The 57,671-nt window shown below is 38.5% G+C and carries 38 protein-coding genes, 13 tRNA genes and 1 pseudogene (2 of these 52 running past the window's edge); 32 read left to right on the forward strand and 20 right to left on the reverse strand.

Annotated features, from left to right (window positions below; all coding sequences use genetic code 11):
- The 7 genes from BW142_RS10650 to msrB form a co-directional block, all read left to right on the forward strand.
- Positions 1-306 carry the 3' portion of an RNA methyltransferase gene (locus BW142_RS10650; protein ID WP_076924845.1) on the forward strand. Its footprint begins 426 nt before the window's first position, so the window shows 306 of its 732 coding nt (coding positions 427-732); its start codon lies beyond the left edge, outside the window; its stop codon occupies positions 304-306.
- Between the two features lie 68 nt (positions 307-374).
- A complete protein-coding gene (locus tag BW142_RS10655; protein WP_076924846.1) occupies positions 375-3,776 on the forward strand; it encodes an AAA family ATPase in 3,402 nt (1,133 codons plus the stop codon).
- 74 nt (positions 3,777-3,850) lie between these two features.
- Positions 3,851-4,618 (forward strand): cell division protein ZipA, encoded by a 768-nt coding sequence (gene zipA, locus BW142_RS10660; protein ID WP_024600685.1) that lies wholly within the window; start codon positions 3,851-3,853, stop codon positions 4,616-4,618.
- 80 nt (positions 4,619-4,698) lie between these two features.
- Entirely contained in the window at positions 4,699-6,717 is a 2,019-nt protein-coding gene (gene ligA, locus BW142_RS10665; protein ID WP_024600686.1) for an NAD-dependent DNA ligase LigA, read from the forward strand.
- 10 nt (positions 6,718-6,727) lie between these two features.
- Entirely contained in the window at positions 6,728-7,246 is a 519-nt protein-coding gene (locus tag BW142_RS10670) for a DUF2919 domain-containing protein (protein WP_076924847.1), read from the forward strand.
- Positions 7,247-7,248: 2 nt separating this feature from the next.
- Positions 7,249-7,689 (forward strand): hypothetical protein, encoded by a 441-nt coding sequence (locus BW142_RS10675; protein ID WP_024600688.1) that lies wholly within the window; start codon positions 7,249-7,251, stop codon positions 7,687-7,689.
- 147 nt (positions 7,690-7,836) lie between these two features.
- A complete protein-coding gene (gene msrB / locus BW142_RS10680) occupies positions 7,837-8,277 on the forward strand; it encodes a peptide-methionine (R)-S-oxide reductase MsrB (protein WP_024600689.1) in 441 nt (146 codons plus the stop codon).
- 4 nt (positions 8,278-8,281) lie between these two features.
- On the opposite strand, the gene BW142_RS10685 is transcribed toward msrB, so the two are convergent.
- From BW142_RS10685 to BW142_RS10720, 8 genes are all read right to left on the reverse strand, one after another.
- Entirely contained in the window at positions 8,282-9,928 is a 1,647-nt protein-coding gene (locus BW142_RS10685; protein ID WP_029750967.1) for a tetratricopeptide repeat-containing response regulator, read from the reverse strand.
- 523 nt (positions 9,929-10,451) lie between these two features.
- A tRNA-Val gene (locus tag BW142_RS10690) sits at positions 10,452-10,527 on the reverse strand.
- A gap of 61 nt (positions 10,528-10,588) precedes the next feature.
- Positions 10,589-10,664: transfer RNA gene (locus BW142_RS10695), tRNA-Val, on the reverse strand.
- A 33-nt stretch (positions 10,665-10,697) separates the two neighbouring features.
- Positions 10,698-10,773 (reverse strand) — tRNA-Val (locus tag BW142_RS10700).
- A gap of 48 nt (positions 10,774-10,821) precedes the next feature.
- Positions 10,822-10,897, reverse strand: a tRNA-Val gene (locus tag BW142_RS10705).
- A gap of 153 nt (positions 10,898-11,050) precedes the next feature.
- Positions 11,051-11,126 (reverse strand) — tRNA-Val (locus BW142_RS10710).
- Positions 11,127-11,175: 49 nt separating this feature from the next.
- Positions 11,176-11,251: transfer RNA gene (locus BW142_RS10715), tRNA-Val, on the reverse strand.
- 153 nt (positions 11,252-11,404) lie between these two features.
- Positions 11,405-11,480: transfer RNA gene (locus BW142_RS10720), tRNA-Val, on the reverse strand.
- Between the two features lie 1,261 nt (positions 11,481-12,741).
- On the opposite strand from BW142_RS10720, the gene BW142_RS10725 reads away from it, so the two are divergent.
- The 7 genes from BW142_RS10725 (at position 12,742) to BW142_RS10755 (ending at position 16,905) form a co-directional block, all read left to right on the forward strand.
- Positions 12,742-12,817, forward strand: a tRNA-Ala gene (locus tag BW142_RS10725).
- Positions 12,818-12,854: 37 nt separating this feature from the next.
- A tRNA-Glu gene (locus BW142_RS10730) sits at positions 12,855-12,930 on the forward strand.
- A 144-nt stretch (positions 12,931-13,074) separates the two neighbouring features.
- A tRNA-Glu gene (locus tag BW142_RS10735) sits at positions 13,075-13,150 on the forward strand.
- Positions 13,151-13,243: 93 nt separating this feature from the next.
- Positions 13,244-13,319 (forward strand) — tRNA-Glu (locus BW142_RS10740).
- Positions 13,320-13,412: 93 nt separating this feature from the next.
- A tRNA-Glu gene (locus BW142_RS10745) sits at positions 13,413-13,488 on the forward strand.
- Positions 13,489-13,578: 90 nt separating this feature from the next.
- Positions 13,579-13,654: transfer RNA gene (locus BW142_RS10750), tRNA-Glu, on the forward strand.
- Between the two features lie 383 nt (positions 13,655-14,037).
- The gene (locus BW142_RS10755) at positions 14,038-16,905 is read left to right on the forward strand and encodes a pitrilysin family protein (RefSeq protein WP_076924848.1); all 2,868 of its coding nucleotides are present in this window, start codon (positions 14,038-14,040) and stop codon (positions 16,903-16,905) included.
- Between the two features lie 21 nt (positions 16,906-16,926).
- Here the strand turns inward: BW142_RS10755 and BW142_RS20730 are convergent, their stop codons facing one another.
- Positions 16,927-17,070, reverse strand: coding sequence for a hypothetical protein (locus BW142_RS20730; RefSeq protein WP_171972327.1), 144 nt, complete (start codon positions 17,068-17,070; stop codon positions 16,927-16,929).
- Positions 17,071-17,155: 85 nt separating this feature from the next.
- Here BW142_RS20730 and BW142_RS10760 point away from each other — a divergent pair, with 85 nt between their 5' ends.
- Positions 17,156-17,422, forward strand: coding sequence for a DksA/TraR family C4-type zinc finger protein (locus BW142_RS10760; protein ID WP_002962957.1), 267 nt, complete (start codon positions 17,156-17,158; stop codon positions 17,420-17,422).
- A 136-nt stretch (positions 17,423-17,558) separates the two neighbouring features.
- On the opposite strand, the gene gloA is transcribed toward BW142_RS10760, so the two are convergent.
- Positions 17,559-17,960, reverse strand: a complete 402-nt coding sequence (gene gloA / locus BW142_RS10765) for a lactoylglutathione lyase (protein ID WP_024598720.1) — start codon at positions 17,958-17,960, stop codon at positions 17,559-17,561.
- Positions 17,961-18,608: 648 nt separating this feature from the next.
- Between gloA and BW142_RS10770 the strand changes: the two genes are divergently transcribed.
- From BW142_RS10770 to BW142_RS10825, 12 genes are all read left to right on the forward strand, one after another.
- Positions 18,609-19,487, forward strand: a complete 879-nt coding sequence (locus BW142_RS10770) for an NAD(P)-dependent oxidoreductase (RefSeq protein WP_002962960.1) — start codon at positions 18,609-18,611, stop codon at positions 19,485-19,487.
- Between the two features lie 141 nt (positions 19,488-19,628).
- Complete coding sequence (locus BW142_RS10775) at positions 19,629-21,887, forward strand: chondroitinase-B domain-containing protein (RefSeq protein WP_024598718.1); 2,259 nt, start codon at positions 19,629-19,631, stop codon at positions 21,885-21,887.
- Positions 21,888-21,892: 5 nt separating this feature from the next.
- Positions 21,893-24,109 carry a heparinase II/III family protein gene (locus tag BW142_RS10780; protein WP_076924849.1) on the forward strand — a complete coding sequence of 739 codons (2,217 nt, stop codon included), beginning with the start codon at positions 21,893-21,895 and terminating at the stop codon, positions 24,107-24,109.
- Positions 24,110-24,114: 5 nt separating this feature from the next.
- Positions 24,115-24,459, forward strand: a complete 345-nt coding sequence (locus BW142_RS10785; protein WP_024609426.1) for a cupin domain-containing protein — start codon at positions 24,115-24,117, stop codon at positions 24,457-24,459.
- 2 nt (positions 24,460-24,461) lie between these two features.
- Entirely contained in the window at positions 24,462-25,769 is a 1,308-nt protein-coding gene (locus BW142_RS10790; protein ID WP_007585328.1) for an MFS transporter, read from the forward strand.
- Positions 25,770-25,843: 74 nt separating this feature from the next.
- Entirely contained in the window at positions 25,844-26,776 is a 933-nt protein-coding gene (locus tag BW142_RS10795) for a sugar kinase (RefSeq protein ID WP_024598716.1), read from the forward strand.
- A gap of 230 nt (positions 26,777-27,006) precedes the next feature.
- Positions 27,007-27,624 carry a bifunctional 4-hydroxy-2-oxoglutarate aldolase/2-dehydro-3-deoxy-phosphogluconate aldolase gene (gene eda / locus BW142_RS10800; protein ID WP_076924850.1) on the forward strand — a complete coding sequence of 206 codons (618 nt, stop codon included), beginning with the start codon at positions 27,007-27,009 and terminating at the stop codon, positions 27,622-27,624.
- 14 nt (positions 27,625-27,638) lie between these two features.
- Entirely contained in the window at positions 27,639-28,721 is a 1,083-nt protein-coding gene (fbaA, locus tag BW142_RS10805; RefSeq protein ID WP_024598714.1) for a class II fructose-bisphosphate aldolase, read from the forward strand.
- Positions 28,718-29,680, forward strand: coding sequence for a class 1 fructose-bisphosphatase (locus BW142_RS10810; RefSeq protein ID WP_076924851.1), 963 nt, complete (start codon positions 28,718-28,720; stop codon positions 29,678-29,680). Before fbaA ends, BW142_RS10810 begins: the two co-directional genes overlap by 4 nt.
- Before the next feature lie 462 nt (positions 29,681-30,142).
- Complete coding sequence (locus BW142_RS10815; RefSeq protein ID WP_076924852.1) at positions 30,143-32,878, forward strand: poly(beta-D-mannuronate) lyase; 2,736 nt, start codon at positions 30,143-30,145, stop codon at positions 32,876-32,878.
- 325 nt (positions 32,879-33,203) lie between these two features.
- Positions 33,204-36,236: a TonB-dependent receptor gene (locus tag BW142_RS10820; RefSeq protein WP_024598711.1), complete on the forward strand. Its 3,033-nt coding sequence runs from the start codon at positions 33,204-33,206 to the stop codon at positions 36,234-36,236.
- 520 nt (positions 36,237-36,756) lie between these two features.
- Positions 36,757-39,720: a TonB-dependent receptor gene (locus tag BW142_RS10825; protein WP_076924853.1), complete on the forward strand. Its 2,964-nt coding sequence runs from the start codon at positions 36,757-36,759 to the stop codon at positions 39,718-39,720.
- Positions 39,721-40,092: 372 nt separating this feature from the next.
- Here the strand turns inward: BW142_RS10825 and BW142_RS10830 are convergent, their stop codons facing one another.
- The 4 genes and pseudogenes from BW142_RS10830 to BW142_RS10845 all read right to left on the reverse strand — a co-directional run.
- Complete coding sequence (locus BW142_RS10830) at positions 40,093-42,003, reverse strand: aminotransferase class V-fold PLP-dependent enzyme (protein WP_076924854.1); 1,911 nt, start codon at positions 42,001-42,003, stop codon at positions 40,093-40,095.
- A gap of 294 nt (positions 42,004-42,297) precedes the next feature.
- Positions 42,298-42,987, reverse strand: a complete 690-nt coding sequence (locus BW142_RS10835; RefSeq protein ID WP_024591501.1) for a GGDEF domain-containing protein — start codon at positions 42,985-42,987, stop codon at positions 42,298-42,300.
- A complete protein-coding gene (locus BW142_RS10840; protein WP_154903405.1) occupies positions 42,959-43,522 on the reverse strand; it encodes a hypothetical protein in 564 nt (187 codons plus the stop codon). The genes BW142_RS10835 and BW142_RS10840 overlap by 29 nt, the downstream gene beginning before the upstream one ends.
- Positions 43,497-43,745: pseudogene (locus BW142_RS10845) on the reverse strand (endonuclease III); the annotation flags it as partial. The gene BW142_RS10840 and the pseudogene BW142_RS10845, both read right to left, overlap by 26 nt.
- A 67-nt stretch (positions 43,746-43,812) precedes the next feature.
- Here BW142_RS10845 and BW142_RS10850 point away from each other — a divergent pair.
- A complete protein-coding gene (locus tag BW142_RS10850; protein ID WP_002962286.1) occupies positions 43,813-45,474 on the forward strand; it encodes a recombinase family protein in 1,662 nt (553 codons plus the stop codon).
- A gap of 77 nt (positions 45,475-45,551) precedes the next feature.
- Here BW142_RS10850 and BW142_RS10855 read toward each other — a convergent pair whose 3' ends face one another.
- On the reverse strand, positions 45,552-45,755 hold the full coding sequence (locus tag BW142_RS10855; protein WP_002962287.1) for a hypothetical protein: 204 nt from the start codon (positions 45,753-45,755) through the stop codon (positions 45,552-45,554).
- A 567-nt stretch (positions 45,756-46,322) separates the two neighbouring features.
- Between BW142_RS10855 and BW142_RS10860 the strand changes: the two genes are divergently transcribed.
- The 3 genes from BW142_RS10860 (at position 46,323) to BW142_RS10870 (ending at position 48,797) form a co-directional block, all read left to right on the forward strand.
- The gene (locus BW142_RS10860) at positions 46,323-46,715 is read left to right on the forward strand and encodes a hypothetical protein (RefSeq protein ID WP_010558040.1); all 393 of its coding nucleotides are present in this window, start codon (positions 46,323-46,325) and stop codon (positions 46,713-46,715) included.
- Between the two features lie 129 nt (positions 46,716-46,844).
- On the forward strand, positions 46,845-47,129 hold the full coding sequence (locus BW142_RS10865) for a hypothetical protein (protein ID WP_002962289.1): 285 nt from the start codon (positions 46,845-46,847) through the stop codon (positions 47,127-47,129).
- A gap of 714 nt (positions 47,130-47,843) precedes the next feature.
- The gene (locus BW142_RS10870) at positions 47,844-48,797 is read left to right on the forward strand and encodes a replication initiation protein (protein ID WP_002962290.1); all 954 of its coding nucleotides are present in this window, start codon (positions 47,844-47,846) and stop codon (positions 48,795-48,797) included.
- Positions 48,798-48,832: 35 nt separating this feature from the next.
- Here BW142_RS10870 and BW142_RS10875 read toward each other — a convergent pair whose 3' ends face one another.
- Entirely contained in the window at positions 48,833-49,711 is an 879-nt protein-coding gene (locus BW142_RS10875; protein ID WP_002962291.1) for a hypothetical protein, read from the reverse strand.
- 807 nt (positions 49,712-50,518) lie between these two features.
- Here BW142_RS10875 and BW142_RS10885 point away from each other — a divergent pair.
- Positions 50,519-50,716 carry a hypothetical protein gene (locus tag BW142_RS10885; RefSeq protein ID WP_002963063.1) on the forward strand — a complete coding sequence of 66 codons (198 nt, stop codon included), beginning with the start codon at positions 50,519-50,521 and terminating at the stop codon, positions 50,714-50,716.
- Between the two features lie 845 nt (positions 50,717-51,561).
- Here BW142_RS10885 and BW142_RS10895 read toward each other — a convergent pair.
- The 4 genes from BW142_RS10895 to BW142_RS10910 all read right to left on the reverse strand — a co-directional run.
- Positions 51,562-54,762: a CusA/CzcA family heavy metal efflux RND transporter gene (locus BW142_RS10895; protein WP_004588883.1), complete on the reverse strand. Its 3,201-nt coding sequence runs from the start codon at positions 54,760-54,762 to the stop codon at positions 51,562-51,564.
- Positions 54,763-54,773: 11 nt separating this feature from the next.
- Positions 54,774-56,030 (reverse strand): efflux RND transporter periplasmic adaptor subunit, encoded by a 1,257-nt coding sequence (locus tag BW142_RS10900; protein ID WP_010388432.1) that lies wholly within the window; start codon positions 56,028-56,030, stop codon positions 54,774-54,776.
- A gap of 64 nt (positions 56,031-56,094) precedes the next feature.
- Complete coding sequence (locus tag BW142_RS10905) at positions 56,095-57,312, reverse strand: TolC family protein (protein WP_076924855.1); 1,218 nt, start codon at positions 57,310-57,312, stop codon at positions 56,095-56,097.
- Between the two features lie 81 nt (positions 57,313-57,393).
- Positions 57,394-57,671 carry the 3' portion of a hypothetical protein gene (locus tag BW142_RS10910; protein ID WP_010557528.1) on the reverse strand. The gene runs 73 nt beyond the window's last position, so 278 of the gene's 351 nt are visible here — the last part of the coding sequence; its start codon lies off the right edge, out of view — the gene reads right to left on this strand; it ends in the stop codon at positions 57,394-57,396.

The raw sequence follows: 57,671 nt of genomic DNA on the forward strand, positions 1-57,671 counted from the left end.
AAAACAATTAGCGCCACAATGGGCTCATTTGTAAGGGTATCGGTAAGCCAAGTAGATTTACCTGATTACTTACGCTCTTTAAAGTTACCTGTTTACGGTGCTTTTTTAGATGGAAAAAGTGTACATAAAACCCAATTTACGGGCTCAGGCGTTTTACTAATGGGCAGTGAATCGCATGGAATACGCGAGCAGTGTGCAAAATTAGTGAGCGACAAAATAACCATACCTGCTTTTGGCGGTGCAGAGTCGCTAAATGTGGCAATGGCCACCGGTATTATTTTAGATAACTTTAAACGACAAGCTTAATCTATTAGTAAATTATGGGTTAAATTGTTTATGACAAATAACAATAATAAATTGGTAATAACAATCAGATGCGCTTAAGCACTATTAAATTAGCGGGCTTTAAATCGTTTGTAGAGCCCACTAAAATTCCATTTCCTGATCAAATGACGTGTGTTGTAGGCCCTAATGGCTGTGGCAAATCTAACGTTATTGATGCAGTGCGATGGGTGCTAGGTGAAAGCTCTGCTAAAAATCTGCGTGGCGATGCCATGACCGACGTTATTTTTAATGGTTCAACTAATCGAAAAGCCATATCGCAAGCCTCTGTAGAGCTTGTTTTTGATAACGATAAAGGTAGCCCTTCAAATACATTTGCCGACAGAAACCAAATTGCCATTAAGCGTCTAGTAACGCGTGACGGTCAGTCACTGTATTTTTTAAACGGTAGTAAATGTCGTAAGCGCGATATTACCGATATATTTTTAGGTACCGGTCTTGGTCCGCGAAGTTACGCGATTATTGAACAAGGCATGATCTCGCGCTTAATAGAAAGTAAACCACAAGAATTACGCGTATTTTTAGAAGAAGCCGCTGGCGTTTCTAAATACAAAGAGCGCCGCCGCGAAACACAAACACGTATTAAAAGCACGCGCGAAAATCTTGAACGTTTGTTAGATGTGCGTAAAGAGCTGCAAAGTCAGTTAGATAAATTGGCTGTGCAGTCGGTTGATGCAAAAAAATACCGCGTATTAAAAGCACAAGAACGCACTCTAAAAGGTCAGATTGCGGTTCTAAAATGGCAAAAGTTACATCAGCAGCAACTTGAAAAAAGCGCCCAAATTAAAAAACTGAACGACCAAGTTTCGTTTTTTAAAACCGCTAACTCAGGGCATGACGATGTACTTGCAAGCTTAGAAGGTCAAGTACAAGCTCAGCAAGACAAATTAAGCGATGCACAGCATCAGCAACATGTAATACACACCGAGCTTACCCGCGCTGAGCAACAACAAATAAATGTAAAGCAACAAACTCAAACGCTTAAACAAAATTTAATTAAATTACAGCAGCGCCAAACTCATAGTACTGAGATTAAAACGCAGCAGCAGATTGTGTGTGAACAACTAAATGAAACCCTGCAAGAAGCAAGTGAAAACGCTTTAATGTGCGAAGAGCAAGTTAGGACGTTAACACATGAGCTTGAGGACTTATTAGCGCTGAAACTGCGCCACAATACACACTGGCAAACTTTGTGTGAGCAACAGCAACAACTTAAGAATAATGCACAACTGCATAGCAGTCACATCAAACAAACTCAGCAGCAAATAAGCCACGTTAACGAGCAAATTGATCAGTCAAATGCGCAGCTTACTGACTTACAAAGTAGTGATGTAGAGCAACAATTAACAGAGCAAAAACAGCAAACACAAACATTAACTCAAGAACTTGCCGCTAAACAAACAGCGCACACGCAGTGCAGTGCTAAGCTTGAATTACAAAATGAGCTTGTTAATAACTCACAGAAGCAATATTCGACGCTTACTCAAACAATAAACGAGTTAAAAGCCAGTATAACGGGGCTTAAAAGTACATTAGGGCTTGATGAAGAAAGTGAAAGTACTCATGGTTTGTTTAATCAGCTAAGTGTTAAAGAAGGCTTTGAGCCCTTAATAGAGCAAGCACTTAAATCGCTAGAGCACTTAAATGTAAGTGAGCAGCAAGCTGATAATAGTGTGTGGCCAATGAGTGGTAAGCACATTGCTGAAAATAGCTTATCGGCACTCATAACAAGCGGTGTTTATCCAGAACATTTAACGCGTATTGCTTATAGCGAGAGCGGTGATTTAACGCTCTTAAACGATGCTTTTTATACAGCCATTATGGATAAAAACGGTGCTTTATATGGTCGTAACTGGCATGTAAGTGCTGATCGAAATGCAGAAAACTCATTGCTTTTAAAACATAAGCAATTGCAGGATAAAGCTCAGCAGTTAACCAATACCGAGGATGAGCTAAAACAAGTAACGCGTACTCGTGATGAACATACAGCCGAGCAAGTAAAGTTAATTAACGACCAAAACGAGCTTAAAGAAGCCATACATGAGCTTGCGCAAAATATAGCAGTAGCCGGTACTCGCAGTGATATGCTTAAACAGCAAGTAGCGCACTTTAAGCTGCAACTAGAAAAGCTACAGCAACAAAAACAGCAATTAACTACTGTGCTTTTGCAATTAAATACCGTGCTTGATGAGCAAACAGAGCAATTTGAAGTGTTAAATGAGCAGCAACTCAACTTAACGGATGAGGTAGACACTGCTAATAGCCTGCGCTCACAAAGTGATAAAAGTTATAGCGAAGCATTAAGCATGCTTGAGCAATATAAAACGCAAGCGCATAAGGCAACGCTCTCAGAGCAAAAGGCACGCAGTGAATGGCAGTTAAGCCAAACCAAATTGAGCCATGCAGAGCAGGAGCACATTAGTGCATCTGAAGGTGCGCAAGAACTACTTAATGAAATAGAAGAGCTGCTTATACCAGAGCAAGAACTGGACGATAAAATAACGCAGCTTTTAGCGCAACATCAAAAAGGTGAGCAGGCGCTGATATTACTACAAAAAGAATTAGCTCAGGCTAAAGAAAGCTTAAATGCCAAACAGGCAAGCCTTAAAAGTTCGCAAAGCGAGCTGGCTGGCTTGCAAGAGCAGCATCAAAAGTTAACAATTGAAGAGCAAAGCTTGCTAATAAAAGCGCAAGTTGCGCTCGAGCCATTAGAAGAATTGAAACAAAGCTTAAAAGCAATACTTGATGAATTACCAGATTCATTGAATTTAAGTGCGGCGCAAAATCAGTTAACCGGATTCACTAATCAGTTAAATAAATTAGGTGCAGTAAACTTAGCGGCAATAGAAGAGTTTGATTTAGCCAAAGCTCGTAGTGATTATCTTGATAATCAATTAGATGATTTAACAAAAGCGTTAAGTACCCTTGAAGGTGCAATTCGTAAAATTGATATTGAAACCAAAACACGCTTTAAAGCGACGTTCGATCAAGTTAACGAAGACTTCGCTGAACTATTTCCTAAAGTTTTTGGTGGTGGTAGTGCGTATTTAGAATTAACCAGTGACGATTTACTCGAAAGTGGTGTTAGTATAATGGCACGACCACCTGGTAAGAAAAATTCAACAATTCATTTGTTAAGTGGTGGAGAAAAAGCGCTGACCGCATTATCATTAGTGTTTTCTATATTCAGGCTCAATCCAGCTCCTTTCTGTATGCTGGACGAAGTAGATGCACCATTGGATGATGCCAACGTTGTGCGTTTTTGCCGTTTGGTTGAAGAAATGTCACAATCAGTGCAGTTTATTTATATTAGTCATAATAAAATTGCGATGGAAATGGCAGGTAGATTAACAGGTGTTACTATGGCAGAACCTGGCGTATCGCGAATGGTTGCTGTAGATATAGAGCAAGCTGTGCAACTTGCACATGCATAAATTTTTATAACAAGTATATTAGTTTTTGATTAATATACAGGTTTTAGGCATATCAAATAATAAAAGGTGAGGGGATGGCCGAACAATTAAGATGGGTTTTAATCATTATCAGTGTAGTTGTCATTGGTGGTTTATTAATACATGGATTGTGGTCTGTTAGAAAAAAAGACCGCCCAGAAGTATCTGATAACGAACGGGTTGAGCCATTACAAGAAAGCACATCAGCTTCATCTAAACCGTTTCGTACTGAGGCTGAGCCAACAGAGCCAATGCAAAACGAACGTGATGAGCCACAATTTGGTGAGCTTAACTTTGATGCAAATGAGCCGCAAATTGATACAAGCGTGCCAGAAGTGCCGATTGAAGATGACCTAGAAATAGTGGATGACCAAGAAGAAAAAGAGCAAAGCGCTGAAGATGCACCAGCTCAAATGTCTGACTTTGTTATCGTACATATTCAAATGCCAGAAGAGCTTAGCATGCAGGGTAGTAAATTATTGCCAGCAGTTAATACTTTAGGTTTTAAATATTCTGAGGAAGGCTTTTTTAATCGCCACTTAGATCCTGCTGGCCAAGGCCCTGTTTTATTTAGATTAGTAAATATGTACAACCCAGGTACGTTTGATATTGATAATATGGAACAATTTAGTACCGCTGGAGTAAGCTTATTTATGACGTTACCGTGCGACGGCGATGGCCTAGCTGCATTTAATATGTTGCACAGCGCAGCTAAAAAGTTAGCGGATGAATTTGGTGCACAAATTTTAGATGCTGAGCGAAATGAAATGACCGTAGATCGCGTAAGACAATATGTTGAGCAGGTCCGTTCTTTTTCAGCGTAAATAACGCACACATTATATTTTTATAAGCCACTGGACGGTGAATCGTCAAAGTGGCTTTTTTTATGTTTATTGAGGTTTAAATGTCTAGCAGCATTAGTGAGCAAGTTAATCATCTTCGTATTATATTAGAGCAACACAACTATAACTATTATGTGCTCGACACCCCCAGTATTCCTGATTCTGAATACGATAGGTTATTACGCGAACTAAGCGCACTAGAAACCGAGCACCCTGAATTTTTAACCGCCGACTCACCGACACAAAAAGTAGGTGGTGCAGCACTTAGTAAGTTTGAGCAAGTAGCTCACCAAGTACCCATGCTCTCACTTGATAACGCCTTTAGTGAAGAAGAATTTACTGCGTTTAATCGCCGTATTAAAGAGCGCTTAATGAGTACCGATGAGCTTACTTTTTGTTGTGAGCCAAAACTTGATGGTTTGGCAGTCTCAATTATTTATCGCGATGGTGTGCTTGTACAAGCGGCTACTCGAGGTGATGGTTTTACCGGTGAAAACATTACTCAAAATGTTAAAACCATTCGTAATGTACCGCTTAAGCTGCGTGGTGATTACCCGAAAGAGCTAGAAGTGCGCGGTGAAGTATTTATGGACAGCGCTGGCTTTGATAAATTGAATACTGAAGCAGAAAAACGCGGTGAAAAAGTATTTGTTAATCCGCGTAACGCAGCGGCAGGTAGTTTACGCCAACTCGACTCTAAAATTACCGCTAAACGCCCACTCATGTTTTATGCCTACAGTACCGGGCTTGTGGCTGATGGCAATATTCCTGAGGATCATTATCAGCAATTAGAAAAACTGACTGATTGGGGGCTACCTTTGTGCCCAGAAACAAAATTAGTTGAAGGTCCAAAAGCCGCACTTGCGTACTACAGGGATATTTTAACGCGTCGCAGTGAGCTTAAATATGAAATTGATGGTGTAGTAATAAAAATCAATCAAAAGACCTTACAAGAGCGTTTAGGCTTTGTAGCACGTGCTCCTCGTTGGGCCATTGCATATAAGTTCCCGGCGCAAGAGGAAATAACCCAATTACTTGATGTTGATTTTCAAGTCGGTCGTACTGGCGCCATTACACCGGTTGCACGTTTGAAGCCTGTTTTTGTGGGGGGCGTTACCGTATCAAATGCAACGCTTCATAACAGTGATGAAGTTGCACGTTTGGGCGTCAAAGTAGGTGATACAGTTATTATTCGCCGCGCTGGGGACGTGATCCCGCAAATAACACAAGTTGTACTTGAGCGTCGCCCTGATGATGCCAGAGACATTGAATTCCCGACGACTTGCCCAATCTGTGATTCTCATGTTGAAAAGGTTGAAGGCGAAGCTGTAGCCCGGTGTACGGGTGGGCTTGTATGTCCTGCACAGCGAAAGCAAGCTATTAAGCACTTTGCTTCGCGCAAAGCGCTTGATATAGACGGTCTTGGCGATAAAATTGTTGATCAGCTAGTAGATAGAGAACTTATAAAAACACCTGCGGATTTGTTTATTTTAAAGCAAGGACATTTTGAGTCGCTTGAACGTATGGGACCTAAGTCAGCTAAAAACTTAGTAACAGCACTTGAAGAGGCTAAAGGCACTACGCTTGCTAAGTTTTTATATTCACTGGGTATTCGTGAGGCGGGCGAGGCGACGGCACAAAATTTAGCTAATCACTTTCTAACCCTTGAAAATGTAATAAATGCCAGCATTGATAGTTTAACGCAAGTAAGTGATGTGGGCGAAATAGTAGCTGCTCATGTTCGTGGTTTTTTCGATGAGGAGCATAATTTAGCGGTTGTTAATGCGCTTATAGATCAAGGCGTAAACTGGCCAGCGTTGAGCGCACCTTCTGAGGAAGAACAACCGCTCGCGGGGCTTACATATGTGCTTACAGGTACGCTTAATACACTTAATCGCAATGATGCAAAAGCACGATTACAACAATTGGGCGCTAAGGTGTCTGGTAGCGTATCGGCTAAAACAGATGCGTTAGTGGCGGGTGAAAAAGCAGGTTCAAAACTCACAAAAGCACAAGACCTAGGCATAGACATACTAACTGAAGATGAATTAATTGAGTTGCTTATAAAGCATAACGGTTAGGAAAACGATAATGAGCCGATATGGGCCAGAATACTGGGATAAGTACGGAAGTTATCGTACGCCTATTGCATTTCATTTAAGTGTGATTGTGCTTTTACGTGGCTATTTTATTTGGGTTATAGCGGCTTTAAGCCGCAGACCTGAACTGGATCTAATGTCTTTATTTTTTAAAAATAAAAATGATTTTTTTATCGCAATAGCAATTGGAAGCGTTGCGATAATACCGACTATTTTATTTTGCTTACGCAGGCCACGAGATTCACACAGTGCGAGCGACAGGTTAGCAAAAATATGGCGACATATGCGTTGGCCCCTTATTTTATGTGCCGTTGTTGATTTAACATGGTTAAGTATTCAAGCTGCACATAGTCATTATCGGTTTTCATCTTTTTTAGCAGTACAAATGATGATTGTTTTATGGGTGCTGTGGTATTTGATGAAAAGCCGCTATTTAACTGTTTTCTTTAATGATTGGCCTGAGCCGACAGAAAAAGCATCAGAAGAAAAAAAGCGACTTAAAAAGGATTAGTTGTGGACGCTGTAAATAAAAAAATAGCGATAGCTATATCGCTAATAGGCTTAGTGCTTATTATTTTAATGATTAGCACTGATTTTTTAGAGTTTATGTGGTTTAAAGCGCTATTTGGGTTGTGGGTATTTGTTTTTTGCTCAAGCGTTTATAGGCTAACGCCTTTATTTAAATCAAGGAACAGGTTAGAGGATTTTATTCAGCGAGACGCCCAACACCTATTACTTTTTAGTTTGATGGGGTTTTTTGATAAAAAGCACGGTCCAGATTGGTTATTTATTGAGAGTATTGAACGCATAACGACAAAGGATGACGAGCTAATAATTTACAGTAATAACGAGCGCCAAATAAGTGTTAGTTTACCTGCAAAAAAAGCAGAACTAGATAGTTTTATTAAACGAATACTTACCGACTCAGAAAAGCAAAATATTACCTTTAGCTAAGGTGATTTAGCTTTGCGGCTGGGCAATTTCAGCCTTAAACGGTCAACACTCTTTAGCTGATCTTTAGAGTATTCAATAACGTAATAATTAACCGTACTTTTTATAAATTTATTAAGTATGGTTAATCAACTATTCAATGAGGCTATTATGTTGAAGTGGAATGATGTTATTAACTTTGCCACCAACGGCAATCCTACCCCAAGTAAAAAAGTAGTCAAAACTGACGAGCAGTGGCGGATGCAATTATCAGAAGATGAATATTACGTAACACGTAAAAAGGGAACAGAGCGCCCAGATAGCTCGGGTAGTTGTACATTACTTGAGCCTGGTAAGTATGTGTGTATTTGCTGTGATAATCTATTGTTTGATGCTGATGAGAAGTTTGATAGTGGTACTGGTTGGCCGTCATTTACGCAACCTGCGACAATTGAAGCGATTGGCTATGTAAGCGATACAAGCCATGGTATGGAGCGCATAGAGGTGGTTTGTAACGTGTGCGATTCGCACTTAGGCCATATTTTTCCAGATGGTCCATTACCAACGGGTTTACGTTATTGCGTTAATGCCGCATCAATGAAAAAGCTCTAATATTTTATTTACTAGCGCTTTGAATATCTAAATTCATTTCTTTTGCTATGTGCAAAATCTTATCTAAACGCTGCGTCTGATCTGCTTGTAATTTAGCTTTATCAAGAAGGACGTAGCATCTTTTAGCAAGTTCCATATTAAATGAACTACCTGATTGCTTAGTTGAATCAAATAGGCACTGTAATAAATTAAGTGCGATACTTTGATTACGAGGCATGACTCTAAACGCTTGTGTAAAAGCTTCTAGCGCAGTATTTAATTGGCCTTTATTAAATTGATTAACTGCATGGTTATTAAGCTCTTTCGGCCCCATTTTAATATCGCGTCGCTCACTTTGTTGCTGCTGAATATAACGCAAGTAGGTTGTGTCGCTAACTGCAGGGTGTCTTTCACAGTGGGTAATTATTTGTGTAAATAAGGTTTGCGCCTTTTGATGAAACCCCAGTTCATGAAATGCTTTTGCCTTATCAAGTGCGCCATCAACCGATCGGATATGAGTATCGTCATCATCAAGCTGTTCAATTAGCTTTTTCGCTTTTTGGTGCTCATCTTTTAAATAATGAAGCCGTGCATTAAGTACATCAATTTGAGCTTGGTTTGTATTATTAGGAAACTGTTTTTTTAAATCATTAATGTATTGATTAGTTTGCCTAGAAATTCGTTGAATTTGATCGGTTTGATCAGTCGTTAGCGCAAAGTCGATACCTGCACGTGCTGCATTTAAATATACATCGGGGTGGTCGTGTATGGAGTGCTTTGCGAAGGTGGCAATATCTTTTTGAGTTAAATAGCTTTTTTCATAGTCGTGATTAATTAGCGAGACATTACTTAGCGATTTTTGACGTGTGATATTTCGCGGTGCAATTTCCGCGGCTTGGCTCAAAAACTCTTGTGCTAGCTCAAACTGATTTAGCTTTATTTCTAATCGGCCCAACAAATCCAAGGCTACTAAACGAGTTTCTTGGCGCTCTAACATTGTTTTGAGCATTCGCTGCGCCAAAATATGTTCGTTATTCGCTATAAGTGCCTCTACTAAGCCTACTTTTGCCCAAGCAAATTTTTGAATGTCGAGAACAGACTTAAAAAAGTCTTTTGCATCCTGAGCTCGTTTTAAACGAAGTAAGGCATCACCTTTTAGGCGAAGTAATATAGGGCTGTAATTACTGTTTTTTTTATCTAGAGCGGTATCAATAAATTTAATAGCTTTTGAATCATTACCATCATCAATTAATGAATACACTGTTTGTAAGTCGTGTTTACGCTTTAAAATTCGTTCAATGCGTGTTTTGAGCTCTTGCACTGTAAAAGGTTTAACTAAAAAGTCATCAGGTTGGAGTTCAAGAACACTATGAACTAGTGAACCACTTGTTTCTGCTGAGATGAAGATAAAGCCAGTCGAGCTTTTTATAAGATGTTTTACACGTAGCTCTTCATAAAGTTGGTAGCCATCTTGGTGTTTATTTAAGTTAAATGAACAAACGATTAGATCAAATTCTTCACTTAAACACTGATCTTTTGCAGAGTTTGCATGATCGGCAAAGCGCAACTGCCGAAAGCCAAGCCTTTCTAACGATTGTTTCATATAGCTTTGGGCAAGTGGTTGCTCCTCGACTATAAGTATTTTGGCTTTTGAATAAATCTTAGTTGGCATTGGCTTAAGCGTAATTGTATTTAACACAGACTATAATCAACAGTTTAACTGCTTACAAGGGAATTTAAATGATAGCTGTATTTATTAGGTACTTAACTTTGCCTAATACGTTTATCTAACTACGAAAGTACTGAGCCGAAGAACATAATTAAAAACTACATAAGCAAAATGGATAACTCTAATTTGATGAGTGCTTTGATATAGAAATTTAGATTTTAATAAAAATATGAAATGTATTTAATATGGGTAGAAAGAGTTATTACTAGAGAAGTTATCATTAAAGGAGTTATTAGAGAAATTATCTGATGGTGCTTATATGTGGTGGGTGATTACTTGGCTTGATACCAGTGACCCTCGCCATTACTTGTAAAGGGTGGCGATGCTCTTTTTCTTAAGGCTAAGTTAATTACATACGATTTATATATTGAGTTTTTATAAAGTTATTAAATACTTTTAACATAGGAAAGAGGATTTATTACTAGAGAAGTTATCATATAAAGAGTTGTCTGATGGTATTTATATGTGGTGGGTGATACTGGACTTGAACCAGTGACCCTCGCCTTGTAAGGGCGATGCTCTCCCAACTGAGCTAATCACCCACATACAATAGGTATGCCTGTTATTTAATTCTTTGTTATCAATTAACCGCTTAATGTAATTTGGTGGGTGATACTGGACTTGAACCAGTGACCCTCGCCTTGTAAGGGCGATGCTCTCCCAACTGAGCTAATCACCCAAATTACATTTTAATATGCACCACTGTAAATAGTGGTGGGTCGTACTGGACTTGAACCAGTGACCCTCGCCTTGTAAGGGCGATGCTCTCCCAACTGAGCTAACGACCCATATTAAATTTTAAAACGCGACTATTGATATAATAATAGGTTTATATGTGGTGGGTGATACTGGACTTGAACCAGTGACCCTCGCCTTGTAAGGGCGATGCTCTCCCAACTGAGCTAATCACCCACATATAAATTAAAACGCTACTATTAAAATAAATAGTACTGGACTTTAACCAGTGAACCTCGCCGTTACTTGTAAATAGCGGTAATGCTCTCTTTTTTCTAACTGAGCTAATCACCCATTTAGATTTATGTAATATACACCATTTTAAAAAAATGGTGGGTCGTACTGGACTTGAACCAGTGACCCTCGCCTTGTAAGGGCGATGCTCTCCCAACTGAGCTAACGACCCATATTACAATTTTAAAACGCAACTATTAAATAATAATAGGTTTTATATGTGGTGGGTGATACTGGACTTGAACCAGTGACCCTCGCCTTGTAAGGGCGATGCTCTCCCAACTGAGCTAATCACCCACATATAAACTAAAACGCTACTATTAAAATAAATAGTACTGGACTTTAACCAGTGAACTTCGCCGTTGCTTGTAAGTAGCGGTGATGCTCTCTTTTTTCTAACTGAGCTAACGACCCATATAGAAATTAGATGTGAACACTTTAATTAAAAAGTGGTGGGTGATACTGGACTTGAACCAGTGACCCTCGCCTTGTAAGGGCGATGCTCTCCCAACTGAGCTAATCACCCACATCTAAACAACATCACATTGCTGCGTTGTTGTGGGGCGCTATTATAGATAGAGTTGGAAATGTGTCAACACTTGAATGATAAAAATGTACTGAGTGAAGCTTTTATAAACAATAGGATACTTTGGAAGTCTATTTTATCATCAAATTCAAGATGGCAGTTCAATTAAGCACCTAAAAGAGAGCAGGAATTATAACTCTATTAATCTTAAATTTAGTTTTACGATACTCATTGTTTTTTTATTGGAGTCGTTTTTATGATTATAATCCAGATGGATTAATATTAGGGCGAGTTATTTAGTGAATAGAGCTGGCCTTTAAAAATGAATTTAATTTAAACTTCCCCAAACGAATGATATTTACAGTACTCTAAACTTTATTTTTGTACTTGTTTTATTTTTTATAAGCCAACCTAGCCAATTCGAAAGACGCACTCCTCACTAACAGCCTTTCGGGTTAAGGCTAGGGCGTGTTGATCTTTCGAGGTTAAATTTGCAGCAGTATGTTAGGTGTTTAGACAAGGCAGAGCCTATTCGTGTGGTTATTCCCGATAAATAGGCGATAACGCAGAATAAAGACCAGACATGCGCTGCCCGAAGGGTTCTGCCCAGGGGGAATTACTCTTTGGTTGCTCGGTTTTTAGTTAGCCCACTAGGTTACAAACCTCGCGCCGCGATTAAATCGCCCCTAGATTGAACAAATTTCAATCCACAAAGGTCAACATGCCCTAAATTAAATCACACATAGCTAAAGTTTTGTACATAGAATTACGAAGCTACAATGTTCTTTAAAAAATGTTCTTCAAACAATAATCGACTTTTCTCAGTACGAGCTACGCTGGCTATTAAGCGAGTGAATGTTGTGGGTACTCTCAAACCCACATTTAAACTTTGGTTATTATAAGTAATTATAACTTTTAAAAGATTAAGGCTATTGGCGAGGCCTTAATTGGTAGTTTTTAGATAAATTCAATTTGCATATAAATGTATACCTTTGCTTTGATGTAGTTTTGTTGCATTAATTAGGGGGAGTAGGGTGTTGTTGAGTATTCGCTGCGATATAGTGATGTTATTATAAGCAGTAGGGCTAGAATATTATTCAAATTGTATTTTTTAGCACGCTTGATAGCCAGTTTGTTGAAAATTAAACCATTTAAATAAAGCTAGGTAAAAAACTGTTGACTTTATTTTGGGTGGTGCATAGAATGCGCCCCGCACTAAGCGATACACGATGTGTTTATCACGACGGGTATTGATTAAGTTGGGGCCATAGCTCAGCTGGGAGAGCGCTTCGCTGGCAGTGAAGAGGTCTGCGGTTCGATCCCGCATGGCTCCACCAAAAATTAGTGTTTTGTCCTAGGGTAGCAGTTTTCTGTGTCCCCATCGTCTAGAGGCCTAGGACACCGCCCTTTCACGGCGGTAACAGGGGTTCGAATCCCCTTGGGGACGCCACTTAGCTTTTATTAGTTAAGGCGGTTTTACCGAGAAAATAGCGTCACAATTAAAGCTCGAGTCTTTACTTGTATTAAACGCAATTACCTTAAAGCTCATGATGTGAGTTAAACTTATCAATTGTCCTAGTGACACATTTTATGTGTCCCCATCGTCTAGAGGCCTAGGACACCGCCCTTTCACGGCGGTAACAGGGGTTCGAATCCCCTTGGGGACGCCACTTACTTATTTTTAATAGGGAAGTGAAGTGTTATTAAGAAAGCTCGCCTGAAACGAGTCTAAAAATTCAGTTGTCCTAGTGACACATTTATGTGTCCCCATCGTCTAGAGGCCTAGGACACCGCCCTTTCACGGCGGTAACAGGGGTTCGAATCCCCTTGGGGACGCCACTTGCTTATTTTTAATAGGGAAGTGAAGTGTTATTAAGAAAGCTCGCCTGAAACGAGTCTAAAAATTCAGCTGTCCTAGTGACACATTTATGTGTCCCCATCGTCTAGAGGCCTAGGACACCGCCCTTTCACGGCGGTAACAGGGGTTCGAATCCCCTTGGGGACGCCACTTACTATTTTTATAGTGGGTGTAGTGTTATTAAGAAAGCTCGTCTGAAACGAGTCTAAAAATTCAGTTGTCCTAGTGACACATTTATGTGTCCCCATCGTCTAGAGGCCTAGGACACCGCCCTTTCACGGCGGTAACAGGGGTTCGAATCCCCTTGGGGACGCCACTTACTATTTTAAGTACTGTATAAAGCAGTGTGACACCGCACTCTCTATACACGACGTTATCAAGAGTACTAATCTTTTGGGGATGCCACTTACTTATTTTAAGTAATGTATAAAGCAGTGTGACATCGCACTCTCTATGCACGACGTTATCAAGAGTACTAATCTCTTAGGTATGTCATTTACTTATTTTTTAATAGGGAAGTGCAGTGTTATTAGAATAAAACTCAAAAATAAATATCCTCATTTTACGCCCAACTTTGTATTTTTATATCAATCTATTTACACTTCGTTACAAAACCAAACCGATAATCGCTCCATATTCCTTGTTGTACTTTTAATTAGTCTTTAAACTCATTGAGTTAATTTAAATATGGACTAAAAAATGAAACTCACAAAAATTGCACTCGCTGTTTTACTTGCATCAGGGTTAGCTGCATGTAATAGCTCAACTCAAGCTGTTGATAAAAATATTGTTAAAGAAACATCAATTCCTGGCGTTACACTTATTGAATCAGTGAAATCTAATGCAGGTGAAATCAACATACCGTATAAAAAATATAAACTAGATAACGGTTTAACAGTAATTGTGCATGAGGATCATTCAGACCCCTTAGTACACGTTGATGTAACATACCATGTTGGTTCTGCTCGCGAAGAGTTGGGTAAGTCAGGCTTCGCTCACTTTTTTGAGCATATGATGTTTCAAGGTTCAGAAAATGTTGCTGATGAGGAACATTTTAAAATAATATCTGAAGCAGGCGGTACTTTAAATGGTACTACTAACTCAGATAGAACAAATTATTTTGAAACAGTACCTGTAAATCAATTAGAAAAGATGTTGTGGCTAGAAGCTGATCGAATGGGCTTTTTACTCGATGCTGTAACCCAAGAAAAATTTGAAGTACAACGCGAAACAGTAAAAAATGAGCGCGGCCAACGCGTTGATAATCGCCCCTATGGTCGCTTAGGTGAGCGTGTTGCTCAAGCAATGTACCCTGATGGTCATCCATATTCATGGCCTGTAATTGGTTTTATGGACGATCTTAATCGCGTAAATGTAAATGATTTAAAAGCATTCTTTTTAAAGTGGTATGGTCCTAATAATGCAACGCTTACTATTGGTGGCGACATCAACGCTAATGAAATACTGCCTTTAGTTACTAAATACTTTGCGCCAATACCAAAAGGCCCTGAAATTCCTACAGTAGAAAAAACAGCTGTAACACTAGATGCTGATAGATATATTTCAATGGAAGATAAAGTTCATTTACCTTTATTAAGCATGAGCTTCCCAACGACTTACGCTCGCTCTGAAGATGAAGCACCACTGGATATACTTGCTGAAATATTAGGTGGTGGTAATAATTCACTACTATACAAAAACTTAGTTAAAACTCAACTTGCTGTTCAAGCAAGTGCAAATCACCCATGCCAAGAGTTAGCGTGTTCAATTAGTCTTTATGCTTTACCAAATCCTACAGCAGGGAAAACGTTAGCTGATATGGAAAAAATCATTCGTGATTCATTTGTTGAATTTGAAGAGCGAGGCGTTACACAAGATGATTTAGATAAAGTAAAAGCTAAAATAGAATCGGGTGCAATTTTTGGTCTGCAAAGCGTATCAGGTAAAGTCTCTCAACTAGCCGCGTCAGAAACATTTACTGGTAATCCAAACTCAGCTAAAGATGAGATTGCACGTTATAACAAAGTTACAAAAGCTGATGTTATGCGTGTTTTTAATCAATATATCAAAGATAAATCTGCCGTTATTATGAGTGTTGTGCCAGAAGGGCAGACACAGCTTATAGCTGCACCAGACAACTTTACTCCTAAAACGCATGATTTTGGAGGTCCATCTACAACTTCAGCTGATGATTTAGTGGCACGAAGAGCTGTTGATACATTTGATCGAAGTGTTCATCCAGAGGCCGGCGCAAATCCTGCTGTTGATGTTCCTACTCTTTGGCAAACTAAGACCGAAAACGGTATTAAAATATTAGGTACTCAAAGTACAGAAACACCAACTACCGCTATTTTCATTAAAGTTCCCGGTGGCCTGTACAGTGAGCAAGCTAGTAAAGTTGGTTTATCATCAATAACTGCATCGTTAATGAGCGAGTCAACGCAAAACTACACTACAGAGCAGATGAGTAACGCGCTTGAAAAGCTAGGTAGCCAGGTAAATATCTACTCAGATAAAACACATACAAATGTGTATGTTTCTAGCTTAACCAAAAATGTCGATGCAACGCTAAAGCTTGTCGAAGAAAAGTTATTTAAACCAGCATTTAATGCAGATGACTTTGAGCGTAATAAAAAGCAAATCATTCAAAATATTCAACATTCAATGAAGGATGCTGGGTATTTAGCATCTAATACATATAGTAAATTACTATATGGAAACAATATAGCCGCACTTCCAAGCACTGGAACGCTTAATAGTATAGAGGCTATTACACTTGCTGACGTTAAAGCTTTTTATAGCGCAAACTTTAAACCGCAGGGCGCTCAAGTCATTATTGTTTCTGATTTAAAAGAGTCAACAATTGAACCAAAAGTTAAAGCTACACTTACAAACTGGAAAGGTAAATCGAGCTCAGTAGCGGTTGATTTCAGTGAACCTAAAGTAGAAACTAATGTGATTTATTTGGTTGATAAACCTGATGCTCCTCAATCAGAAATTCGTATTGGTAAACGCGATATGGTTGAAGATATTACAGGTGAGTTTTTTAAAGCTAACTTGATGAACTTTGCACTGGGCGGCACGTTTAACAGCCGTATCAATTTAAATTTACGCGAAGATAAAGGCTACACTTACGGTGCTCGCTCTCGTTTTTGGGGTGATAAAACATCGGGTGGCTTTACTGCTTCTGCAGCGGTGAGAGCCGACTCTACTGCAGCGTCTATTACAGAGTTTACTAATGAGCTTAATAACTATGCTCAAAACGGTGTCACTGACGAAGAGCTTATGTTTATGCGTAAAGCTATCAATCAAAAAGATGCGCTTAAATACGAAACGCCTAATGCAAAACTTGGCTTTTTAGCACAAATATTAGAATTTGATTTAAAACCTAGCTTTGTAAAAGAAAGAAATGAGATTGTTAGCAATATTAGCAAAGAAGAAGTTAACGCCTTAGCTAAAAAACACTTAAATACTAAAGACATGATTTATTTAGTAGTGGGTGATGCTAAAACACTCCGCCCAGAGCTCGAAAAATTAGGTATGAAGGTTGTTGATTACAGCCTTTAATATTTAAATAAATAATTGGAATTATAAAGCAGCTTTTTTAGCTGCTTTTTTTTGCCTAATTGTAGAGTGTTGATCTTTTTTGAAAAAGAGTTCACAAAGAACAGCTACAGTATCTTTTCTCCAAGTATAAAATATAGTTTCGTAGCTTAAGCCTTCAAAGAACATCACATTCCTAGCTTTTTTATTCAGTACTTATAAAGATTCGATTTGGTAGCATAAACTTAAACATCCAACTTTATTAGGAGGATTTATGGCAAGTGGATGGGCACGAGACGGTGCAATTCAAGATCAAATTGATGCGAGTGTTAATGACGCCGTACAGTATGCAAGAAGCAATTTAATATCTGGCGCAAGTGCAGAGCTATGTGATGAGTGCGACGAGAAAATCCCACAAGCACGAAGGCTTGCGTTACCTGGAGTGCGTTATTGTGTTGCATGCCAAGCTGCAATAGAAGGTAATGGTGCTAGCGCAAAATCATTCAATAGACGTGGTAGTAAAGATAGTCAGTTGCGTTAAAAAGGTGCTAAAAAGCACCTTTTATTTAATACCAATCTACACAAGTATCTGAACAATTCATAAAATTTGTTACACCCTCAATTAGGCCCTACATGGCTAAGTAAATTGTTATCACTTGAATTTGTTAGAGAGTAATTTAAAAGTTACTCATATCTTCTTTTTTCTGAATTAGCTCTATTGAGTAACCATCAGGGTCTTTTACAAAAGCAATTTCAGTGGTACCGCCTTTTACAGGTCCTGGTTCACGGCTAACATTGCCACCGGCTGCCTTAATATCAGCACAGGCTTTGTAAATATCTTCAAATTCAATAGCTATATGTCCATAAGCATTACCCAGGTCGTAGCTATCTTCATCCCAGTTATATGTCAATTCGAGGACCGTCGTGTCCTTTTCATTTCCATACCCAATAAAAGCTAATGTATACCGATACTCGTCATTGTCGGCTCTGCGTAATTCTTTCATACCCAAGACTTCAGTATAAAAAGCAATTGATTTGTCTAAATTAGCTACACGCAGCATAGTATGTAATAAACGCATTATTCAGTTCCTTTAGTGATTTTTTCAAAGTTCAGTATATTTTCAACTAAGCACTATTATTAAGCACATTTTGTGGTTTTATGTGTATTAGCCATATATGTAGGCGTTACTTATAGATCACAACCTCAATGCGATGGAGATTTGGAAGCTGTTCATGTATGGCCTTTATGATTTACCAATAACATCAATTGTAAATTGCCAATTAATGAACCGTTTTATTGAATTTTGCATATTTAAATAAAGAACACTTAATTATTGGTCAACCTATTAGTATAAAAAAAGTTACTGATTGTTCAACAAAAGTTAACCTGGGTTTGATTGGGTTAGTTCTCCCTAACTAATTGTTTTTATTTTGTATTAATTTTTTTTGTATGTAATTTGTAAAAATGCGGGGTTTACTTGGTTAACTTATTGGTTGACAAAAAAGTCGTATGGTAATACAGTTTTTGCATACCAATTGGTAAGTTACTTGGTTTGAGTGAATACAATGTATTGGTAATTAATCAGAGTTACGTTTTGCACAGGTTAATTTATAAATAACTCAAGCTTAAAGTTACTCTACAAATTGAAACAAAAGACACAGCGTATTTATAGAGTAAATTTTACTTGTTCTTATAAAAGTATGCGCCACATATTTAGGAGTTATTCATGTCAAAACCAGTCATCGGTTTCATCGGCTTAGGCTTAATGGGCGGCAACATGGCCGAAAATTTACAAAACAAAGGCTATGAGCTAATTGTTATGGACCTTAGCAAAGATGCGGTTGCAGCATGTGTTGCTAGAGGCGCAAAAACAGCAAGCACTGCAAAAGAGCTAGCTGAAGGTTCAGATATTGTTATGTTTTGTCTTACAACGTCTGCCGTTGTAGAAAAAATTGTTTACGCAGAAGACGGTATCCTAGCGGGTATTAAAGAAGGTGCAGTATTAGTTGATTTTGGTACTTCTATCCCATCATCTACTAAAAAAATTGGTGCTGATTTAGCAGCAAAAGGCGCAGGCATGATTGATGCTCCTCTTGGTCGTACTCCAGCACATGCTAAAGACGGTCTTTTAAACATTATGGCTGCAGGCGATATTGATACATTCAATAAAGTTAAACCAGTACTAGAAGATCAAGGTGAAAATGTTTTCCATCTTGGCGAGCTAGGTGCTGGTCATACAACTAAGCTAATCAACAACTTCATGGGCATGACTACAGTATGTGCTATGTCACAAGCGTTTGCAGTTGCAGAACTTGCTGGTGTTGACCGTCAACAACTTTTCGACATCATGTCGACTGGTCCATCTAATTCACCGTTTATGCAATTTTGTAAAAACTATGCGGTTGATAATGTTAGCGACCTTGGTTTCTCAATTGCTAATGCAAACAAAGATTTAGGCTACTTCCTACAAATGGTAGAAGACCTAGGTACTGAATCAAAAATCGCTGAAGGTTCATCAGCTAACCTACAAGCAGCGTTTGACGCTGGTATGGGTCAAGGTAACGTTCCTGAAATTTTTGATTACTTCAAAAAGTTAGAAAAGTAAAAAACACGACAAATGGCGCTTAGCTTTATAGTTTAGCGCCAGCACACACACTTTCGATTGACGAGACTTAGCCTGCTTTGTGCAACACCACTTTTAAATATTCATAGAGCCTAATTCGAGTCACAATATAAAGAGTTAACTATGCGTTTAATTAATACTATAAAGCTAAGTTTAGTTCTGATTGGTTGTATATCTACGCAATTAGCAGCCAAAGATTATTTTGTAGATGATAAACAAGCCTTCCGTGATATTTCGTCTAACTTAGTTGCTGGCGACAAAGTAATCCTTAAAAACGGTACATGGTCTGACTTCGAAATCCTACTTGAAGGCCAAGGCACAAAAAACTCTCCTATTTTATTGACCGCTGAAACCAACGGTAAAGTAATTTTATCGGGTCAATCTAACCTAAGACTTGCAGGTAAATACCTTGAAGCTTCAGGTTTAGTATTCAAAGACGGCTATACACCGAGCTCAGCTGTAATAGAGTTTCGTAAAAATAAAAATGAATTAGCCTACAATTCACGAGTTACACAAACAGTAATCGATAATTACAGTAATCCAGACAAACGAGAGTCTGATTATTGGGTGGCACTATATGGACAACATAACCGCTTCGATCATAGCCATTTAGTCGGAAAACGAAATAAAGGCGTGACAGTTGCTGTGCGTTTAAATACTGAAGCAAGTCAGGAAAATTATCATCGTATAGATAACAACTACTTTGGTTACCGTCCTACTTTTGGTTCGAACGGTGGTGAAACCCTACGTATTGGCACCAGCCATTACTCATTAACTGATTCGCATACATTGGTAGAGAATAACTACTTTGAACGCACCAATGGTGAAGTAGAAATTGTTTCGGTTAAGTCAGGCAAAAACATCCTTCGTAATAATGTATTTTATGAAGCGCGCGGTACATTAACGCTGCGCCACGGTAACGGTAACCTTATAGAAGAAAATATTTTCATTGGTAATGGTGTTGATCACACAGGTGGTATACGCGTTATCAATAAAGACCAAATTGTAAGAAACAACTACCTACAAGGTCTAACAGGATACCGTTTTGGCAGTGGTTTTACTGTGATGAACGGCGTACCAAATTCATCTATTAATCGTTATCACCAGGTTGAAAATGCGACGATTGAAAACAACACATTTATAAATGTGCGTCATATTCAACTTGCAGCTGGTAGCGATGCTGAACGAAGTGCGGCGCCTAAAAACAGCACAATGAAAAACAACTTAATCATAAATCAAGATGGCGAACAGCCATTTACAACATTTGATGATGTAAGTGGGTTGGTACTAAGTAACAACATTGCTGATACAAAAGTGCTTTCTGAGTTAATGTACGGTGTAAAGAAAGAAAAAATCACACTTAAAAAAGCAAGTAATGGTCTACTTTACCCAACATCTAAAAGTTTAAATGTAGGTGCAAAGCGCGATTTGAAAGTGCTGAAAAAAGAAGATACCGGTGTTAGCTGGTATGCAAAAGTACCTGCCTTAGTTGATTTTGATTCTGGTAAAACACATTCTGTTAAAGCTGATGTAAGTGCATTACTAGACGCTATTGATAATGCAGAGTCAGGTGATGTATTAGAACTCGCACCTGGTCAGTATGATGTTTCTAAACTGGTTAAAATTGATAAAACGTTGACAATTAAAGCGAAGCAAAGCGGCAAGTCTAAACTTACTTTTCAACGCTCTACATTATTTGAAATACATGATGGCGGCAGCTTAAAACTAGATGGCTTATCAATTTCAGGTGAAAACGCGCCAGATGCAATAGGGAACAGCATTGTTCGTACGCAAAAATGGGGTATGGTTGATAATTATCGCTTTGTAATGACTAACTCTGAGTTGAATGCTTTAGATATTAATCATTCATTCCATTTCTTTATCACTGGTAAAGGTGCAATGGCTGATGAAATTATTCTTACAGGTAATACCTTTAATACAGTAACAGGTGACATTTTACGTCTAAATACTGAAATTGAAGACTTAGGTGTTTATAACGCGGAATACGTCATTGTAAATAATAATACATTTAACGATGTAGAAGGCGGCATAGTTAAGCTTTACCGTGGTGGTTCAGATGAAAGTACATTTGGTCCTCATTTTGAAATGACGAGTAACACGCTTAATAATATTGGCTTTGGTAAGCGTAATAAAGAGCAAGCGAGCATTTATGTTCACGGTGTTCAGGTTACTAATATCACAGATAATAAATTTGTTAAAACTGCTCCTATTGTTGTAGAGCACACAGTAGGCGAGCCTAAAACTGAAATCTCAAACAATACATTTGATGAAACTAAAGCACCAAGTGTTAAAGAACTAAGAGTTAAAGGCCCGCATACGGCAGTATTAAAAAATAACAACATTTTAAATAAGGCAGGGTAAATACTATGCACTTATTAAAATGCCAAACAGGTTTTAAAATAGCTGCTGTAGCTGCACTTACATTACTTACATCATTGGGTGCGCATGCAGCGCACCCAAACTTAGTAATTACTACTGATGATGTTAAGCAAATGCGCCAAGCAATTAGTAGCAACAGTAGCACAAAGTTTGCTAACGCGTTTGAATCACTAAAAGCACAAGTTGACGAGCAAATTGCACAGCCTATCACTGTGCCAGTTCCAAAAGACGGCGGTGGTGGTTATACACATGAGCGTCATAAGAAAAATTACCAACTTATGTACAATGCGGGCATTATTTATCAATTAAGCCAAGATGATAAATACGCAAATTATGTACGTGATATGTTGCTTGAGTATGCAAAATTATACCCAACGCTTGGTCTGCATCCAAAACGTAAAATGGATTCGCAAAATCCAGGTAAGTTTTTTTGGCAAAGCCTAAATGAAGCAATGTGGCTTGTGTACACAATACAAGCATATGATCTAATTCATGATTCTTTAAATGCCGATAACATTAAAAAAATTGAAAATGACTTACTACGTCCTGTTTCGTTGTTCACATCAGTAGGCCAACCCTCTACATTTAATAAAGTACATAACCATGGAACATGGGCAACAGCGGGTGTTGGCATGGCAGGGTATGTATTAGGTGAACCTGAGTGGGTAGAAAAATCATTATACGATTTAGAAAAGTCGGGTAAAGGTGGCTTTATTAAGCAGCTAGAGATGCTGTTTTCACCACAAGGTTACTATAACGAAGGTCCTTACTATCAACGCTTTGCACTATTACCCTTTGTAACGTTTGCTAAAGCGATTGAAAACAACGAACCGCAACGAAAAATCTTTGAATATCGCGATGGCATATTATTAAAAGCGATTGATACGACGATTCAACTTAGCTACAACGGTTTGTTCTTCCCAATTAACGATGCAATAAAAAGTAAAGGTATCGATACCATTGAGTTAGTAAATGGTGTAACTGCGGCATACGGTTTAACCAACGATGCCGGTTATTTAGATATTGCTAAGCAACAAGACCAAATAATCCTCTCTGGTGATGGACTAAAAGTAGCTCAAGCACTTGATAACAACATGGCAAAACCTTATTCGTTTAAATCAGTTGCTTTCGGCGATGGTAATAACGGTAAACAAGGTGCTCTAGTTGTAATGAGAACGCAGCTAGGTGGCGATCAAGCTCTACTATTTAAACCTGCTGCACAAGGTTTAGGTCATGGTCATTTTGATAAACTAACATGGCAGTTTTACGACCACGGTAATGAAATTGTATCTGATTATGGCGCAGCACGTTTTTTAAATGTAGAAGCTAAATACGGCGGTCGTTACTTACCAGAAAACGAAACTTACGCTAAACACACTGTTGCGCACAATACGGTAGTGGTTGACGAAACAACACATTTTAATGCAAATGTTGAAGTAGGTAATAATAACTACCCAACGCTTAACTTCTTTGAAACAAATGAATATGGCACGGTTTCAAGTGGCGAAATAAGCACAGCTTATAAAGGCGTTGATCTTGAACGCACGCTTGCACTTATTAACTTACCTGAACTACAAAGCACAGTTGCACTTGATATGTTTGATGTTGCAGCAAATAAAGCGCATCAGCTTGACTTGCCTTTGCATTATAAAGGTCAGCTTATCGATACCAGCTTTGAGCTAAAAGCGAATGCAACACAACTCGCTGCATTAGGTACTAAAAATGGTTACCAGCATCTATGGCTTAAAGCTCAAGCGCAACCTCAAAGTGGTTTAGCTAAAGTAACGTGGTTAAACGAGAATGGTCGCTTTTATACGCAAACGAGTTTGGTTAAAGGTGATGAGTCTTTCTTGTTTACCCAAATAGGTGCAAATGACCCTGATTTTAATTTACGTAACGAAAACGGTTTTATTCGTCGCGTTGAGGGTCAAAAGCATCATAAATTTATATCAGTATTAGAGCCTCACGGTGAATACAATCCAAGTAAAGAATATACCTTAGAAGCTGTTAGTAGAGTTACAAAGCTTGAATATAGTCAGCAGGGCGATTTAACACTTGTTGAACTTGATATTAAAGGCAAGTCATATTTAGTGGCTATTAATAAAGCACAAACATCAGCTAAAAACACATTCAATTATCAAAATAAAGAGTTCACTTTAAATGGCCGATTAGCCGTTTATATGATGAACAATAATCAGGAGTAAATAGGATGCAAAAGCAAAGCGCACACTTTTCATTTGGCAACGAGACTGAAATTGAAGATTTAGGAAATGGTCTAAAACGTCAAATGCTAGGTTATAACGAAGAGCTAATGGCTGTTAAAATTTGGTTTGAAAAAGGGGCTATTGGTTATAACCATGCTCACAGACATTCTCAAGTAACGTATGTTGTTGAAGGTGAATTTCACTTTAACATTGATGGCGTAACTAAAATCTTAAAACCGGGTGATAGCTGCTTAATCCCACCATTTGCTGATCATGGAGCTACCTGCCCAACAGGCGGAATCCTGATTGATACCTTTAGCCCAGCGCGTGAAGACTTTCTTGAGGATTAATTATGCAACTTAAAGGCTTACGTTGGTGGGTTATAGCGCTAATTGCGCTAGCTACCATTATTAACTATATCGACCGTCAAGCACTTAGCGTGCTTTGGCCTGATATTGTTGAAGATTTATTCCCTGATGAATCAGCATTAGAACGCAAACAAATATACGCTAATATTTCAATTGTGTTTGTATTTGCTTATGCATTTGGTCAGGCCATATTTGGTAAAATATTTGACTGGGTGGGAACCCGCTTCGGTTTTGTTTTATCGATAGGTGTTTGGTCTATTGCAACCGTTGCCCATGCATTTGCACAAGGTGTACTTAGCCTTAGTATTTTTCGCGCAATCTTAGGTGTAGCTGAAGCTGGTAACTGGCCGGGCGCAGCTAAAGGTAATGCTGAATGGTTTCCAACTAAAGAGCGTGCATTAGCACAGGGTATTTTTAACTCTGGCGCTGCTATCGGCGGTATTATTGCGATTCCTTTAATTGCATACTTAACTATCTACTTTAGCTGGCAAATGGTGTTTGTTTTTGTTGGTGTATTAGGTTTTCTTTGGTTAGTGCCTTGGTTAATTTTAGTTAAAGCGCCGCCTAGCTCTCACCCTTGGCTTACTGCCGAAGAACGTGAATATATCTTAACAGGTCAAAGACGTGTTGATGATAATGGCGATGTGACTGGCGAAGATGAAGAAGAATATAACCCGTCTACTGCTGAGTTACTCTCTCGCAAACAAAGCTGGGGTGTAATTATTGCCTCTGCTGCGATTGACCCTATTTGGTGGTTATTTGTTTTTTGGATACCTATTTACCTAAACGAAGTATACGGCATGGATGTTAAGTCTATTGGTATATACGGTTGGGTTCCTTATGTTGGCGCTATGTTTGGTGCATGGTTTGGTGGCTTACTGGCACAAAATCGACTTAAAGCCGGATGGAACACTGATAAAACACGTAAGTTAACTATTACGCTAGGCTGTTTAATTATGCTACCTGCGTTACTTGCAATGGCAAATCCAGGCGGACCAACTACAGCGGTACTAATTATGGCTGTTATTTTATTTGGTTTTCAAACTGCAATTGGTAATGTGCAAACACTACCAAGTGATTTGTTAGGCAAAAAAGCTGTAGGTACATTATCAGGTTTTTCTGGTATGGCGGCAAAACTTGGTGCTGTAGGCCTTACATCGCTTGTGCCTATTCTTACTGCTGATGGTAACTATACACCAGCATTTGTTATTGGTGCTTCTTTAGCCATTATAGCAATGGCAGCTGTTTGGATTTTAATTCCAAAAATAGAACCTCTTAAAAAGCCTCAATAATCTAGATAATAACTGCTATGCCAACATGTTTTGTATAAGTGCATAGCAGTTAACTACATAGGGTAACTTCCAAGATGAAAAATATTTACTTTATCGGTGAATGCATGGTCGAGCTTAGGGCTATGAGCGCGGCAACACTACACCAATCATTTGCAGGCGATGTTTATAATTCTGCAGTGTATTTAAAGCGTTGCTTCCCACAGGTTACTACTTCGGTTGTTACGGCTTTAGGTCAAGATAATTTAAGTAAAAAAATGCTAGAACGCTTTGAAAGTGAAGAAATAAATACACAGCTCGTATTTGCTCACGATACCAAAGTACCTGGCATGTATTACATAGAAACCGATGAGCATGGTGAGCGTAGCTTTATTTATTGGCGCAATGATTCTGCAGCTAAAAAGGTTGTTGATTTTTTAGATGCTGATGCACTTGAGCAGCTTAGCCAAGGTGATATGTTTTTCTTTTCAGGAATTTCATTAGCAATAATTGAAGAAAGTGCACGTGAGCAATTTTGGAAAGTTGTAAAGCAGCTCAAAGATGCTGGAGTTAAAATAGTTTTTGATCCTAACTACAGAGCGCGTTTGTGGAATAGTGTAGAGGAAACTAAAGAGCAATATCATTTAGCCTTTACGCTTGCAGATATTACCCTACCTGGCGTTGAAGATTTAACAACACTTTATGACGTACATAGCGTAGAAGCGGTTGTTGAATATTTAAAACCTTACCAAATAGAAGAAATTGTTGTTAAAAATGGCCCTGAATCGGTAGTGACAAAAGAGGGCGAGACCCTTCAAAGCCACACTATAATACCGGTAACAAATGTTGTAGATACTACATCAGCAGGCGATGCTTTTAACGGTGTTTATTTAGGTGCTCGTTTATCTGATAAATCAATTTCAAGTGCTGTACAACTTGCTGCAAAAGCAGCAGGTGCTGTTATACAACAGCCAGGCGCTATTGCTCCAAAAGATATATTTCAGCTAGCAATGGTTAAAGCTGGGATCTGATACCAATTTTATTAAAAACATGATCACCTTAGCGTATTAAATAACTCACTAACTACGTTAAAAATTATTTATATAGAACAACTATGTATCATAATTTTAGCCTTGTTATTGAGCTATTTTCTTGTCGCTATAATAGCTCATTAATTTAATGCAATTGGTATAACAAAATAATTAAACATTAAAGGCCGCCATACCTCGGCCGCATTACTTTTTTATAAAGGAACAACGTTATGACTCGCTTTTCTGAACTTATGTCAGGACAAACACTGCTACCTATAATTCAAGCTGATACGCCAGAGCAAGGTGTTCAAATAGCGAAAGCTATGGCTAACGCCGGCCTTACTTTAGTTGAAGTAGTGCTAAGAACAGAAGCTTCTTTAGAAGCATTAAAAGCTATTAAGGCACAAGTGCCTGAGCTAAAAGTAGGTGCGGGTACGGTAATAAATACTGAAATTTTAGAGCAAGCACTAGAAGCGGGTTCTGACTTTATTGTAACGCCAGCTGTGTCTCCTGTATTACTTGCCGCACTTGCTAAATGTAATGTACCGGTACTTCCTGGTGTATCAAACACAGGTGATATTTTAATGGCGCTTGAATATGGCTTTGAAGAGCAAAAATTATTCCCGGCATCGCTAGCCGGTGGAGCACCTTTTGTATCAGCTGTATCGTCAGTATTTAGAGCAGTCAGCTTTTGCCCTACAGGCGGTGTTAGCGAAAGTAACAAAATGGACTATCTTTCTTTAAATAATGTATTCGCCGTTGGCGGTACTTGGATAGCGAAGAAAGAATGGGTTGAGCAAGAAAACTGGCAAGCAATTACCGATTCTTGTATCCAGGCTTTAAAATAGAAAGGATTGCATAAATGAATTATTTAGCCCCAACAATACTGCCAGGCGTAATCGTTGGCGATGAAGTAAGTGCTGTGTATGAGCATGCGCGTACTAATCAATATGCTTTGCCAGCGGTAAATGTTGTTAGTACAACATCTATAAATGCGACGCTAGAAGCTGCTAAAAAGAAAAACTCGCCCGTTATTATTCAGCTTTCTAATGGTGGAGCTCAATTTTTTTGTGGTAAAAGCTTATCTTTACCAGAGCAACAATCAGCAGTGCTTGGGGCGGTAAGTGCTGCAAGATATGTACATTCAGTGGCAGCACATTATGAAGTGGCAGTAATGCTTCATACTGATCATGCAGCTAAAAAGCTACTACCTTGGATTGATGGTTTGCTTGATGAAGGTGAAAGACACTTTGAACTGACGGGCAAACCACTGTTTAGCTCGCATATGATTGATCTTTCCGAAGAGTCTTTAGAAGAAAATATTGAAATTTGTGAACGTTATTTAACGCGTATGGCAAAAATAGGTATGACTCTAGAAATTGAACTTGGTTGCACGGGCGGCGAAGAAGACGGTGTTGATAACTCACACTTAGATAGCTCTTCTTTATATACTCAGCCTGAAGATGTTGCATTTGCTTACGAACGTTTGAGCCGTATTAGCCCTAACTTTATAATTGCAGCGTCTTTTGGCAATGTTCACGGTGTATATAAGCCGGGTAACGTTGTTCTTACACCCACTATTTTAAAAGATTCACAAGCTTACGTATCAGAGAAATTTAATCTACCAAGCAACTCAATTAATTTTGTGTTTCATGGTGGTAGTGGCTCTGAGTACAATAAAATTGCAGAGTCTTTAACCTATGGCGTAGTTAAGATGAATATTGATACCGATACGCAGTGGGCGTGTTGGACAGGTATTTTAGATTACTACAAAGATAACCAAGCATACCTACAAGAGCAAATTGGTAACCCTGATGGGGAAGATAAGCCAAACAAAAAATATTACGACCCTCGCGTATGGCTGCGTCATTCAGAGCAAAGTATGGTTGCAAGACTAGAGCAATGCTTTGACGATCTAAATTGTGTAAATAGGTATAGCGCATGAAAAGATTAAATACAGTATTGAAAGAAGACGGTGTAGATACCGATCTTATTTTACTTATTCGCACAATTTTAGCGACTAGTAAAGAAATTGCTTTTCGAGTAAGTCAGGGTGAATTAGCCGGTGTTTTAGGCTCAACCCTTAACGAAAATGTTCAGGGTGAAGTTCAAAAAAAGTTGGATGTAATCGCAAACCAACTACTTAAAGACATACTACTTGACGATAGCAGCGTACGCTCAGTTGCATCAGAAGAAGAAGATCATGCAGTAGGTGGTCATCCTGAAGGTAAGTTTATTGTTGCCTTTGACCCATTAGATGGCTCTTCTAATATTGATGTTAATGGTCAAATAGGCACTATATTTACTATTTACTTAGCCCGTGATGATGTTGCCTTCAACAGCGACGAGCAATTTAGTCAGCCAGGTGTGAATCAAGTATGTGCAGGCTATGTGTTATACGGCCCTTCATCATTACTTGTAATGAGTACTGGCGGTCCTACGCGTTGTTATACGTTAGACTCAACACATGGCGGTTACTTACTGACAAACAAGCAGTTAAGTGTGCCAGAACAAAGTCGCGAATTTGCCGTAAATATGGCTAACTACCGTTACTGGGACGAACCAACTCAAGTGTATTTTGATAAATTGCTATACACCTGTGAAAGCTTTGAAAAAAGCTCAATGCGCTGGAATGCAGCGATGGTAGGCGACGTTCATCGTATTTTATGCCGAGGTGGCTTATTTTTGTACCCACAAGATAAACGCAGTGGTAACGATAACGGAAAAATAAGACTGCTTTATGAAGCAAACCCACTAGCACTTTTAGTTGAAAACGCAGGTGGTAAAGCAACCTCTAGAGGAACGCGTATTTTAGATATTGCGCCAACGAGCTTGCATCAGCGCGTGCCTGTTGCTTTGGGCTCAAATGAGCCTGTAGAGTTTTATAATAACGCTATTTTATAAAACAGTACTTAATAAAAAAGGGGCAAAAAAATAGCCCCTTTTTTACTCTTATTTTTCATTCTCTCTGTAAATAATCCTTTCTATACAAACTCACTTCATTTCTTAATTTTCTTATAGTCTTCAAATAAGAATACTTTATATATATTAGATAAATCTGATTTACTTAACCTCATGTAAAAACAATTTTTTTGCTCTAAAGTTATGTTTTTTCGCAGTAATTATACATGATTGAATTCAATTTTTTACTAGGGAAACAGTGTGCGGTTAACTTTATGTTTATTTATTGTTATTTAATTGGGTGGATGTAGTGGAAAAAGTTATTTTATTATGGTTATATTACCAAGTTGGTTAACAATTTATTTGCAATTTAAATGAATTTGGTAATAAACGCATGATTTATTTGGTAACACACACAATAGATAACCAAATATTAAAACCATAAATTTGGAGAATAGAGCCACCATGAAATTAAAACATTTTGCGCTATGCGCTATTGCAGCTGCAATAGTTGGTTGTGACACAAACTCAAACAACAATGACAACAACTTGGGCTCTATTGCTCTTAGTGGAACTGTTACAAGCGGACAAACATTAACAGCTGAAGTTAGTGACCCTGATGGTATCTCAGGTGACGTGACTTACTATTGGTATGCAGATGGTGAGGCAATTACAGGTGCAAATAGCGCTTCGTTTACACTGAGTGACGATCAGATAGGGTTACCAATTACAGTTCAAGGGCTTTATACCGATGATGGCGGTATCAATGAATCGCATATTACAGATCCAACCGCAGATGTTGCCGCAATCGCATTCCCTGCAAGTTTAACTATTACGGGCGACGCTCTAGTTGGTTCGCAACTAACAGCCAATGTAGCTGACGAAAACGGTTTTGATGGCGATACAGTAACTTATAAATGGTTTGCTGATGACGTAGAGATTGCAGATGAAGCACTTTCAACGCTCACGTTAACAGACGCACAGTTTGGTACAGTTATTACAGTTAGTGCATCTTTTGAAGATAGCCGCGGGTTTGCTGAATCTGTTACATCTACTGGAACACAAGTTGTAGCACGAACAAATTCAGAAGGCCAAGTTACAATTAGTGGCACGCCAACTGTTGGCAATACATTAACAGCAGAAATTGCAGATACCGATGGAGCAACCGGAGATATAACTTATCAGTGGCTTACTGATGCACAAGAGATAGTTGGCGAGACAGAAAGTACCTTTACAGTTGATGCATCACTGTTAGGTCAAAAGATAAGTGTTCAAGTTGCTTATACAGATGATAATGGATTTATCGAGGATAATACGTCTGAGGAAACAATTGCTGTTTCTGCTGTTGCGGTTGACGAAGCCGGTAGCGTAGCCATTATGGGTGTAGCGCCTTATTTAACAAATGGCGAGTTAACCGCTGAGATAACTGATAACAACGGCGTTGAAGAGGCTAACGTTACTTATACTTGGTCTGCTGATGGCGTTGAAATAGCAGGGAGCAATAGTAAAACATTTACGCCTTCTGATTACGCTGGCTCAATAATGTCAGTAAAAGCCACGTATACAGATAATGATGGCTTTGCGAGTGAGGTTACAAACTCACTTGATACATTGGTTTACACTCAATTAGTTAGTAACCCTGAAGCACTTCTTGGTGCTATAAGTGGCGGTTTAGCTGACGGTGATGTTATTGGCTTAAACACCGGTGTTTATGCTGATATGGATGCAATTTTATTAACCAGTGCAGTAACGCTTCGCGCTGTAGAAGGTCAAACTCCTGTACTTAGCGGTGAAGTATGTATACATGTAGCTGCTGGAGTAGATGGCGCTGGATTAACAGGGCTTACCTTTAAGAATATAGATACTAAAGCGGGGGCATTTTGTGAAGCCGAAGAAGATGCTGTTATTTACTCAGAAGGCGATAACTTTACTTTTTCGCAAAACACAATAGATGGCGATGAAGCAACGCTAAACAACTCTACTTATCATTGGTTAATGCTAAAAGGTAAAGGCGCTTTAATCGAACGTAATACATTTTCTAATCGTAATTTTGCTGAAAATGGCTCCGTGATTAAAATGGCATCTGCAAGCTCGGATCACGTTATCGAATATAACTTGTTTAGTGGCACTAGTAGCAATCCAAACTTTGATAATTCTAGCTTACATTTAATTAATGTTGGCAGTACTACAGGCTCGGACGCAGCAGAGAACACTAATTTTACTATTCAATACAACCGAGTAGAAAACTTTGTAACGGGTCGTCGTTTAATGCGAGTGCAAACATCGGGTGCAACCATCAAAGGCAATACAATTGTAAATCCTAATGGTGGTATTTCACTAGAAGATGGTGGCTTCAACAGTGTTACAGATAACGTTATTATCCGAACTACCGATATTGCAAGCTCTGATGACCGCCCAGCGGGTATATTAATTACACCACTTGGTCACACCGTAAGTAACAACTACGTTGCAGGTATTCGTTCGGGTAATAAAGAAGCGGGCGGTATTGTATTTACAGCTAACCCATTTTCTCAAGCTGACGGCGGTGTGCCAAACTCGGGTAACCAAGCTGTGCTTGATAGTGCTGGTGACTTTACACTAAATGTAACAAATAATACGGTTTTGAACTCACAGCAGCCTATCGTATTTAGTACTGAAATAGGTTCGCGTGCTCCCGTTAGTGACTGTGATGATCTAACAGCCGCTGATGCACCAGTGCTTTATGGTTTAACTAAAAACGCATTTAAAATAACCTTTAATGGTAATTTAATCGCTAATGGTCTAGGTGATCAAACAGACGAAGACACAATAAATAGCAGTGCTACAACTCAAGGCTTATTTTACCCAAATACACTTGAAAGTGACCATGCTTTTGAATATGACTGTGACTTAATTAATCATGATAGTTCGGTGCTAAGTAACAACTTTGGTTATATGGATAGTCGAGTATCAGGCGATGCAAGCGGTGACTGGGTTGAAATTAGAAAACTAAACGGTAATGGGGCATTCGATACTGATGGTGCAATTGACCAAGACCCAGCAACGAATGGTAAAGAAGTGCTTGAGTACGTTACAGCAACAAGTACGTTATTAGAAACTGACCCTGCAGGCCTTCAGGCAGAGGCGGGTGCTAAAGGGCTTCATTATATTCAATCATCTGAAGTAGGTGTTGGATCTACATGGGAAATACAAAACGATTAAATAACCAATTAATCAGTTAACTTTTAAAAGCCCCAAATTTGGGGCTTTTTTATTGTTTATACTTTTCACCACACTTTAATTTAGCCTACATAACTCATTTATGGACTAGTTTAGAGGTGTTTATATTCTAGTAAAAAACCTGCCTGACCTGCTGGTAATGCCGTTATGTAAAAATTGGTATACCTTATGGTAATATTAAAACGCTAAATTGGTTGATCATATGACTGCGTTTGAGTATATTAAAGTCAAAGGTCACATAAAATATACATAAGCATAACAAGCTAACACACTAAAATCACACAACAACAACCAGCGGAGAATTCAAATGTCGTTGAAGTCACGAGATAGCAATAATTCTACAACAGGGCAGTTTGCAATGCGCCCAGTTGCAAAATGGGTAAGAACAGCGGTCATCGCAGGTATGGCAAGTTCTTGCGTATTTACAGCAAGCGCACAAGAAGATCAGGGAAAAGCGACAGAAGTTGAAGAAGACGTTGAAATAATTAGTGTTACAGGTACTCGTAGAACAATACAGGACCAAATAGCAATTAAACGTGAAGCAACAACGGTAGTTGATGGCTTGTCATCAGAAGACATTGGTGATTTACCAGCACTGTCTATTGGTGAAGCACTTGAGTCAATTACAGGCGCTGCATCTCACCGTGAAAATGGTGGTGCAACTGAAATAACTATCCGTGGACTTGGTCCATTTTTAAGCGCAACACACATTAATGGTCGTGAAGCGACTAATGGTAGTGGTGACCGCTCAGTTAACTTTTCGCAGTTTCCTTCTGAACTTGTAAAAAAAGTAGCGATATATAAAACGCAAGATGCCTCAATGATTGAAGGTGGTGTTGCAGGTGTTATTGCACTTGAAACTATAACTCCACTTGATTTTGGCAAACAACGTGTATCTGCAGAGGTTAAATTAAACTACAACCCTGATGAAGGTAATGTAGATAACTCACTTCAAAGTGACGCTGGTTACCGTGGCACGTTTAGTTATGTTGACCAGTTTGAATTTGATAACGGCCAAGCCGTTGGTGTGTCTTTTGGTGTACAGCGCCAAGATATTAGCCAACCAGAAGCTGAATACAGAAGCTCTAGCCCATCAGGTTCTTCATTATGGGCCTGTTTAAACGATCCAAATAATACTAATGAAGGTTTTTACCGTAGCAGCGCAGGCGACTGTGAAGACCAAGTTAGTGGCAGTAGCAACCAAGGTTACGATACAGAAATTGATCCTGAAACGGGCAAAGCAGTAAGTGATGGTACTCCGTATGCTTGGACTGGTAGTAGCCGAAGCTACCGTCAAAACGAGACATCAGATGAGCGTGATGCAATGTTTTTTGCACTGCAATACCAACCTTCAGCTGATTGGGATGTTAACTTTGATGCGCAAATTTCAGATAGAACACAACAAGAAGCACGCCACGATTTAATCTTTTTACAAAAACGTGCCACACCAGGTGTAACAGGTCCAACACTTGTTACTAACGATGTAGGCGGTATTTTGCACTGGGAAGGTGAAGAGCGCATTGAATCAGCGGGTGAGCAATTTTCTCGTGAAGAAAACTACCAAGGTTACGGCATAAATATAGAACATACAGTTACTGATAGATTAACTGTTGACCTAGATTTAGCATATTCAAAAACTGAACGTGAAGAACTTCAAATATCTAACCGTGGTAGAACATCAGGTCGTAATTTCTTTTCTTGGGATATGGGTGATGAGATCCCTCATTTCACACTGACAGATTTTGATGTAACAGATATTTCAAACTTTACAGATAGCCTAAGAACGCGACTTGACCGTGAAAATGTTCGTGAAAACGAAGTTATCTCAGCGCGATTAGATTTTGACTATGCGCTAGATGGTAACGTTTTCACCAGTGTACAAGGTGGTATTAGAACATCTGAAATGACGTTCCTACAGTATGGTGGTAGCCAAGGTAACGGTTCAAGAAACGAATTTACACTAGACTCTGGTACAGAAGCGCTTGACGTATTACAAGGTTGTCAAATCGACTTTCCAGAATCAGGCTTTTTATCGAGTGTATCTGATGGCGATATTGTAACCAATGTTGATAGTGACGGTAACGTTGTAGATAGCGGTACAGGTTCATCATGGGCTACATACGACAACGTATGTTTCTCACAAGCTGTAGCTGGTTCTAACGCTGATGGTGTGTTTGCTTACCCAGAAGTTGAATATGAAAATGCAGGTACAATTGATGTAACAGAAAAAACAACATCAGTGTACTTAATGGCTAATTACGATACAGAAATGTTTGGTAAATTCATTCGCGGTAACTTTGGTCTTCGTATTGTAGACACAGAAGTAACTTCGATTGGTTTTAGAAATAGCTTTGATGTTGTAACAAGTGATACCGGTGTACTTTCTCTGGTTGAATCTGATAATGGTTCATTGGATAAAATAAAAAGCGGTGGTGACTACACTAAGTATTTACCAAGTTTTAACCTAGTTATTGATTACAGTGAAGATATTTTATTTCGAGCTGGTATATACCGTGGTATGTCACGCGCAGATCCATCTGATTTAGGTTACAGCCGTACATTCCAAGAAGATACAGAAGGTACAGCAACTTCAATTAGCGATTTATTAGTGGGTGTAAATGGTTCTGGTAACCCAGATACTCAACCGCTTATGTCGTGGAACTACGATGCGGCATTTGAATGGTACCCTAACGAAGATTCAATCTTAGCGTTAAGCTTATACTACAAACAGTTCAACGGTGGTTTTCAACAACAAACAGTAATTGAAGATTTTACTGTTGCCGGTGAAACTGTTTCATTACCAATTACTAATTCTGTTACATCAGACGAGGACAGTGAAATATTAGGTCTTGAAGCTTCATTTTCTTACCGCTGGGATAATGGCATCGGTATGAAATTTGGTTACAACTATGCAGACACTGATTTTGAGTTCCAAGATAGCTTGTACGGCGATACGTTTGAGACTGACGTAGATGGTAATACTACACAATTAACTGATGGTATTATTGAGTCGGCTTCAGTACCTGGTTTCTCAAAGCATGTATTTAGCAGCCAGCTTTACTACCAAATAGGTGGATTTGATACTGCCGTTATTTACAAATATCGTAGTGAGTATTTCCAACCATATACTACAAATGGTACTCGACTTCGTTATGTTGATGGCGTAGGTGTGTGGGAAATGCGCGCATCATACAAAATTGATGAGCACTTTAGAGTTAAAGCTGAAGCAATTAACTTGTTCAGTGCTCCTAAATCACAAGATTTCTTTGTTGAAGGTAACCTAGGTGAAGTGAATGACTACGGCCCACGTTTATTCTTAGGCTTAAGCTACAAGCTATAATAGTTAAACACTTAATCATATTAAAAAGGCGGTTTTACCGCCTTTTTTGATCCTCAAATTCTTCAATTTTATATTTTCGATAGCGTTAGCTAACAGTACTCAAAAAACTCACTCCAGAATTACGCTACTTGACTAAAACAATTAAATTGGTTAACCAATATTGCTGTTTGTTCAGTACGCCGAACATCATCGGTTTTTCCTGCCTAAATTATTTCATTTTTAAAACGATAACTCTTCTAACCCTTGTTATTAATAGACCTATTTCTAATGAAACTTAAAAACCATAAATAACATTAACTTAAAATGTAAGTTTTGCTATTAGCTTGAAGGTTAGATAGGTTTTTCTATTTTGGTAATAACATATTGCATAATATTTGATCTAAATTAATTACCAAAAGGTTGACCTTTTTATAGTTGAGTGTAAATATAAAGTTAAGGTTTTGTAATAATTAAGGGCTTTTAATAAAAACAATAAAGTAGCTGGTTAAACATAGCATTTCACACACACAGGAAAAAAACTATGAGTCACAAGTTATCTAAAATTACACTGGCAGTTATATCGGCAACTGCACTTGGTATGTCTTTGTCTACACAGGCGCAAGAAGCTCCAAAAAAAGCTGCAGATGATCTTGAGGTTATCGAGGTTTCAGGTATTCGACAATCGCTTACAAATGCGCTTGCACAAAAGCGTTCAGCAGACAGCCTTGTTGAAATTATTGAGGCTGTAGATATTGGTAAGCTACCAGATCAAAACCTCGCAGAAGTACTTGAAAACGTAACAGGGATTCAAATTACTCGTGAAGCAGGGGTAGGTACGGGCGTTCAAATTCGTGGTACCAATGCTAATCGTACAGAAGTGAACGGCGTATCAACAGTTGGCTCAGGTTCTGGACGAAGTGGTATTAGTTTTGAAGATGTATCAGCAGCAATTATCTCTGGTGTAGAAGTAATTAAGTCCCCTGAAGCAAAAACAATCGAAGGCTCTGTGGGCGCAACAATAAACTTGAAAACAATTCGCCCGTTACAGTTAAATGAAACTCTAGGCTCAATTAGAGTTCAAGGTGAAGATAGTAGCTTATCAACAGACGGTGTCACTCCTCGAGTTTCTGGTGCCTGGGGGGATAACTGGGAGCTTGATTCGGGCGGTAAGTTTGGTGTTGTATTTAGTGGTAGTTACAGTGAGCAAGACGTAACCGCATTTCGTCCTCGCGCTGATAGAGATAATTCGGTAGCCGCTGATAGTGGTGCAGCAAGTGCACAATCATTTGATTTCCTACCAGTACAGTTTTTAATTCAAGATTATGATAATTACGAATACGAGACAAAAAACTTCGCAGGTACATTTGAATATGCGCCAAACGATAATATGAAATTCTTTTTTGATGCAGTTGTTAACGATCAAGAGCGCCGCCAAGAAAGCTCTAGAGTACAAGCATCTGGCCTAAGTGATCTTAGAAATGTATCAATACCGAGTGAGTTTGAAACAGTTAATTTTGGTTCGCTTGACGGACAGAACCTAGGCAGCATTCAAGCGGCTGTAAGAGGCGTTATTCCGGTTGAAGACGGTGGTGGCGATCCTAACTTGCGTTTTTCTAGCGATACTAATTCACGCATCACAAAGAGCAAAATATTTAGAATAGGAGGGGAATGGCAAGGCGATAGATTATTTGCAAGTGTTGAAGCCTCAACCTCGCGTTCTGATTCAACTACACCAAGCTTTAATACAACGCTTAATTTTATAAATCCAAATGTTGCTACTAATTCGTCAAATGAAAACGGGACTCCTTTTGAGTATGATCTTACAGGTGATGCACTTACGTTTGGGATTGCGACGGGTGAGGCAAACGCGCCAACAATGGCTCAATTACTTGACCCTGCAAATGTTGTTCTACGTGACGTAAACCAAGGGCAAGATGAGTCAGAAAATACAGAAGATGCGTTTCGTACAGATTTTACATATTACTTAGATGATGTAATAACGTCAGTCGATTTCGGTTACCGCTACAGTAAAACGAGTAGTGTGTCGGATCAAGTTCGTTCTAACGTTGGTTTAAGAAATATGGCTGATAGCCCAACGGGTGATTTATTTGCACAATTATTAACAGCGGGCCCAGATAACTTTAACGATGGTGATGGGCGAGCACTCTATATTCGTGATTTCTTACTTATAAACCCAGAGCTTGCATCCTCTGATCCACAAGCAGTTTTAGCAGCGCTTAACCAAGCGATTGAAGCTAATAATGCAATAACAGGTTCTGATCGTGGTCCAATAAGTTCACCAACGTCTCAAGTAAATGCGTTTTTTGATATTGAAGAAGAAACACATGCCTTATATGCACAAGCAAATTTTGAGTATGGCATGTTTCGCGGTAACTTTGGCCTGCGTTATTTAGAGACTGAAGTTACATCGCTAGGTAACTCTGTTACTCAAGATGGAAGTGGCAACGAACTGGTTACTCAGCTAACGTCAAAAGGTGATTACGATTTCTTTTTACCACGATTTAATTTAGCCGCGAATGTAAGTGAAGATGTGATTGTTCGTTTAGGTTGGTCTAAAGATATTAGACGCCCAGATTTTGATGACCTATCTACATCTGTTACGTTTGGCACCAGCCCTAATAGTGCCGTTTCAATTGGTAACTCAGGCTTAGCGCCAGAAGAAGTAACCTCTTTCGATATATCCACTGATTGGTATTTTGCACCCGCTGCTTTGTTAAGTGTGGGGTACTTTCATAAAACACGTAGCGATTTGCACGTTACACAGCAAGTTGACCCATTTGAAGACCCAAGCACAGGCTTTCGCGATACAAATGGTCCAGAATGTGAAGGCGGCGGCATATTTAATCCAATTGCAGACATAAACGTATTTGGTCCAGATGCTGGCGTAGGGTTATGTGTACCAACACAAACTACTATTAATGATTCTGGTGAAACAACACAGCAAGGTATTGAGCTTGCGGCTCAATACGACTTATCAAATTTTGAAAAAGAACTAGGATGGGCATCAGGTTTTGGTGTGGTTGCTAACTATACCTATCAAGAATTTTCTGGTGGCGAATCATTTGACACCGCAACGAGTCGTGCAAATGCTGTTTTTGCATTAACAACTGGTAACCCTGATGCAGACATAAGTGCTAAGCAATCACTCATTGATCTGTCAGAAAACGCATATAACATCACATTCTACTATGAGAAATACGGTCTATCTGCTCGAGCGCGTTATACGTGGCGCGAAGGGTACCGTTCAACTGATTTTGGTAGCACCTCGAGCTTCCCATGGGGTTTCCCTGTTGTACAAGAAGATAGAGGGCAGCTTAATGCCAGCATAAGTTATGATGTGAACGATCAGCTAAATATCGGTATTGAAGCCGTTAACTTAACTGAATCAGAAGTTAGCCAGTCTTGTGTTAACGAAGGTGCTTTACTTTGTTTCCAAGGTATTACAGACCGCCGTATTACATTTGGCGCAAGCTATAGATTTTAAAAGCTATAGTTAAATCGAGTCTATAAGTGTGTGTATTTAAAGACGGTAAAAGCAAGCCACCTGGCTTGCTTTTTTTTAACTAAAACTAGTTAATATTTATAAGAATGATTTATTCCACTTTGTATTTTACTTCTAAATACTGTTACAGCGGCAATGTCTTGCGACACTGCCGGCAGTAATTATACCAACCTGCATAAATCTTTGATCAATTTAACGAATTAAATTGCACTATAACGTCGTTAAAAATTTTTTATTTAGAACAACTAGATACAAAAATTTTTGCCTAGTTCTAGCGTAATTTTCTTAACGTTAAATAGACCCCGTATATAAGCAGATTGGTATTATTATCGAGATAGTATTAAACCAATACCTTTATTTTTTAACCTTACCCTTAAGAACATAAATTTCACCATCAAAACTGCCTTGAATCGTCAGCCCTTGGCTTGCCAACTCTTGCAAATATTCAACATGATCATCAGTAATATGCTGGCCTGGGACTAAAAGCGGAATGCCCGGTGGGTATGGAGTAACTAAACCTGCACAAATGCGGTTGCTACTTTTGCTAATAGGCACAGATTCGCGGTCGCCATAAAAAGCATCGCTTGGAATACATGCCAAGTCTATGGCTGGTAAGTTTTCAGGTAAGCGAGCTCTGCGCGTCGATTTCGACAATTTTACTTTACCGCTATCTAGTTTTTTCAATGCATTGTACAAACGAATTATCTTCGAACGCGTGCCACCAAGCGTGAGTAAAACCAAGATGGTGCTGTGTGTGTATTTTTCTATCTCCAGCCCAATTTCATCCAGTAGATATTTATGAATATCTTTTAATGAGTAAGGTAGCTCACTAATATCAATAAGGATTTTTAATGGATCGTGACCCATGTTATCACCACTAAAATGCGGGAATATTTCCATAAAGTCTTGCTTAGCTAATACTTTAATTTGCTTAAGCGAGGCCATCTGTTGTTTAAACTCTTCAACATGATTTAGCAGCGCATTGAGCAGCTTATAACCTTCCATCTCTAATTGCTTTTGGCACACGTCAAGCGATGCAATAAGCTGATATTTAGGCGATGTACTAGCGTAGATACTATAAATCTCTCGAAAGAAATCAGCATCAAAATCGGGGTCGTTAATATGAATATAAGACGCTTGAGAAAACGCCGATACTACTTTATGCGCCGAATGTGTGATGTAGTCAGCCCCAGCATGTATTGCAGAATAATGACGAAAGCTAGGATGAAACAAAGAGTATGCAAACCAGGCTTCATCTATAAACACCTTGATACCATATTGATGAGCATAATCTACGACTTGTTTCAGGTCGCTAAGTAGGCCATCGTAGGTACAACCGGTAAGCACTAGTAATTTAGCATCAGTATTGTTTTCAATTGCTAACTTGATGTCGGCCAACGACGGTGGCGCGAAAATACCATATTTTGGATTTAAGATACTCGCCAAATAAATGGGGTAGCTAGCTGATTGCAAGATGCCATAGTGTACTGATTTATGGCAATTACGGTCGACAATTACTTTATCTCCCTTGCGCAGGAGTGTCTGCAAAATGATTTTATTTGAGGTAGATGAACCATTTGTAACAAAGTAGGTGTGCTTAACTTCAAACGTCGCCGCCGCTGATTCTTGAGCGCGACCAATGGTATTAGTGCTGTCTGACAATGAACCTAGCGAGTCTACCGAAACCGACAGGTCGCCAACAAATACATTGCGGCCGTAAAACTGATAAAAATCTTTGATGTAAGGTGAGTTTCTAAAGCTAGAACCCCCACTATGACCCGGTGTATGCCAAGAGTCGTTTGCTTCACCAACGTAACGACGATATGCCGTCCAAAATGGTGTTTCAGAGCGGTCGTCAAAATCGTTAATCATATAACCTAAAATAGCTTCTGGGTCAGAAATTACTTCATCTTTAAAAAAGAATGATTCGATTTCTTCTGATTCGTTTACGATCTCCAGCCCTTTTGTGTCGTCGCCAATAACATAAACCGGCAATTCAAGGCGAATTGCCTTTAACTCTTCAATAAAGCGGCTATACATCCGCTCACCCACTTTGTTGTGCATATCCCAGCTTAGAACCACGGCTTGAATATCACCATCTTCCTCTACACATTCCAGCGCGTGCTTCAGCTCGAGGCACTCAATAATATCGATATGAATATCGTCTCGCTCAAAGTTAGGAATGGTCTTTGACAGATTCGTTGAAAGCCCTTGTAAAGTGGCTGGGTCTTGCTCAATTATCAAGATACGAAGTAGAGGTAGCATAGAGGGTTTCACAATAAAATTTTATAATGCTCACTAGCATAACCAAAGGAGTGAGACTTGTGAAATTAATACTTTGATAATGTTCTATTAATAGTCACATTCTGCGGGTTATCTAAATTAAATTACAAAAATATTGCTAGGCCTTGGGTTAAAAATACGACTCAATTTATTGTTAGTGAGCGTTTAGTTAATGCGGCGCAATTTATTAATAATATAGAATCGACTGGCAGCTAAACGATTAGCTATCTTATCACTAGAGTTCGAATAGAAGTGTGCTAGCCAAGGTTTAACCTGTTAGTTATCAAATACGATAACTTGATTTTTACCAGCACTTTTAGCTTGATATAACAGTTTATCTGCGTTTTCATATAATTTTTCAAACTTACAGTGTTTTGTATCGCCTTTATCTACACCAGCACTAATTGTAACTCTTTGTAATTCAGGTGATATATCAGTTAAATTAAGACTCGCAATTGCCTCTACAAGCCGTTGTGAAATCATTTTTACAATTTCAACATCATGGCTAGGAAAGAAAACTACAAACTCTTCTCCGCCATATCGCCCTACAATATCTTTCTCTCTAGTTTGAAATTTTAGAGCATGGGCTACTCTTTGAAGGACTTTGTCACCAGCATTATGTCCAAATTGATCATTGATGAGTTTAAAGTTATCTATATCTGCAATTAGTAAAAAGCCGCTTTGTTTATCTAAGCGTGAAACTTGTTCATGGAAGCCTCTCCTATTTAATACTTTTGTCAAAGGGTCGATTAACGATTCATTAGTGATGGTTATATTTAGTCGTTTTAATCTTTTAATATGTCGAAATGAGAAAAGTAAAATTAGAATGAAAAGGCTAAGATTAATGAACAGAATTATATTTAACCTAATATGATCAGCCGCTTTGTTTTGCCAATCTATTTCGCTTGGAAATGCAAAGCTACTGAATAAAGAAAGGCTAATTAGTGCTAAATTTAAAATATACATTTTTTGATAAAGTAGAAACACAAATTAGGCAACTTATAAATGAATGTAATAATAGACCTTGAATACCAATACTTAAATAGGGCCCAATCATCTTTGCATCAGATACATCTAGCAAAACACCCCATGAAACAACCAGGTATAAAAATCCAATTAAGAGTAGAGATAAAGATATCGTTTCAGGCTTCAACTTAGTTACATACGTTGAAAATAAAATTATAAGAAGTAATGAGCTTATAGAAGATAAAACAGTCATCGGCTCAAACCAAAAACTTGGGGCCTCAATAAAAGAATGATTTTCATTAGCTTCCCAAAACTCAGGAAAGGTCAAAACCTGTAAAAGATCGACATTTGAAAATATGATCAAAAGTTCTTCAAATGTTACTCCCGCAACAGACTCGTTAAAAGCAATAAAGGTGATAAAGCCATTTGAAAGCCAGATACAGAAGGCTGAAGTAATTGCTAAAAGCAAATTGTATAATTGAGTTTTACCACTATAGCTTTTCAACTCGTTATTCCGTTTTTTCTTTAAACTCACACAAGTCTTCAATAATACAGCTGCCACACTTTGGTTTACGTGCTACGCAGGTGTAACGTCCGTGCAGTATCAGCCAATGATGCACGTCTACTTTAAATTCTTTTGGTACAACCTTTTCAAGCTTTTGTTCTACAGCTACAACATCTTTACCCATGGCAAGCTTTGTACGGTTAGATACACGAAATATGTGTGTATCTACGGCTATTACAGGCCAGCAAAAGGATAATAATAGTAGATACTTATATTGTATTGATTTACACTGTATATAACAACAGAGGTGAATCAAAAACATGAATAAGCATACTACTTTAAAACCATTACTCTATAGTTATATACGCTTTTCTACAATCGAACAGGCTAAGGGGCAGTCTTTAAATCGGCAGCTTAGTTTTGCTAAAGAGGTTGCTAAGGAAAAAGGGCTTGAGCTTGATGACTCATTATCAATGCGTGATATGGGGTTAAGTGCGTTTCATAAAACCAATATTACCCGGGGCGCTTTGGGTATATTTTTAGCGGCGGTAGAGCAGGGTAAGGTACCGGCGGGTTCTATTTTAGTGCTTGAAAGTTTGGACCGCATTTCTCGTGCTGCGCCGCTTGAAAGTCAGGGCATTATTGCACAAATTATTAATGCTGATATTACGGTGATCACGGCGGCTGACCGTAAAGAGTATAATAAAGAAACCATTAAAAAGAATCCGATGGATTTGGTTTATATTATCCTGGTGTTGATACGGGCCAATGAGGAAAGTGAAACTAAATCTCTGCGGGTTCGTTCTGCGTTGACTAAGCAATGTGATGATTGGTTAGCCGGCAAACGTGGTTTTAGGGTTAAGTGTGGTAAGCCGCCTAGCTGGGTAGTGTGGAATGATGATAAAAAGTTATTCGACTTCGATCCGCACAATAAAGCTATTATGCTGCGTAAGCTTGAATTATTTAAAAAAGGGCACGGCGGTATAAAAATAGCTGAGCTTATTAATGCAGAGTTTGGTGCGGGTACTGTTCACCACACTGGGGCTAATGTTTATAAAGAGGTAAAGCGCCGTTCGTTAATTGGTGAGCTGAATGTAAAAGTAGGCGATGCTGATTACGTTCTTGAAGGTTATTACCCGCCATTAATGAGTAAAGTTGAGTTTGATTTTTTAGTCGCAGATTCATCTAAACGAGGTGCTACGAAACACACACAAAAGTTTGTGGGGATTTTATCGGGCGTTGGTGTATTTAAATGTGGTTGTTGTGGTAAATCGGTCGGTTCGCATGTTGTTTATCGTAAAAAGTGTATTGATGAAGTAAAAAGTAGCCATAAGCGCTATGGTTGTGTTGAAGCTAGGCGCAATAATAACTGTACAATGAGTTCTACAGTGCAAATTGAAATGGTTGAAAGTGCTGTTGTTAAGTTTTGCCAGGATAAAGTAAACCTGCAACGTATATTGCTAGGGGGCAGCGACCGCGAATTAATTAATACTGAAGAATCAGCACTGGTTGCGCAGCTTGAAAAAATTAATGACGATATAAACTCACTTACAGAAACGCTTTTAATACTTGAGGGCACGCCACCACAGGCGATAGCTAATAAAATATCAGCCCTTGAAACACAAGCGCGTGACATTCAAACCCAAATAGATACCAGTAAAAACAAGCTTGCTAAAATTGACCACTCTTTTCGTGATGAAGTAACAGACCGCTGGTTATCGCTTACTAAAAACCTTGTAAAACTTTCCAATGACGAACGTTTAGCTATTCGCCAGCTAGTTAAAGATACTTTTAAAAGCATCAGTTTACAGCTAAATACATTTAGCGGCGATAAAGGTGGCCTCAATAATGTTTTTGAGCACCTATTAGGTGCCTCAAATGCTGACTACTTTGAGCTTTTACTGGAATTTCATAATGATAAGAAGCGTTTGTTGCGTCTGCATAAACATACTGGTGAGCTAGTTAGTGGTTATGACTTTTGACGTAATTACGAAGTGGCCTGACGCAAGTTTACCCTTGCAACAGGCCATATTCAATATTATTTAGTTGAAGGGCTTAGTTATTTAGGTTCTTTAAAATAATTAGGATCAATACTTGTAAACCTGGCACAAAAGGTTTTAATAATATGATCTAGCATTGCTTCAAAGACCATTAACTCAACAACCATACCTGACTGAATAATCTTACCTTTATTGGTTATTATCGCTAGCGCATATCCTTTTTGCATTTGCAGTCCATTATTATTAGAAGAAATAATTTGCATAGAAACCTTTAAGTTATTAATAAAAGAATTGGTTAGCTTGAAGGCTTAATTAATCAAACTAACAGTACTATGATAACTATTTTCAAAATTTTTCAAAATTTAGGGATGTTTTGGATATTTTTCTGAATCCCTCCGCTAAATGGGGAGTTAGATTGCATCTTGATTAAAATTCAGAGAAAAACACAAAAAATTTTTTAGATAAATAGAGAATTAAGTAATGTGTTTTGTATATTTATCAGGAAATTATTGAAGTTGGTTTATTAATTGTTCAATACTTATTACTGATAGGTAGGCTCAAGTTACTCTTCACGCTGAATTGTCTAAGCACTTAAAATATAGGTTTACTTTCTGGACTTTTTAATAACCACGACTAAAACTATTGTTAATACGGTCGCAGGTAATAACCAAATATATTCCGCCATATTATTCATCCTCAAGGTTGTACAGTGATATTCCAACATTAATGATTTTTATTATTTTTGCAAATTAAACCAACAAAACGCAATTCTTCACTTTTACCCATTGCATGGCCCTAGTTAATTTCAGGACAATTAACGAGGACAAATCATGAAAAATATTAAATCTCAATTTATTCGCCAATACGTTCGAGCCAGTAGATCTCCGTGGGATGACTGCTCTACAATTTTATTGTTAGCAGATGTAGTTAATGAACAAACATTAGAGTTAAATTTCAATAATTACATCTATTTACATAGAGATAGCGTTGGAAAAATACTTGGCATTAGTATTTCAAATAGTATGTTGGAAAAAAATCCAAGTTTTGAGAATAGGTATTTAGAAGGGCACGACATGACGCTTTTTTTACTTATCTACATAGAGCAAATAACACAGTTTTGTGAGCTGTTCTCTGAAGAGTTCCAGCAAATATTTATGCAAACGCCAACTACATTTTTTGCAGCAACAGAAAGTGATTGGGTCGATATTATCGACAATGCATAACCCCCTAAGCGAACATTTGTTCGCTTTTTTAAAAATATTTTTCGTAAACCGTTTTAAATACCCATGCCTGATTTTATTTACTAATACGTTATCGATTTTGATAACAAAACACACAAGGATAGTGAAAAAATGAAACATACATACGTATCAACATTGGATTTTTTAAATTTATTACACTCATTTAGCCGAGTAATCACCGCTAATGACCACCAGATAAACTTATTAGAATTACGCAGTGATAATGCGAATTTAGATGAGCTGTGGGAGGTTATTGGCCCTGAAATTACAGCGAATAAAACACTAAATGAGTTTGCTATGCGAAAACTTGCTTATGAGCTCATGCACAGCCTAATTAGCCACCCAGTAGAGCGTGTGGAGCTGCCGTGTGACTTCGAGGATGATGTTTATCCCTAGGGTCTAATTGAAAAAATTAACGATTGAAACTGAGGTCATAATGGTTATTTTCAAAATCAAAATAACAGCCTAATCATATCTCCCAAAATATGCCTGAATCATTATTTGCTGATTCGTTGCCCTAACTGCAATAGCGTTTAATAGGGCATTTTACTCAGTTACTGAGTATCAAACCTGGGAGGGGGTCCTGCGCAAATACAGGGTTTCGTTACGATGCCTCAAAAGCGAGGTCATTGTAATCATGTTTGGCAAGGCCATAGGTCAAATGCACAAGGGAGGTAGATTTATGTCTATCTCCCTTTTGCGTATTTCAGTAAGTCAGTTCACTCAGTAGTTTTATTACAAATGATAGTGGCGGGGTAAAAAAATAAAAAATAAAAAATAAAAAAATAATTAATTTATTTTTTAACCGTCAGAAATGAATTAATAAATTTATAAAAGTTGCAAATGTGCCTGTATTTTTATTTTTTCTATTTTAATACTTTTAGAGGGGGTTATCTTATTGAAATTAAATAAAATATTTACTGTTTTGGTGGGCAATTTATATGTTTATTGTGGCATTTTATACGAAATGAGTAGGCAATTTATACGGTTTAGGGGGCCATTTTCACTGTAAATAAATAAAACTTTTTTTACCAAAAAACTTACCGAAATTTCTTTTATTCGTTGAGCCGCGGTTAGCATAACAGCATAAACTAGAAATGAGGTAGAGAAATGAGTAGTAAAAATTCTCCAAGAATTGTTTTCGGCAATAAGCTGTTACATGCGGGTTATTCGCTCGATATTAATGAGCAGCGATTAATAAATCTCGCGCTGTCTAAAGTAAACTCCAAAAAGTCTAACCCAGGAAAAATTCTGATTTATCCAACGGAATATGCCAAGTGTTTCGGCCTGAGTAAGTACAGCGTTTATGAGCAGCTGAGTTCTGCCGCAGAGTCACTCAGAGATAAATCTGTAAGCATTTTAGACGATAGCGGGCAGTCGCTTTCAATTCCTTGGGTGAGTAGCGCTTCATACGAAAAGGTGAAAAATCAAGGGTCTTTCATTACACTTGAGTTTTCAGAAGAAATCGAGCCGTATATTTTTAATATAGAGAAAAATTTCACAAGGTTATTTTTTCATAACACAGTAAAATTAAACAGCCTAGCATCATTTCGGTTGTATGCACTCCTAAACGAGGTGCGAAATTATAAAAATTACAAACGACAGGGCGCGGTAGTTGTGAATTTTCAGTTGCCAGAGATGAAACAAAAATTATTTTTATCTGAATCATATGGAGCATGGCGCGATTTTAAAAACCGCATCCTGTTACCTGCTATTGAAAAAATTAATGCCCACACAGATGTACGCGTAACGTTTAAGCCTAAAAAAATGGGTAACTGTATTACTGCCATTGAATTTTCCTATTTTACTCAATGCTCTAGTGAAAGTGAAGAGTTTGCTAGGCCAAGACTATCTCGTCGCCCTAAAGTCAATAAGGGGTCGCATGCTGAGGGTGTGTGGGCTCGGGGAAACCTCAATCGATTAGGAAATTATGAGCTATCAAACCAAAACGAAAACCCCGCTTTTAGATTGGCAAAAGCAGATATAAGGCGCTGTATAACGTATGCAAAAATCATTGGTGACGATGAAGCTAAGATTTTTTACTCTAAACAATTGAATAAATAAAATAATCATGATGTCTCAATGTTGATACTACTGCATTACGAGTAAAACATTTTTTCAATTTCAGAGCACAATTTAGTTCGGTATATTATTGAGGCACGCAGCAGCTCAGCATCGCTCTCACTGAGAAGTGGTGCTCGTGTCTTCTTGTCAAAACGTTGCGGCATTTCCTCAAATAGTTGTTCGTGGAGTCGTTTAATGTCATCAAAAATTTTGACCGATTGAGAGAATAAAAAAATCTTACTGTAATCGTTTTTTTTTAACGAGGCCAAATATTTTAGTAAAATGACCTGTCGTGCCGTTTTATTTTTAAATGAATGCTCAATTTCAACTGCTGCAACAGAGCCATCTAGGAGTCGCACAGCACCATCCACAGTTCGTGCATCAGATAGGTTATTAATACGTTTAAATTCAGGCTCGGTAATGAATCCACTCCACATTGGGGCGTACGTTTCATCACTGTGATAATTATGTATACCGCGCAACATTACAAATGCGTTTATAAGGTTGTGTGCTACATTATTTTGGTTGAACTGCAGAGCAGGGTTTTTATTACTCCTAAAATACACGTCGATGCCCATTAACTCCTCGGCAAATTTGGCAGCAGTATAGGTAGGCACATAGACGCGACCATCTGGACTGCGGTGTGTTTTTACTACACGCAGTAAACCATCTTTTTCTAGCCTGTTTAGGTGTTCCAACGCGAGGCGATGATTAATGCCGTAGAGCCAACGCACAATGCCTGGTGTAACAATAGAAAACCGAATTGCAATAAGCACCGAGACCTTGGTTCTGTTAACCCCTTTTTGGTGGTTATTTTCGCCTAGATAATACCGCATATTAATATCAAAATAGCGAGGGTAGTGAGTATGAAGCGGGTTTTTCGTTTCTAAATCTTTTGATGGTTGCTGAGTCAATTCAAAAATCCTTTTGGTGAGTTAATTATTAAAATTAACTAGCACCGCAACACAAAAATTATCATCATTTTATAATTATATTGCCGTTTTTCATTCCGAGATGCTCTGGCAGCATGTACGGAATGATTGTCGCGATAATTATCGCAACAAAAGCCGCTTTCAGCGGATGGCCTCGTCGCTTCGCTACTCAACCATAGGTCTAAAACGCCCGTCAGCTCTGGTGTTGCTCCGCAACGAGCTGGCTCAACGCGCTATCGCGCTAGCGTTTTATACCCAGCGCGAATGCACCGAGCTACGCTCTGTACTGACCGCCATACTGCCGCTTCAGACAATGCGATGGGTGCCCCATTATCCGCATTTTTCTTCGCTTTTATTTTCTGACGAAAATTATGGTTCGATATCAATTTGTGCCAAATTTTAATCGAATTTCGCTGATGCGAAACACTATCGCGGTCAGTACAGACCAGCTGTACATTCGCGCTTTCTCCATGTGTCTACGGCTTCGCCTACACCACATTACGCGCTTGTTGGCCTCATTCTGAGGCGCTATTTTGCAGTTTTTCGTGCCGAAAAATGCGATCTAAAAACCTGTCTTGCAGACAAAAGCCGCCTTCAAATTAAACTTATTAATAAACTTTTTAGATAAAGAGGAGAGGGTTTTTACTAAAAAAATTAAGTGAAAATAGAAGAAAAGTGAATGCCTTATTCAAACTGTTTGTTGCTGAGCTGCGCAGTCAAACAAGTTTGTTTTTTATCACGAAATCATTAAATTTGAAAGCATTAATTAATGATTATTAAGGTTTAAAAATGAAAAACGACGCTAATGATATTGCTATTAATCCAACAACAGGACTACCTATCACAAATGCCAGTACTAATATCGTAGATGTTGGTGGCAATGTGGTGGGCCAGCCAGACAGGGTAATGACTGTTTATGAAATTGAAGAGTCGATAGGTGACTCTATAGAACATGATTCTTTTGATGCTTTTGATGACGGTTTTTAATGTCCAAAATTTTAAAGGCTTTTAGCCAATATCGAATAGAAATTACCTATTCGATTATCGCATTTAGTGGCTCAGCTATATTGTGTTTACAGTTCCAATCCACTGAAAACTTCGCTTGGTTTATCGCTCTAAGTTTTTTTTGCACTAGAATGATAACAGGTATCTATAACTACGAATATTATCGAAAAAGTAACACCCCAAGCATGAAGGTCATGCTTAAGCATCTCCTTATTAAATTTGTATAACCCTTGTTTATTTGTCCTAAACGCAAAGCGCTCTGAGTTAATCAGGGTGCTTTTTAGTTTTATATGTATGTAAGTTACTGACCAGCCAGCCTTTAAGCTAGTTAAAATATTTTAATTCGACAAATATCAACGTATAAATTATGAAATATAAGATATCGGGTTTGGGTTTGTGGGTACCATCACTTAAGCTGATTTTGAGTCACAGATTGAGAATAATAACTACAATTTGAAGCAAAGTAGGGCACAAAAATTGATATTTTTTGATTAGAGCTTAACTTTAAATTTAGAGTAAGAGTATTTTCAGTTAGTGCCAGAGTAGGTCGGATAAGCTAAGAGCCATCAGGCGGAGAAAAACACTTTATCAATTATTATTTTATCGAGTGGCTGGAGAGTGCCATAAGCCGACCTTGAGACACATAAAGATTAAGACTGCAAAGATACGAAAGCGGAAGTTAGCTTTGGCCTGTTTAACGACAAATATTCCGACAAAGCAGTCATGACTATTAGTTTATTGTTAAATCTAATCTTTCTTTTCGTTCATCTACTCAATAACCCCACGCTAAACGTGACTTTAGCGTGGGGTTAGAGTTCACAGTCATTTTATCTGGATAGCTCTTTTATTTTTTTCTCTGAAAACCAGCGATATAAAACAGGTAAAACAAATAATGTTAACAGTGTTGCAGTTACCAAGCCGCCAACAATAACACTCGCTAAGGGGCGCTGTATTTCTGCACCAACACCATTAGACATTAACATCGGTATCAAACCTAAAGCTGATGTTATAGCAGTCATAAGTACAGGTCTTAATCTTGAAGTAGCGCCTTCAAAAACGGCTTTAGATGCTTCTAGACCGTCTTTAATACGTTGGTTGATACTTTCTACCATAACGACCCCATTCAATACCGCTACACCAAATAAGGTAATAAAGCCAACGGAGCTTGGTACAGACAAGTATTGTCCAGATAAATATAAGGAGAAAACTCCGCCAATTACAGCAAGCGGCACGTTGACCAATATCAGCATAGCTTGACCAACAGAACCAAAGGCAAAGTAAAGTAGTAGTGCGATTAGTGCTAACGATAAAGGTACAACTATAGCTAACCTATTTTGAGCACGTTTTTGACTTTCGAACTGGCCGCCAATCGAAACAGAATAACCTGAAGGTAAGTCAACCTTTTCAGCAATTACCGTTCTGATATCGGCAACCACGCTTCCCATATCTCGATTTTGTACATTTGCTTGGATAACGACTCTTCGTTGTACATCATCGCGTCTAACTTGTGGTGGGCCTGACTCAAATGAGACTGAGGCTACGTCACCCAGTCGCACCCAAGCACCAGTAGGTGATTGAAGCCGAATATCAGCAATAGCTTCTTTGTTACTTCGGTACTCTTCCTCTATGCGAACGTAAATATCATAACGTTCATTACCATTGATTATTTGTCCGGCTTCAACACCACCAATACCATCACGCACAACCTCCATTATGTCACTCACAGACAATCCAAAGCGCGATAGTTCTTGCCTGTTAGGACTTATCACCAATTGCGCTTCACCAGCAATTTGCTCCAATGCAACATCCCTTGCACCTTCAATGTTTTTAATTGCTGTTTCTATTTCTTGACCTTTAGCCGCCAGTACCTCAAGTTCAGGCCCAAACAACTTTATCGCCAACTGAGCCTTAACACCAGATAGTAGCTCATCGACACGAGTCGCAATAGGTTGAGAAAAGTTGAGTAGCAACCCAGGGAATTCTTCTAAAGATCTCTCCATTTTTCCTTGAAGTTCATATCGATTAGATGCACTGGTCCACTCAGAAACAGGCTTCAACCCTATGTAAATTTCGATGTTATTCACAGGCTCTGGGTCTCCACCTATTTCTGCTCGACCAATTCGGCTTAATGCATAGGTTACTTCAGGGAAAGCCATTAGTTTTTCTTCTAGAATTGGTGCCACAGTGAGCGCGGTATCTAAACTGGAAGAAGGTGCAAGCGTTGCTCTTAAGTTTATCGTCCCTTCTTCTAACTCAGGTACAAATTCAGTACCAATTAATGGAACTAATGCAAAGGCAGAGAAAACTAATATAAGTGCGGCTGAAATGACTAATTTGGTGCGTTTTAGTGCGAATGTAAGCCCTTTTCTGTAGAGTTTGTCTAATGGCCTAAGAACAAAGCTTTCCCTCTCTTTTACACCTGACTTAAATAAATAAGTAGCTAAAGCGGGTACAACAAACAACGCAACCACAATAGCAGATATAACAGCTAAAATGATGCTTATTGCCATAGGTTGAAATAACTTTGCCTCAACACCTTCAAAGCTAAATAAAGGCGTAAATACGACTAAAATAATAGAAGCTGCAAAAAATACGGGACGAGCCACTTCTTTACCCGCATTTTGAAGACGTAACTTAATACCATGCTCATCTTGTTCTACATCATGTGGATCAGTATCAGCACTAGGCACTCTTTCTTTTACAGTTTTTAAATGGGTAGAGTCTGGTCTATTTAAATGCTTAAACATGTTTTCAACCATCACGACTGAACCATCAACTAGCATACCAATGGCTACGGCAATGCCACCCAATGACATAAGGTTTGCAGAAATGCCCCACCAAGCCATGATCATTAACGCGATACCAATTGAAATTGGAATAGATATTAGGACAAGGAAGGTTGCACGTATATTCATTAAAAATAGTGCTAATACAATACAGATGAAAATAAATGCTAGTAATAGTGCATCAACTACTGTATCAACGGCTTTTTCAATCAAATCAGCCTGATCATAAAATGGTTCAAAGCGAACACCTTTAGGCAATGCTTGATTAATTAATGGGATTCTTGCATTGATACCATCAATGGTGGCTTTAGTATTAGACCCCATGCGTTTTAAGACAATGCCAGAGACAACTTCACCTAAATTTTCGACTTTACCGTCTTCGGTTTTGCGCGTCATTGTGACAGCACCTTGACGAATTTCACTGCCCATTTCAACTTTAGCAATATCCGAAACCGTCACAACTGTCCCATCAACTGTTTTGACGGGAACTTGTTTGATATTACTAATACCAGCGTCACCACTTTCAAACCAACCTGCACCTCTAATAACAAGCTGCTCTTGCCCACGGTTCATATACCATCCGCCAACATTGGCATTGTTGTTATCTAGGGCACCAACAACGTCTTCTTGCGTTAGGTTATAAGAAAGAAGCTTAGATGGATCTACATTTACTTGGTACTGCCTAACAATACCTCCAAAGGAGAGTACATCAGTAACACCATCGACAGGCATAACGAGTAATTTTACTACCCAATCATTGAGACTCCTGAGTGCCATAGCATCATAGCCTGCATCTTTATCTGAAATAAGAAGGTACTGAAATACTTGGCCTAGCCCTGAGGTGTTTGGCCCCATTTCGGGTGTGCCGACACCTTCTGGTATCAGTTCTTTTGCGGCTTGAAGACGCTCAAATACAAGTTGTCTTGCAAAGTAAATGTCGGTGCCTTCTTTGAAAACAACCGTGACGCCAGACAAGCCTGTTTTAGAAATTGAGCGCACTTGTTCTACATCAGGTAAGGCATACATGACCGCTTCAATGGGGTACGTAATGAGTTGTTCAACTTCTTCAGCAGCTAGTCCTGGCGCTTCAGTATTTACAGCAACTTGAACATTAGTAACATCAGGAAAGGCATCTAAATTTAGTTTTGGTATAACCATAATTGCGCCGACAATTGTGGCAAACAGCGCAATCAAAATCAGGAGTCTATTATTAACAGACCAATCTATTATTTTATTAAACATAGTCTTGCTCCTTAGTGGTTATGCGGATCAAATCCGCCTTTAGCGATTTCAGAAGCAACAAAAAATGCGCCTTTGGTTACAATTCGCGTCCCACTATCAAGGCCAATGATTTCCCTAAAATCACCTAAGGCTCGGCCTAGTTCTACTTCTACAGCTTTAAATTCTCCAGGGTGGTCTTCGACAAATACGGTCCAATCACCATCTGCGCTGCGGATCAATGCTTCTTCTGGCACAGCCATCACTTTCTGCTTTGTGGCAAACTGAAAGTAAACTTTTACAAACATACCTGAATGAAGGTTATCATCAGCATTCTGTACCCCCAATCTAATAATTCTTGTACGAGTTACGGGATCAATTGTATGGGCTTCTTGGATAACTTTGGCATTGTAACTCTGGCCTTCTAATTTAAGTACCGCAGGAGAATCAATTGATAAATTTAGCTTTTTATTTGGAGAAACTTTTGCTTCAACCCATAGTTGTTTTTCATCAGCTAACAACATGACTGAATCCCCAGCATCAACACGTTGCCCTTGGATAAAGTCGTCTTGAAGCACGACACCTTCACGGTGCGCCGTTAATGCATATTGCCCAAATGCTTTAATGTCTTTGTTAGAAATACCATTTATTGCTTTTTCAGTTAACCCTAAAGCAATGAGCTTGCCATAGCTCGCATTGTATGTTGTTTCAGCTTGTAATAATCGACTTTCACTCACCGTCTTATTACCCAGCTTTTTTACACGTTGCCATTCGGTTGAAGCGATTAAATAGTCAGCTTGTGCTTGTGCCATTGCTTCACTAAATAATGTAACTAACTTCTGACCTATTTCTACATACTCGCCAAGCGCTGCATGGCGACTGATAATGACTGACTCTGTACGTGGTGATACCACATAACTTTTATAGCCATTAGCTTTTATTTCGCCAGGTGCATATACGGAGCTAAATTGATATTCAGGCTTAACACTTTCCACTTTAATTTTAGCAAGCGACATCTTCTTTGGATCAATAGTGATACCTTCTTCATGTTCTTCTTCTCCCTCTTTATTACCACCTTCATGGCCGTGCTCGTCATGGTCACCTTTATCTTCTTCATGTCCCTTTTCGTGTTCATGCTCATCTTGATGTTCTTTTTCTTCTTGTTTCGAAACGTTTGTGACAGAACCAGTTCCATCTGACGACTGTGCAAAAGCATCATGATTTGTAGTAAACCCAACTAACAGGCTGCTAATTACTACGGCTAAAAATTTTTTACTAATTACTGTATTCATTTTTGTAACCTATATTTTTAATAAATTTAAGATTTCGTTTTTCGCTACTGAAAAAACAAAGCGCTCAAATCTCAAATTTGGATAACTGACCCATACTTAAAATGAAGGATATTTCTGCAAGCTTGAATTGATTTTCCAAACGTATTCCTGCATGAAGCCCTTCCGCACGTTGATTTAATGCAAGTAAGTAGTCAGAAGTATTAATATCACCAGCTTGCCAGCGCTTATTTAATAAGTTTTCGCTGCTATCTAATCTGCCTTTTGTCAGTTTTTGCCATTGCTCATAATATTTTCTACTGACATTAAGCGATTCATAATTAGCTTTTGCTTCAAAAGACTGCTTTCGATATACCGACTGAAAATTCGCCTCGGCTGCAATGGCTTCTGAATAAGCGGCTTTAACATTATCTGTATAGTTATTTCTGATGTTTAAAGGCATTGAAAAAGTCACACCAACCAAGTCTTCATCTCCACTTTTCCCTGCGCTAACGCCAATGGTTGGATTAGCTTTAGATTCCATAGTGGTTAGTTGAGTTTTAGATTGTTGTCCCTTCCATTTCGCTCTAGCAAGTTTAACTTTTGGATGTTCCTCAACCCACTGGGAGTTAAATGAGTAGCTTGTTGCTCCAAAAGTAAATGAAAACAAATTGGTAGTATTAGGCGTCCAATCAGGCAATAACTCCTGAACCTTTACCTCTGCATTTTTCAAAGCAATTTGAGACTCAGATATTTCACTAAAAATTTGCGACAAGTTTAAATAGACTAGCTCAGCGTCAAGTGGCTCTAGAAGTCCAGCTTTTCGTTTGTCTTCAACAATTCCAACGAGCGTTTGCAATTGCTCTTCTCTTTCTGAAAGTAACTGAGCAGCTTTTTTTGCTGCTTGCCAATTAACTAATGCAGTTAAGGCATTAGCCTTTTTAGAATCGAGTAGAGATAACAATTGTTGCTGGTTTGCATAAACATCAATTTCACCAATGGTTTTATTTGTTGATTGCTTATCCCAAAAATCTATCGTTTGACTGATACCAATAGAGTAATTATCAAAATCACCTTCTTTTTCATAGCTTGCTTCAAGCTCTGGGTTATATACGGCTTGAGTTAAGCTTTTGGCTCTATGATTACTTGCATTAAGTAACTCTTTAGCCGCAACAACTTCGGGATCTTTATTTATTTGACTATCTAGCCATGAAATACTTTTCTGTTTGCCATAAGTGGCAACTGAAAAACTCACAGCCATGCATAAAGACAGGGTTAAACCTGTATTTTTTAAAAATATATACATAAAACTTCTTAATTTTTTAATTTATAAACACGAACCCTTTATCCTTCTCATGGACAAATAGGTCATTAAAAATCAATCTAATTAAGAAATGGGTGGGCGAAGTATCGCTTCAAGGTAAGTATTTGTTTGATCAATTTGATAAGGCGTTTTATTGATAATGTTTAGTTTGCCCGTGGTATTTGAATTACTGACTAAAATCCAAGATAAGTGGCTGCCACTGCAATGACCGCAGTGATGACAATCTTTTTCATTATGCTGCTCATCACCTACATTATCATTTGAGACATTTCGATCATCTGCATGATCATGTTGAGTTTGAAGGTGCTCTATATCTATTTGGTGATTCTCAGATGTTGAGG

This window comes from Pseudoalteromonas sp. EB27 (assembly GCF_001974875.1).
Classification (GTDB): Bacteria; Pseudomonadota; Gammaproteobacteria; order Enterobacterales; family Alteromonadaceae; genus Pseudoalteromonas.

What these genes read in the sequence shown, in the direction of transcription:
- BW142_RS10655 (WP_076924846.1), top strand. Translation starts at nt 375, where the DNA reads ATGCGCTTAAGCACTATTAAATTAGCGGGCTTTAAATCGTTTGTAGAG.
- zipA (WP_024600685.1), top strand. Translation starts at nt 3,851, where the DNA reads ATGGCCGAACAATTAAGATGGGTTTTAATCATTATCAGTGTAGTTGTC.
- ligA (WP_024600686.1), top strand. Translation starts at nt 4,699, where the DNA reads ATGTCTAGCAGCATTAGTGAGCAAGTTAATCATCTTCGTATTATATTA.
- BW142_RS10670 (WP_076924847.1), top strand. Translation starts at nt 6,728, where the DNA reads ATGAGCCGATATGGGCCAGAATACTGGGATAAGTACGGAAGTTATCGT.
- msrB (WP_024600689.1), top strand. Translation starts at nt 7,837, where the DNA reads ATGTTGAAGTGGAATGATGTTATTAACTTTGCCACCAACGGCAATCCT.
- BW142_RS10685 (WP_029750967.1), bottom strand. Translation starts at nt 9,928, where the DNA reads ATGCCAACTAAGATTTATTCAAAAGCCAAAATACTTATAGTCGAGGAG.
- BW142_RS10755 (WP_076924848.1), top strand. Translation starts at nt 14,038, where the DNA reads ATGAAACTCACAAAAATTGCACTCGCTGTTTTACTTGCATCAGGGTTA.
- BW142_RS20730 (WP_171972327.1), bottom strand. Translation starts at nt 17,070, where the DNA reads ATGTTCTTTGAAGGCTTAAGCTACGAAACTATATTTTATACTTGGAGA.
- BW142_RS10760 (WP_002962957.1), top strand. Translation starts at nt 17,156, where the DNA reads ATGGCAAGTGGATGGGCACGAGACGGTGCAATTCAAGATCAAATTGAT.
- gloA (WP_024598720.1), bottom strand. Translation starts at nt 17,960, where the DNA reads ATGCGTTTATTACATACTATGCTGCGTGTAGCTAATTTAGACAAATCA.
- BW142_RS10770 (WP_002962960.1), top strand. Translation starts at nt 18,609, where the DNA reads ATGTCAAAACCAGTCATCGGTTTCATCGGCTTAGGCTTAATGGGCGGC.
- BW142_RS10775 (WP_024598718.1), top strand. Translation starts at nt 19,629, where the DNA reads ATGCGTTTAATTAATACTATAAAGCTAAGTTTAGTTCTGATTGGTTGT.
- BW142_RS10780 (WP_076924849.1), top strand. Translation starts at nt 21,893, where the DNA reads ATGCACTTATTAAAATGCCAAACAGGTTTTAAAATAGCTGCTGTAGCT.
- BW142_RS10785 (WP_024609426.1), top strand. Translation starts at nt 24,115, where the DNA reads ATGCAAAAGCAAAGCGCACACTTTTCATTTGGCAACGAGACTGAAATT.
- BW142_RS10790 (WP_007585328.1), top strand. Translation starts at nt 24,462, where the DNA reads ATGCAACTTAAAGGCTTACGTTGGTGGGTTATAGCGCTAATTGCGCTA.
- BW142_RS10795 (WP_024598716.1), top strand. Translation starts at nt 25,844, where the DNA reads ATGAAAAATATTTACTTTATCGGTGAATGCATGGTCGAGCTTAGGGCT.
- eda (WP_076924850.1), top strand. Translation starts at nt 27,007, where the DNA reads ATGACTCGCTTTTCTGAACTTATGTCAGGACAAACACTGCTACCTATA.
- fbaA (WP_024598714.1), top strand. Translation starts at nt 27,639, where the DNA reads ATGAATTATTTAGCCCCAACAATACTGCCAGGCGTAATCGTTGGCGAT.
- BW142_RS10810 (WP_076924851.1), top strand. Translation starts at nt 28,718, where the DNA reads ATGAAAAGATTAAATACAGTATTGAAAGAAGACGGTGTAGATACCGAT.
- BW142_RS10815 (WP_076924852.1), top strand. Translation starts at nt 30,143, where the DNA reads ATGAAATTAAAACATTTTGCGCTATGCGCTATTGCAGCTGCAATAGTT.
- BW142_RS10820 (WP_024598711.1), top strand. Translation starts at nt 33,204, where the DNA reads ATGTCGTTGAAGTCACGAGATAGCAATAATTCTACAACAGGGCAGTTT.
- BW142_RS10825 (WP_076924853.1), top strand. Translation starts at nt 36,757, where the DNA reads ATGAGTCACAAGTTATCTAAAATTACACTGGCAGTTATATCGGCAACT.
- BW142_RS10830 (WP_076924854.1), bottom strand. Translation starts at nt 42,003, where the DNA reads ATGCTACCTCTACTTCGTATCTTGATAATTGAGCAAGACCCAGCCACT.
- BW142_RS10835 (WP_024591501.1), bottom strand. Translation starts at nt 42,987, where the DNA reads ATGTATATTTTAAATTTAGCACTAATTAGCCTTTCTTTATTCAGTAGC.
- BW142_RS10850 (WP_002962286.1), top strand. Translation starts at nt 43,813, where the DNA reads ATGAATAAGCATACTACTTTAAAACCATTACTCTATAGTTATATACGC.
- BW142_RS10855 (WP_002962287.1), bottom strand. Translation starts at nt 45,755, where the DNA reads ATGCAAATTATTTCTTCTAATAATAATGGACTGCAAATGCAAAAAGGA.
- BW142_RS10860 (WP_010558040.1), top strand. Translation starts at nt 46,323, where the DNA reads ATGAAAAATATTAAATCTCAATTTATTCGCCAATACGTTCGAGCCAGT.
- BW142_RS10865 (WP_002962289.1), top strand. Translation starts at nt 46,845, where the DNA reads ATGAAACATACATACGTATCAACATTGGATTTTTTAAATTTATTACAC.
- BW142_RS10870 (WP_002962290.1), top strand. Translation starts at nt 47,844, where the DNA reads ATGAGTAGTAAAAATTCTCCAAGAATTGTTTTCGGCAATAAGCTGTTA.
- BW142_RS10885 (WP_002963063.1), top strand. Translation starts at nt 50,519, where the DNA reads ATGAAAAACGACGCTAATGATATTGCTATTAATCCAACAACAGGACTA.
- BW142_RS10895 (WP_004588883.1), bottom strand. Translation starts at nt 54,762, where the DNA reads ATGTTTAATAAAATAATAGATTGGTCTGTTAATAATAGACTCCTGATT.
- BW142_RS10900 (WP_010388432.1), bottom strand. Translation starts at nt 56,030, where the DNA reads ATGAATACAGTAATTAGTAAAAAATTTTTAGCCGTAGTAATTAGCAGC.
- BW142_RS10905 (WP_076924855.1), bottom strand. Translation starts at nt 57,312, where the DNA reads ATGTATATATTTTTAAAAAATACAGGTTTAACCCTGTCTTTATGCATG.